At 63.3% G+C, this 55,035-nt stretch carries 58 protein-coding genes, 3 pseudogenes and 1 riboswitch (1 of these 62 only partly in view); of the genes and pseudogenes, 35 read left to right on the top strand and 26 right to left on the bottom strand.

Features of this window, described 5'->3' with window-relative positions; genetic code table 11:
• Window positions 1-157: the 5' end (the start) of a YihY/virulence factor BrkB family protein gene (locus NKI85_RS25775; RefSeq protein WP_292656768.1), read on the bottom strand. 698 nt of this gene lie to the left of the window's left edge; the window shows 157 of its 855 coding nt (coding positions 1-157); its start codon is at window positions 155-157; its stop codon lies beyond the left edge, outside the window.
• Between the two features lie 57 nt (window positions 158-214).
• On the opposite strand from NKI85_RS25775, the gene NKI85_RS25770 reads away from it, so the two are divergent.
• The 7 genes from NKI85_RS25770 (at window position 215) to NKI85_RS25740 (ending at window position 5,641) form a co-directional block, all read left to right on the top strand.
• Entirely contained in the window at window positions 215-1,081 is an 867-nt protein-coding gene (locus tag NKI85_RS25770; protein ID WP_352528910.1) for an SDR family oxidoreductase, read from the top strand.
• A gap of 23 nt (window positions 1,082-1,104) precedes the next feature.
• Window positions 1,105-1,296 carry a twin transmembrane helix small protein gene (locus tag NKI85_RS25765; RefSeq protein WP_023677950.1) on the top strand — a complete coding sequence of 64 codons (192 nt, stop codon included), beginning with the start codon at window positions 1,105-1,107 and terminating at the stop codon, window positions 1,294-1,296.
• Window positions 1,297-1,325: 29 nt separating this feature from the next.
• A complete protein-coding gene (locus NKI85_RS25760) occupies window positions 1,326-1,907 on the top strand; it encodes a cob(I)yrinic acid a,c-diamide adenosyltransferase (RefSeq protein WP_352778719.1) in 582 nt (193 codons plus the stop codon).
• Window positions 1,908-1,932: 25 nt separating this feature from the next.
• A complete protein-coding gene (locus NKI85_RS25755) occupies window positions 1,933-2,736 on the top strand; it encodes a rhomboid family intramembrane serine protease (protein ID WP_352528906.1) in 804 nt (267 codons plus the stop codon).
• A gap of 208 nt (window positions 2,737-2,944) precedes the next feature.
• Window positions 2,945-3,694 (top strand): electron transfer flavoprotein subunit beta/FixA family protein, encoded by a 750-nt coding sequence (locus tag NKI85_RS25750; protein WP_352528904.1) that lies wholly within the window; start codon window positions 2,945-2,947, stop codon window positions 3,692-3,694.
• A 24-nt stretch (window positions 3,695-3,718) separates the two neighbouring features.
• On the top strand, window positions 3,719-4,648 hold the full coding sequence (locus NKI85_RS25745; protein ID WP_352528902.1) for an electron transfer flavoprotein subunit alpha/FixB family protein: 930 nt from the start codon (window positions 3,719-3,721) through the stop codon (window positions 4,646-4,648).
• Between the two features lie 114 nt (window positions 4,649-4,762).
• A complete protein-coding gene (locus tag NKI85_RS25740; protein ID WP_352528900.1) occupies window positions 4,763-5,641 on the top strand; it encodes a 3-hydroxybutyryl-CoA dehydrogenase in 879 nt (292 codons plus the stop codon).
• A gap of 9 nt (window positions 5,642-5,650) precedes the next feature.
• On the opposite strand, the gene NKI85_RS25735 is transcribed toward NKI85_RS25740, so the two are convergent.
• The 5 genes from NKI85_RS25735 to NKI85_RS25715 all read right to left on the bottom strand — a co-directional run bounded on the left by NKI85_RS25735 (window position 5,651) and on the right by NKI85_RS25715 (window position 8,914).
• A complete protein-coding gene (locus NKI85_RS25735) occupies window positions 5,651-6,289 on the bottom strand; it encodes an NrsF family protein (protein WP_352528898.1) in 639 nt (212 codons plus the stop codon).
• Window position 6,290: 1 nt separating this feature from the next.
• Window positions 6,291-6,833 carry a sigma-70 family RNA polymerase sigma factor gene (locus NKI85_RS25730; protein ID WP_352528896.1) on the bottom strand — a complete coding sequence of 181 codons (543 nt, stop codon included), beginning with the start codon at window positions 6,831-6,833 and terminating at the stop codon, window positions 6,291-6,293.
• A gap of 264 nt (window positions 6,834-7,097) precedes the next feature.
• Window positions 7,098-7,436 carry a YnfA family protein gene (locus NKI85_RS25725; protein ID WP_352528894.1) on the bottom strand — a complete coding sequence of 113 codons (339 nt, stop codon included), beginning with the start codon at window positions 7,434-7,436 and terminating at the stop codon, window positions 7,098-7,100.
• Window positions 7,437-7,449: 13 nt separating this feature from the next.
• A complete protein-coding gene (locus tag NKI85_RS25720) occupies window positions 7,450-8,157 on the bottom strand; it encodes a cytochrome c biogenesis CcdA family protein (RefSeq protein ID WP_352778715.1) in 708 nt (235 codons plus the stop codon).
• 1 nt (window position 8,158) lies between these two features.
• On the bottom strand, window positions 8,159-8,914 hold the full coding sequence (locus tag NKI85_RS25715; RefSeq protein ID WP_352528890.1) for a thioredoxin family protein: 756 nt from the start codon (window positions 8,912-8,914) through the stop codon (window positions 8,159-8,161).
• A gap of 137 nt (window positions 8,915-9,051) precedes the next feature.
• Here NKI85_RS25715 and NKI85_RS25710 point away from each other — a divergent pair, with 137 nt between their 5' ends.
• The 5 genes from NKI85_RS25710 (at window position 9,052) to NKI85_RS25690 (ending at window position 13,806) form a co-directional block, all read left to right on the top strand.
• A complete protein-coding gene (locus tag NKI85_RS25710) occupies window positions 9,052-9,183 on the top strand; it encodes a hypothetical protein (RefSeq protein WP_352528888.1) in 132 nt (43 codons plus the stop codon).
• 54 nt (window positions 9,184-9,237) lie between these two features.
• Complete coding sequence (locus tag NKI85_RS25705; protein ID WP_352528886.1) at window positions 9,238-9,681, top strand: MerR family transcriptional regulator; 444 nt, start codon at window positions 9,238-9,240, stop codon at window positions 9,679-9,681.
• A gap of 285 nt (window positions 9,682-9,966) precedes the next feature.
• The gene (locus NKI85_RS25700) at window positions 9,967-10,974 is read left to right on the top strand and encodes an iron ABC transporter substrate-binding protein (protein WP_352528884.1); all 1,008 of its coding nucleotides are present in this window, start codon (window positions 9,967-9,969) and stop codon (window positions 10,972-10,974) included.
• A gap of 169 nt (window positions 10,975-11,143) precedes the next feature.
• Window positions 11,144-12,727 (top strand): ABC transporter permease, encoded by a 1,584-nt coding sequence (locus NKI85_RS25695; RefSeq protein WP_352528882.1) that lies wholly within the window; start codon window positions 11,144-11,146, stop codon window positions 12,725-12,727.
• A complete protein-coding gene (locus NKI85_RS25690) occupies window positions 12,724-13,806 on the top strand; it encodes an ABC transporter ATP-binding protein (RefSeq protein ID WP_352528880.1) in 1,083 nt (360 codons plus the stop codon). The genes NKI85_RS25695 and NKI85_RS25690 overlap by 4 nt, the downstream gene beginning before the upstream one ends.
• A gap of 21 nt (window positions 13,807-13,827) precedes the next feature.
• Here NKI85_RS25690 and NKI85_RS25685 read toward each other — a convergent pair whose 3' ends face one another.
• From NKI85_RS25685 to ugpB, 4 genes are all read right to left on the bottom strand, one after another.
• Window positions 13,828-14,895, bottom strand: a complete 1,068-nt coding sequence (locus NKI85_RS25685; RefSeq protein WP_352528878.1) for a sn-glycerol-3-phosphate import ATP-binding protein UgpC — start codon at window positions 14,893-14,895, stop codon at window positions 13,828-13,830.
• Between the two features lie 7 nt (window positions 14,896-14,902).
• A complete protein-coding gene (ugpE, locus tag NKI85_RS25680; protein ID WP_352528876.1) occupies window positions 14,903-15,751 on the bottom strand; it encodes a sn-glycerol-3-phosphate ABC transporter permease UgpE in 849 nt (282 codons plus the stop codon).
• A gap of 8 nt (window positions 15,752-15,759) precedes the next feature.
• Window positions 15,760-16,644 carry a sn-glycerol-3-phosphate ABC transporter permease UgpA gene (gene ugpA / locus NKI85_RS25675; RefSeq protein ID WP_352528926.1) on the bottom strand — a complete coding sequence of 295 codons (885 nt, stop codon included), beginning with the start codon at window positions 16,642-16,644 and terminating at the stop codon, window positions 15,760-15,762.
• Window positions 16,645-16,725: 81 nt separating this feature from the next.
• Window positions 16,726-18,036: a sn-glycerol-3-phosphate ABC transporter substrate-binding protein UgpB gene (ugpB, locus tag NKI85_RS25670; RefSeq protein WP_352528874.1), complete on the bottom strand. Its 1,311-nt coding sequence runs from the start codon at window positions 18,034-18,036 to the stop codon at window positions 16,726-16,728.
• Between the two features lie 307 nt (window positions 18,037-18,343).
• Between ugpB and NKI85_RS25665 the strand changes: the two genes are divergently transcribed.
• Window positions 18,344-20,776, top strand: a complete 2,433-nt coding sequence (locus NKI85_RS25665; RefSeq protein ID WP_352528872.1) for a bifunctional diguanylate cyclase/phosphodiesterase — start codon at window positions 18,344-18,346, stop codon at window positions 20,774-20,776.
• Window positions 20,777-20,778: 2 nt separating this feature from the next.
• On the opposite strand, the gene tlpA is transcribed toward NKI85_RS25665, so the two are convergent.
• Complete coding sequence (gene tlpA, locus NKI85_RS25660; protein WP_352528870.1) at window positions 20,779-21,462, bottom strand: thiol:disulfide interchange protein TlpA; 684 nt, start codon at window positions 21,460-21,462, stop codon at window positions 20,779-20,781.
• 35 nt (window positions 21,463-21,497) lie between these two features.
• On the opposite strand from tlpA, the gene argH reads away from it, so the two are divergent.
• From argH to lysA, 3 genes are all read left to right on the top strand, one after another.
• Entirely contained in the window at window positions 21,498-22,898 is a 1,401-nt protein-coding gene (argH, locus tag NKI85_RS25655; protein ID WP_352528868.1) for an argininosuccinate lyase, read from the top strand.
• A 71-nt stretch (window positions 22,899-22,969) separates the two neighbouring features.
• Window positions 22,970-23,176 carry a hypothetical protein gene (locus tag NKI85_RS25650; protein WP_352528866.1) on the top strand — a complete coding sequence of 69 codons (207 nt, stop codon included), beginning with the start codon at window positions 22,970-22,972 and terminating at the stop codon, window positions 23,174-23,176.
• Window positions 23,177-23,193: 17 nt separating this feature from the next.
• Window positions 23,194-24,462 (top strand): diaminopimelate decarboxylase, encoded by a 1,269-nt coding sequence (gene lysA, locus NKI85_RS25645; protein ID WP_352528864.1) that lies wholly within the window; start codon window positions 23,194-23,196, stop codon window positions 24,460-24,462.
• Between the two features lie 92 nt (window positions 24,463-24,554).
• Here the strand turns inward: lysA and NKI85_RS25640 are convergent, their stop codons facing one another.
• Entirely contained in the window at window positions 24,555-24,857 is a 303-nt protein-coding gene (locus tag NKI85_RS25640; protein ID WP_023677929.1) for an ArsR/SmtB family transcription factor, read from the bottom strand.
• A gap of 62 nt (window positions 24,858-24,919) precedes the next feature.
• Between NKI85_RS25640 and NKI85_RS25635 the strand changes: the two genes are divergently transcribed.
• On the top strand, window positions 24,920-25,861 hold the full coding sequence (locus tag NKI85_RS25635; protein ID WP_352528862.1) for a threonine/serine dehydratase: 942 nt from the start codon (window positions 24,920-24,922) through the stop codon (window positions 25,859-25,861).
• Between the two features lie 211 nt (window positions 25,862-26,072).
• The gene (locus NKI85_RS25630; protein WP_352528860.1) at window positions 26,073-28,703 is read left to right on the top strand and encodes a TIGR02302 family protein; all 2,631 of its coding nucleotides are present in this window, start codon (window positions 26,073-26,075) and stop codon (window positions 28,701-28,703) included.
• A 73-nt stretch (window positions 28,704-28,776) separates the two neighbouring features.
• On the opposite strand, the gene NKI85_RS25625 is transcribed toward NKI85_RS25630, so the two are convergent.
• Window positions 28,777-29,634: a LysR substrate-binding domain-containing protein gene (locus tag NKI85_RS25625; protein ID WP_352528858.1), complete on the bottom strand. Its 858-nt coding sequence runs from the start codon at window positions 29,632-29,634 to the stop codon at window positions 28,777-28,779.
• Between the two features lie 224 nt (window positions 29,635-29,858).
• Here NKI85_RS25625 and NKI85_RS25620 point away from each other — a divergent pair, with 224 nt between their 5' ends.
• On the top strand, window positions 29,859-30,809 hold the full coding sequence (locus tag NKI85_RS25620; protein WP_352528857.1) for a DMT family transporter: 951 nt from the start codon (window positions 29,859-29,861) through the stop codon (window positions 30,807-30,809).
• 6 nt (window positions 30,810-30,815) lie between these two features.
• Here NKI85_RS25620 and NKI85_RS25615 read toward each other — a convergent pair whose 3' ends face one another.
• The 3 genes from NKI85_RS25615 to NKI85_RS25605 all read right to left on the bottom strand — a co-directional run bounded on the left by NKI85_RS25615 (window position 30,816) and on the right by NKI85_RS25605 (window position 32,404).
• Entirely contained in the window at window positions 30,816-31,187 is a 372-nt protein-coding gene (locus tag NKI85_RS25615) for a response regulator (RefSeq protein WP_352528855.1), read from the bottom strand.
• Between the two features lie 197 nt (window positions 31,188-31,384).
• Entirely contained in the window at window positions 31,385-31,927 is a 543-nt protein-coding gene (gene hpt / locus NKI85_RS25610; protein ID WP_352528853.1) for a hypoxanthine phosphoribosyltransferase, read from the bottom strand.
• A 186-nt stretch (window positions 31,928-32,113) separates the two neighbouring features.
• Window positions 32,114-32,404, bottom strand: coding sequence for a hypothetical protein (locus NKI85_RS25605; protein ID WP_352528851.1), 291 nt, complete (start codon window positions 32,402-32,404; stop codon window positions 32,114-32,116).
• Window positions 32,405-32,640: 236 nt separating this feature from the next.
• Between NKI85_RS25605 and ftsE the strand changes: the two genes are divergently transcribed.
• From ftsE to NKI85_RS25590, 3 genes are all read left to right on the top strand, one after another.
• Window positions 32,641-33,300 carry a cell division ATP-binding protein FtsE gene (gene ftsE / locus NKI85_RS25600; RefSeq protein WP_023677923.1) on the top strand — a complete coding sequence of 220 codons (660 nt, stop codon included), beginning with the start codon at window positions 32,641-32,643 and terminating at the stop codon, window positions 33,298-33,300.
• The gene (locus tag NKI85_RS25595) at window positions 33,293-34,276 is read left to right on the top strand and encodes a cell division protein FtsX (RefSeq protein ID WP_352528849.1); all 984 of its coding nucleotides are present in this window, start codon (window positions 33,293-33,295) and stop codon (window positions 34,274-34,276) included. The genes ftsE and NKI85_RS25595 overlap by 8 nt, the downstream gene beginning before the upstream one ends.
• Window positions 34,277-34,364: 88 nt before the next feature.
• Window positions 34,365-35,126 (top strand): YdcF family protein, encoded by a 762-nt coding sequence (locus NKI85_RS25590; RefSeq protein ID WP_352528847.1) that lies wholly within the window; start codon window positions 34,365-34,367, stop codon window positions 35,124-35,126.
• Window positions 35,127-35,142: 16 nt separating this feature from the next.
• On the opposite strand, the gene NKI85_RS25585 is transcribed toward NKI85_RS25590, so the two are convergent.
• On the bottom strand, window positions 35,143-35,763 hold the full coding sequence (locus NKI85_RS25585; RefSeq protein ID WP_352528845.1) for a pyridoxamine 5'-phosphate oxidase family protein: 621 nt from the start codon (window positions 35,761-35,763) through the stop codon (window positions 35,143-35,145).
• Window positions 35,764-35,897: 134 nt separating this feature from the next.
• On the opposite strand from NKI85_RS25585, the gene NKI85_RS25580 reads away from it, so the two are divergent.
• The gene (locus NKI85_RS25580) at window positions 35,898-36,806 is read left to right on the top strand and encodes a LysR family transcriptional regulator (RefSeq protein ID WP_352528843.1); all 909 of its coding nucleotides are present in this window, start codon (window positions 35,898-35,900) and stop codon (window positions 36,804-36,806) included.
• 108 nt (window positions 36,807-36,914) lie between these two features.
• On the top strand, window positions 36,915-37,715 hold the full coding sequence (locus NKI85_RS25575; RefSeq protein ID WP_352528841.1) for a lysophospholipid acyltransferase family protein: 801 nt from the start codon (window positions 36,915-36,917) through the stop codon (window positions 37,713-37,715).
• A 27-nt stretch (window positions 37,716-37,742) separates the two neighbouring features.
• Here the strand turns inward: NKI85_RS25575 and NKI85_RS25570 are convergent, their stop codons facing one another.
• Window positions 37,743-38,363, bottom strand: coding sequence for a LysE family transporter (locus NKI85_RS25570; protein ID WP_352778701.1), 621 nt, complete (start codon window positions 38,361-38,363; stop codon window positions 37,743-37,745).
• Between the two features lie 146 nt (window positions 38,364-38,509).
• Window positions 38,510-39,457: an aldo/keto reductase gene (locus NKI85_RS25565; protein WP_352528837.1), complete on the bottom strand. Its 948-nt coding sequence runs from the start codon at window positions 39,455-39,457 to the stop codon at window positions 38,510-38,512.
• 447 nt (window positions 39,458-39,904) lie between these two features.
• Between NKI85_RS25565 and NKI85_RS25560 the strand changes: the two genes are divergently transcribed.
• Entirely contained in the window at window positions 39,905-40,885 is a 981-nt protein-coding gene (locus tag NKI85_RS25560; RefSeq protein ID WP_352778698.1) for a quinone oxidoreductase family protein, read from the top strand.
• Window positions 40,886-40,930: 45 nt separating this feature from the next.
• Here NKI85_RS25560 and NKI85_RS25555 read toward each other — a convergent pair whose 3' ends face one another.
• Complete coding sequence (locus tag NKI85_RS25555; RefSeq protein ID WP_352778696.1) at window positions 40,931-41,464, bottom strand: gamma-glutamylcyclotransferase; 534 nt, start codon at window positions 41,462-41,464, stop codon at window positions 40,931-40,933.
• A gap of 113 nt (window positions 41,465-41,577) precedes the next feature.
• Here NKI85_RS25555 and NKI85_RS25550 point away from each other — a divergent pair, with 113 nt between their 5' ends.
• Window positions 41,578-42,579, top strand: coding sequence for a DUF2125 domain-containing protein (locus NKI85_RS25550; protein WP_352528833.1), 1,002 nt, complete (start codon window positions 41,578-41,580; stop codon window positions 42,577-42,579).
• A gap of 32 nt (window positions 42,580-42,611) precedes the next feature.
• Here NKI85_RS25550 and NKI85_RS25545 read toward each other — a convergent pair whose 3' ends face one another.
• Together NKI85_RS25545 and hisC are read right to left on the bottom strand one after the other, a co-directional pair.
• A complete protein-coding gene (locus NKI85_RS25545) occupies window positions 42,612-43,547 on the bottom strand; it encodes a prephenate/arogenate dehydrogenase family protein (protein ID WP_352528831.1) in 936 nt (311 codons plus the stop codon).
• A 4-nt stretch (window positions 43,548-43,551) separates the two neighbouring features.
• Window positions 43,552-44,661, bottom strand: coding sequence for a histidinol-phosphate transaminase (hisC, locus tag NKI85_RS25540; protein WP_352528829.1), 1,110 nt, complete (start codon window positions 44,659-44,661; stop codon window positions 43,552-43,554).
• Window positions 44,662-44,799: 138 nt separating this feature from the next.
• Window positions 44,800-44,877, top strand: a riboswitch (SAM riboswitch).
• Window positions 44,878-44,970: 93 nt separating this feature from the next.
• Between hisC and metX the strand changes: the two genes are divergently transcribed.
• The 6 genes and pseudogenes from metX (at window position 44,971) to NKI85_RS25510 (ending at window position 48,873) form a co-directional block, all read left to right on the top strand.
• Window positions 44,971-46,140, top strand: a complete 1,170-nt coding sequence (metX, locus tag NKI85_RS25535) for a homoserine O-acetyltransferase MetX (RefSeq protein WP_352778694.1) — start codon at window positions 44,971-44,973, stop codon at window positions 46,138-46,140.
• Between the two features lie 58 nt (window positions 46,141-46,198).
• Complete coding sequence (gene metW / locus NKI85_RS25530) at window positions 46,199-46,813, top strand: methionine biosynthesis protein MetW (protein WP_352528924.1); 615 nt, start codon at window positions 46,199-46,201, stop codon at window positions 46,811-46,813.
• 242 nt (window positions 46,814-47,055) lie between these two features.
• A complete protein-coding gene (locus NKI85_RS25525; protein ID WP_352528825.1) occupies window positions 47,056-47,802 on the top strand; it encodes an SDR family NAD(P)-dependent oxidoreductase in 747 nt (248 codons plus the stop codon).
• Between the two features lie 41 nt (window positions 47,803-47,843).
• Window positions 47,844-48,107, top strand: coding sequence for a sigma factor (locus NKI85_RS25520; protein ID WP_352778692.1), 264 nt, complete (start codon window positions 47,844-47,846; stop codon window positions 48,105-48,107).
• Window positions 48,023-48,391, top strand: a pseudogene (locus tag NKI85_RS25515) (sigma factor-like helix-turn-helix DNA-binding protein); the annotation flags it as partial. The gene NKI85_RS25520 and the pseudogene NKI85_RS25515, both read left to right, overlap by 85 nt.
• A gap of 206 nt (window positions 48,392-48,597) precedes the next feature.
• Window positions 48,598-48,873: a sigma-70 family RNA polymerase sigma factor family protein gene (locus NKI85_RS25510; RefSeq protein WP_352778731.1), complete on the top strand. Its 276-nt coding sequence runs from the start codon at window positions 48,598-48,600 to the stop codon at window positions 48,871-48,873.
• A gap of 22 nt (window positions 48,874-48,895) precedes the next feature.
• Here NKI85_RS25510 and NKI85_RS25505 read toward each other — a convergent pair whose 3' ends face one another.
• The 3 genes from NKI85_RS25505 to NKI85_RS25495 form a co-directional block, all read right to left on the bottom strand.
• Entirely contained in the window at window positions 48,896-49,702 is an 807-nt protein-coding gene (locus tag NKI85_RS25505) for a DUF1194 domain-containing protein (RefSeq protein ID WP_352528821.1), read from the bottom strand.
• A gap of 76 nt (window positions 49,703-49,778) precedes the next feature.
• Complete coding sequence (locus NKI85_RS25500) at window positions 49,779-51,605, bottom strand: ABC transporter ATP-binding protein/permease (protein ID WP_352528819.1); 1,827 nt, start codon at window positions 51,603-51,605, stop codon at window positions 49,779-49,781.
• A 127-nt stretch (window positions 51,606-51,732) separates the two neighbouring features.
• Window positions 51,733-52,503: a class I SAM-dependent methyltransferase gene (locus tag NKI85_RS25495; RefSeq protein WP_352528817.1), complete on the bottom strand. Its 771-nt coding sequence runs from the start codon at window positions 52,501-52,503 to the stop codon at window positions 51,733-51,735.
• A gap of 98 nt (window positions 52,504-52,601) precedes the next feature.
• Between NKI85_RS25495 and gloB the strand changes: the two genes are divergently transcribed.
• The 3 genes and pseudogenes from gloB to NKI85_RS25480 form a co-directional block, all read left to right on the top strand.
• Entirely contained in the window at window positions 52,602-53,369 is a 768-nt protein-coding gene (gene gloB, locus NKI85_RS25490; RefSeq protein ID WP_352528815.1) for a hydroxyacylglutathione hydrolase, read from the top strand.
• 6 nt (window positions 53,370-53,375) lie between these two features.
• Window positions 53,376-53,804, top strand: a complete 429-nt coding sequence (locus NKI85_RS25485; protein ID WP_352528813.1) for a cupin domain-containing protein — start codon at window positions 53,376-53,378, stop codon at window positions 53,802-53,804.
• 57 nt (window positions 53,805-53,861) lie between these two features.
• Window positions 53,862-54,587, top strand: a pseudogene (locus tag NKI85_RS25480) (DDE-type integrase/transposase/recombinase); the annotation flags it as partial.
• 95 nt (window positions 54,588-54,682) lie between these two features.
• On the opposite strand, the pseudogene NKI85_RS25475 reads toward NKI85_RS25480, so the two are convergent.
• Window positions 54,683-55,035, bottom strand: a pseudogene (locus tag NKI85_RS25475) (IS110 family RNA-guided transposase); the annotation flags it as partial.

Raw genomic sequence — 55,035 nt, 5'->3', positions numbered from 1 at the left:
AAAAACTCGCCAGCGTCGTGGCGAAGATCAGGAAAGGAAAAAGCGCCATCAGCGCGGTGATCGCCAGATGGCTGGCCATTGCCCAGCCGTCGTCGGTGTTGAAATGGCCGAGCGCGTCGTAGAGCACGCGTTTGAGGGCTACGATCTTCCGCAACAAGAACCGCGTTCCCTTCGATTGTCCCGACGTCGCGAATATGGGAAGGGTTTGCGGCAAATGACAACCCTAGGTCAAACCACCATTCCTCCCGGAGAAGAGTTGCGCACCATCATTGTCACCGGTGCCTCTTCCGGAATAGGCGCCTATTGCGCCCATGCTCTTAAGAAGGAAGGCTGGCGGGTGTTCGCAACGGCCCGAAAGCCTGAAGATATCGCCGCGCTCGACGCCGACGGCATCGAGGCCTTTTATCTGGACTACACCGAGCCCGGATCGATCGAGGCGCTGGTGGCGTCGGTGCTGGAGCGGACCGGCGGCCGGCTCGATGCCCTCTTCAACAACGGCGCCTACGGGCAGCCCGGCGCCGTCGAGGACCTGCCGGTCGAGGCGTTGCGGCAGCAGTTCGAGGCCAATGTCTTTGGCTGGCATGATCTCACTCGCCGTGTCGTACCGGTGATGCGCCGCCAGGGCCATGGCCGCCTCGTTCATTGCTCGTCGATCCTCGGTCTCGCGCCGCTGCCTTTCCGCGGCGCCTACTCGGCATCGAAGCACGCTCTCGAAGGGCTGATGCTGTCCCTCTATCAGGAACTCCGGGGTAGCGGCATCCATGTTTCACTGATCGAGCCGGGGCCGGTGAAATCGAAGATCGCCAGCAACAGCCTCGCATGGTTCTTGGCGAACATCGATCACGCGAAGTCAGTCCATCGCCTAGCCTATGACGCACAATTGGAACGGCTGCGGGCCGGCGGCAGCGCATCGCGGCTGAAGCCCGGGCCGGAGGTGGTTCACGCTGCCTTGCGCCATGCGCTTCTGTCGCGGCGCCCGCGACCGCATTATGTGGTAACGGTGCCGGCCAGGATCGGCGTAATCCTCAAACGCATCCTGCCGGCAGCGATGCTCTACCGCCTGCTCGCCAAACGCGCCTGAACGCAATTCAACTGGAACACACCATGGCAACCGTCTTCAACATCCTCGCCGTTCTCGTCATGGTCGCCGTGGTGATCGTGCTGATCCGCGGCCTCATCAACATGATGCGCGGCGGCTCCAGCATGACCTCTAACAAGCTGATGCAGACGCGCGTGCTGTTGCAGTTCGTGGCTTTGGTGCTGATCATGCTGGCGGTGTATTTCACCCGTAAGTGACGCAGCAGCCAGCAGCCGGGAGGTAACCCGTGGTCAAGCTCAACAAGATCTACACCCGCACCGGCGACGATGGCACCACCGGCCTTGGCTCCGGCGAGCGGCGGCTTAAATCCGACCTTCGCATCGACGCCTACGGCACCGTCGACGAGGCCAATGCCTGCATCGGCATGGCCCGTATCCATACAGCGGCAGTACATCCGTCGATCGATGCGATGCTCAGCCGCATCCAGAACGACCTTTTCGATCTCGGTGCCGATCTGGCAGTCCCCGACAATGGCAAGCCGCTCGACTACGAGCCGCTGCGCATCGTCGCCTCGCAGACCGACCGCATCGAACAGGACATCGACCTCCTCAACAAGAATCTGCAGCCGCTCAAATCCTTCGTGCTCAATGGCGGCACGCCGGCCGCCGCCGCCCTTCACCTCGCCCGCACGGTGGCTCGCCGCGCCGAGCGCATCATGGTGGCGCTGTCGCAAGACCCAAACGAGCCCGTCAACCGCGAGGCAATAAGGTACATCAACCGGGTCTCGGACTTTCTGTTCGTCGCCGCACGCGCGGTCAATGACAACGGAAACGCCGACGTGCTATGGGTTCCCGGCAAGAACCGCTGAATCCGCCGGAAGCGGGAGAGGCCCGATGTTTATCCCGCTTTACGACACCAACCGGCTGCGGCACATCAAGCTGCAATATGTGACGATCGGCCTGATCGCCCTCAATGTGTTGATCTACTTTGTCACCACACTTGGCGGTGAGGATTTCTCCAACGCCGCGGTGCTGGGCCTCGGCTTCATCCCGTCGGTTGTGCATGACAGCGCCGAACTCGCTCCGCAATTTGTCGTCATTCCGGAGAGCCTGAGCTACCTGACCTATTCTTTCCTGCACGCGGATATCTTCCACCTCGGCGGCAACATGCTGTTCCTGTGGGTGTTCGGCGACAATGTCGAGGATGCACTCGGCCACATCCGCTACCTCATCTTCTACCTGCTTTGCGCCATCGCCGGTGCTTTCTTCCAGGGTCTGGTGGCCTGGGATTCGCAAGTGCCGCTGATCGGCGCGTCGGGTGCCATCGCCGGTGTGGTCGTCGCCTATCTGATCCTTTATCCGCGGGTAAAGGTATGGGTGCTGGCCTTCGCCCGCATCCCGTTGCGCATTCCAGCCTTCATCCCGCTCATCCTGTGGATATTGTTCCAGATCTTCATGTTCGCCCAGGGTGGCGAGGATCAGGTTTCCTGGGCCTGCCATATTGGCGGCATCATCGCCGGAGCCGTGCTGGTGCTTGTCTTGCGCAGCCGTGGCGTACCGCTACTCGCCGGCGCCGACGAGGAGCCGGCCGTGGTCGCCGGTCCGGCGCCCGTTGCCGTGGAGCCGCCGGCAAGCGATCTGCCGCCCGCGCAGCCGGCGCCGCGCTGGGGCCGGGGAAGCGTTTCCGGTCTAGACTGAACCGATTTGAGTGCTTCGCCGAGGATCCGAGTGCGCCCTGGATATTGACGCGCGGGGTCGCCGCAACTACGGAAGCGCCACCCTACTGGCGTGGCGAAGACCAGAATTCCGTCCGGAATGTCGGCTTTCGACAACTCTGAAGAGGTGCATGCTGCTATAGCGCGCCCGACGAGCGTGAAGAGACTATCGTGAAAGAGGTGACAGGCAAATGAAGATCCTTGTGCCCGTGAAGCGGGTTGTGGATGCGAACGTCAAGGTCCGGGTGAAGGCGGATGGTTCGGCGGTGGAACTCGCCAACGTCAAGATGGCGATGAACCCGTTCGACGAGATCGCGGTGGAAGAGGCGATCCGGCTGAAGGAAGCTGGCAAGGCGGAAGAGATCATCGTCGTGTCGGTCGGGCCGCAGCAGGCACAGGAAACCTTGCGCACGGCGCTCGCCATGGGCGCCGACCGCGCCATCCTGGTCAAGACCGACGAGCAGACTGAGCCGCTCGGTGTCGCCAAGGTGCTGAAGGGCGTGGTCGAGGCAGAACAGCCCGGTCTCGTCATTCTCGGCAAGCAGGCGATCGACGACGATTCCAACCAGACCGGCCAGATGCTGGCGGCGCTTCTGGGCTGGGCGCAGGGCACCTTCGCCTCCAAGATCGTGCTCGACGGTGACAAGGCCAAGGTGACGCGCGAGGTCGATGGCGGCCTGCAGACGCTGGAACTGAAGATGCCGGCAATCGTCACGGCGGATCTGCGGCTGAACCAGCCACGCTACGCCTCGCTGCCCAACATCATGAAGGCCAAGAAGAAGCCGCTCGACGAGAAGACCCCGGCCGACTACGGCGCCGACGTCAAGCCGCGGCTGAAGGTGATCAAGACCGAGGAGCCGGGCGGCCGTAAGGCGGGCGTCAAGGTCAAGAGCGTGGCCGAACTCATCGACAAGCTCAAGAATGAAGCCGGCGTGCTGTAAGCAATCGGAAACGGAGACAAGAACATGGCTATTCTTCTGATTGCCGAACACGACAACGCAACGCTTTCCGACCAGACCGCGAAGGCGCTTTCGGCGGCACTGCAGATCGGTTCGGACGTGCATGTGCTGGTTGCCGGCAAGGGCGCCAAGCCGGCAGCGGACGCCGCCACCAGGCTCAAGGGCGTGAGCAAGGTGCTGCTCGCCGAAGCGGACGAACTCACCGAGCGTCTCGCCGAACCGCTGGCGGCGCTCGTCGTTTCGCTTGCTGAGCCATACGACACGATCATCGCGCCGGCGACCTCCTCGGGCAAGAACGTCTCGCCGCGTGTCGCGGCCCTGCTCGATGTGGCACAGATATCGGAAATCATCGAAGTCGTGTCGCCCGACACCTTCAAGCGGCCGATCTATGCCGGCAACGCCATCCAGACGGTGCAGTCGAGTGACGCCAAGAAGGTCATCACGGTGCGCACCGCTTCCTTCCAGGCGGCTCCCGAGGGCGGCTCGGCCACGGTCGAAACCGTGAAGGCCGCAGCCAACCCCGGCCTGTCCACCTTCGTCGAGAACAAGCTCTCGGAGACCGATCGTCCGGAGCTGACCTCGGCCAAGATCATCATTTCGGGCGGTCGCGCGCTGGGCTCCTCCGAGAAGTTCCAGGAGGTCATCCTGCCGGTCGCCGACAAGCTCGGTGCGGCCGTCGGCGCATCTCGCGCCGCCGTCGATGCCGGCTATGCGCCGAACGACTGGCAGGTCGGCCAGACCGGCAAGGTGGTAGCTCCCGACCTTTACATTGCCGTCGGCATCTCCGGCGCCATCCAGCACCTTGCCGGCATGAAGGATTCGAAGGTCATCGTTGCCATCAACAAGGACGAGGAGGCGCCGATCTTCCAGGTCGCCGACTACGGTCTCGTCGGCGACCTCTTCGTCATTCTGCCGGAACTGCAAAAGGCGCTTTGACGCCTTCTGCCAAAGCGTATTAAATTCTGAGGGGTGGGGTAGACGAAGTCGCCCCGCCCTTTTAGTGTGCACTGCACAAAAAACAGGCCGCAAAGGCCTCGACGGGATCGGGTAATGAGCAAGATCGAGACGATCGGCATCATCGGCGCGGGCCAGATGGGCGGCGGCATCGCCCATGTATCCGCTCTGGCGGGCTACAAGGTGCTGGTTTACGACATTTCGCCCGACCGCATCGAAAAGGGCATCGCCACGATCAGCGGCAACATGGCCCGTCAGGTCGGGTCCGGCAAGCTCGAGGAAAAGCTGCGCAACGAGGCGATGGCGCGCATTTCGTCTGCACCGGCCATGGCTGACCTTGCGGGCGCCGATCTGGTGATCGAAGCAGCGACCGAGGACGAGACGGTCAAACGCAAGATCTATGCCCAGCTCTGCCCGCAGCTCAACCCCGAGGCCATCCTGGCGACGAACACGTCGTCGATCTCGATCACGCGGCTGGCTTCGCAGACCGACCGGCCGGAGCGCTTCATCGGCATACATTTCATGAACCCGGTTCCGGTGATGAAGCTGGTCGAACTGGTGCGCGGCATCGCCACCGAGGACCAGACCTTCGAGGCGGCAAAAACCTATGTGAAGCAGCTCGACAAGACGATCACCGTCTCGGAGGATTTCCCGGCCTTCATCGTCAACCGCATCCTGCTGCCGATGATTAACGAGGCGATCTATACGCTCTATGAAGGTGTCGGCTCGGTCGACGCCATCGACACCGCCATGAAGCTCGGCGCCAACCATCCGATGGGGCCGCTGCAGCTTGCAGATTTCATCGGGCTGGATACCTGCCTGTCGATCATGCAGGTGCTGCATGACGGCCTGTCGGATTCGAAATACCGCCCCTGCCCGCTGCTGGTCAAATATGTCGAGGCCGGCTGGCTCGGCCGCAAGACCGGGCGCGGCTTCTACGACTATCGCGGCGAACACCCCGTTCCGACACGCTGATCGCCGTCGCTACCAGCGCACGAAAAGCCGCCCGCCGAGCGCCCCGAGCACGGCAAGGATGGCGATCGCGACAGTGTACCAGGTGGCAACGAAAAGCGGCGAATCATCGAAACAATGCGCGGCATAGAAGGTCGCCGCCAGCCCGCCGGCAAGCAGGCCCGCTACCGCACCGGCAAGCACCGGCCGTGTTGGCGCGCCATGGCGCAGCACCGCGAGAAAGACGGCAAGCGGGCCGATGCCGATCAGCGGAATGAACGTCATGCAGATGATCATGTTGGTGCCGACCAGGCGCGTGCCCCAGTCGGACGCAGGCACGACGAGGAGTTCGAGAATCACGGCCACAATCACCAGCAGCGGGGCGATGATCATCCAGATCGCCGCCCGGCCGGTCGATGCTCCGGGTGCCGACAGCGCGCGGACCAAGACAAAGGCGCTGACGGCAAGAGCAATAGTGAAGACGAATTTCGACAGGAACCGCATCGTGTGCATGGCAAATGCGATGTCGGGGCGCGGGCCGATCGTCAGCCAGAAAACCGCGGCCGCGATCACGATGGCCGCGCCGGTGGCAAGCCACCAGGCGGCGCCCAGCGGCAGCGCCTTGCTGCGGGCATCGGCATCGAGCGCCTTGATGAGATCTTCGGTCCTCATGTTATTCCCGCCCCGCCCCGAACCGTTTGGCAATGGCGGCAAGCCCGCGGTGCAGCGACACCCGCACCGCCGTCTCGCTGATGCCGAATTTCGCCGCCGTCTCGCCGATCGAACGGCCTTCGACCGATACTGCCGAGACCACCGAACGCTGCGCCGGCGACAGGCCGTCGAGTGCTCGGTTGATGTCGCGCTCGCTGACCGTCTCCGCTTCCGGCTCGGCAAAGGTCTCGGCGATTTCGTCGATCTCGATCTCGATCCGCCGGCCGCGCCGCCGAAACGCATCGATCAGCTTGAAGCGCGCTATGGCATAGACCCAAGGCAACACCGGCGCATCATGGCGCCATGTATGCCGTTTCACATGAATGGCCAGCAAGGTTTCCTGCACGACATCCTCGGGATCGACCCCGCCCTGCACGATCTTGCGCCTGGCAAAGCCACGAACGAGAGCGGCGATCCGGTGCAGACAGTCGGCATAGGCCCTTTCGTCTCCAGCGATCGCGGCCCGCAGCAGCCGGGAAAGCTCGGCTTCGTCCTTGCCGGTCACAAGACTTCACTCCCCGATATTCGCGTCTCGGCGCTGATTTGTTACGTGGCCGGCGAAATAATGTCCAAGACAAAGTACGTGGAAACCACGAAAGTTTGCTGGTGAGAAGCGGTGGCCGCAGGCCATGAAATGCCGGTGGCTGTGCTTTTCAAGCTTCGAGCCGTAGCGCGCAACTTTCACTTGGCGACTCTGCGCAACCTCAAATGCCACCCAACTGCGAGCGGTTGAAAATCCGTCTCAAAGAGTTGCCACGCCCGATCGGAGTTAATGACCACGCGGCGCAAACAATATGCCTGCCGCCGCGAGTACGGCGATCGCCCCGCCCGCCAAGTCCCACGTATCCGGCCGATGCCCTTCGGCCAGCCACAGCCAGAGCAGGGATGCGAGGATATAGATGCCTCCATAGGCGGCGTAGGCGCGGCCCGCATAGTCGCTAGGCACCAGCGTTAGCAGATAGGCGAACAGCATCAGGGACGCGACGCCCGGCACCAGCCAGAGGATCGGTTTGCCTTGCCGCAACCAGGCCCAGAAGGCGAAGCATCCGGCAATCTCAGCCAGGGCGGCGGCCGCGAACGTCAGGAAGGTGCTGAGAAGAACTGGCATGCGGTCGAGTCTGTCACAGGCGCGTCGTGATGACCACCAGCCAGTCAGGCAATGCCCGCTCAAGCCCGGTTTGAAAGGTACGGTCGAACCCGGTCAGAGTCATAGCGCCGGCGATGACGAGCAGCGCGCCAAGAACCATCTTGATGCCGCTCGAAGCGCCCAGCATCAGGCCCCGCCAGCGTAGCAGCGCTTCACGGGACATCAATGCCAGCGCCAGGAGCGGCAACGAGGTGCCGATGCCGAAAGCCAGCATGGTCAACACCACCATGCCGAGATTTTCGCCGCGCGCGGCCATAATGGACGCTGCGCCGAGGGTCGGCCCGACGCAAGGCGTCCATACCGCGCCAAGGAGCAGTCCGACACCGAACTGGCCCGATATGCCGGAGGTGGAGACGCCACCGAAGCGGCTTTGCGTCCAGTTGCTTACCGGACCGGCCGCCACGGCAAATTGCGTCTGAAAACGCGGCACGAGCAGCACGGCTCCGACCAGGATCAAAAGCACGGCGGCGGCCGAGCGAAACACCGTCATGACGAGGCCGATCGAAAAGCCGATGGTGGCAACAAACACCCCGATCGCGGTGAAGGAGACGGCGACGCCGGCGGCCAAAGCCAGCGGTGCCAGCCGGTGTTCGGCCAGGGCGCCGGTCAGAATCACCGGCAGCAGCGGCAGCACGCAGGGTGAAAGGATCGACAGAATGCCGGCAAGCAGGGCAAGCAGCATGTTACAGCGCCTTCCTGAGCAGCGCTTCAATAACAGCCGGGTCGGTCTGGCCGGTCTGCCGGTCGATTTCCTTGCCGCCCTTGTAGACAATCATCGTGCTCTGCATCTGCACGTGGTAGCGTGCGAGGACCTCCTTTTGCGTGTCGAAATCGACATCGAATTTCTTCATGGTCCTGAAGTCGGGAGACGCGAGGAGTGCTGCCACGATAGGCTTTTGCGCCTGGCAGACCTCGCACCAAGGCGCCGTAACGTGGATGATCACCGGCTTGCTGGACTTAAGCGCTTCGTCGAAGCCGGCAATGGTTTCGTCGCCGTTGTGGGCGAACGCTGGGCCGGCGGCAGCGGCGATGCCGGCGGTGGCTGAGAGCATCAGGAAGTGACGACGTTGCATGTTATGCAATCTCCTTGAGGTTGGATGGCGCGAGTTCAGGGCGAAATGGTCAAACAAAAGATCAGCGGCCTCGGCCGCCGCCTCCGGTGCGGTGATGGTGAGAACCACGTCGCGCGCGCTGCTCTTCAAATCAAAGGTCAGGAACGCGCAGCAGGTTCGCTCCTTGCGCATCAGCTCGCGCACCTCGTCCAGAGCTTCCGGCTCATAGGTCAGCGACAGCGACAGCGGCGCGCGATCTGCACGCCGCAAGGACCGTCGCGCCAGGGCGCGGATGCCGGCGACACGCTCCTTGAAATCGGAAGCACCAAGGGTGCAGGCGATCGACAGGGCATCATCTTGGGCGGTCGAGGGCACCAGACGGACCACAGCCGCATTCCTCTTGGGCCATCAATGACTGAAACGTGGCGTTGGGCGCAGCTTTGCGACGCGAGAGGAGATATAGCCCGCCGATCGGAACGGCCAACGCGAGCAGGCCGAGGCCCCAGGTACAGGCGGCACCGCCGATGGCAGCCAGGCTGGTGCCTAGCAGCGCCGCCGGTATGAAGCTGACCGTGCAGCAGGCCGCACAAGCGGCTGTTGCGACGCCGGCCCATTTTAGGGTGGTTTTCATCGAAACGGCCTTTCCCGATTTCTAATCTTGGCAGGACGGTACTTCTTCAAGTAACTTGAGGTTCAAGGAGTATCTGGCGATGAACCTTCACATCCGCGTGTTCACAATCGGCGCCCTTGCCAAGGCCGCAGGCGTCACGACCCCGACCATTCGCTATTATGAAGAGATCGGTTTGCTGCCTCCTGCCCAGCGCACGGCCGGTGGGCAGCGCAGCTATGATCACGACGATCTCGGCCGGCTGACCTTCATCAAGCAATGCCGGGACTTCGGATTCAGCATCGACCAAGTGCGCGTGTTGCTGAACCTTTCGATCAGCACTAGCCGCGATTGCGTCGAGACACGTGATATTGCCCAGCAGCATCTCGACGAGGTGCGCCACAAGCTCGCAGAGCTACGCTTGCTCGAGCGCCGGCTTGAGAGCTTTGTGACGCGCTGCAATGTTTCCTGTGCTGGCGGCCCCGGCCAGGACTGCGTGATTTTCAAGGACATGGCGACACCAGCAAAAAGCGGCTGCTGCGGATAGTCAGCCGCTGCGAACGATGCGCCTCATATTGGTCGACCGTCAGCCATGACTCACGACCAAATTCCCCCGGGCGCTGGTCTTTTTCCGGCGGGTCTGTGCCATCCGATGCCGCGCGTCATACGTTCGAAAGGCTGCCCCCCCTCCATCACGCAGAATTGTCCGTCTGGCACGGGGTTTGTGCGCCTCGGCGACGGATTGAAGCAGCCAGCAATGTTGACTGTGCTAGTCATGTATTGATAGGTGCAGCGTGCCAAACCAAAGCCCATCGAAATCGAGGACGATACCATGAAATATGCTCTTTCCGCCCTTGCCGGTGCGATAGCACTTGCAATCGGCCTGATCGCCGGCCCGGCAATGGCCGAGGACGAGGGCATCGTCGTCTACAACGCCCAGCACGAAAACCTGACCAAGGCCTGGGCGGAAGGGTTCACCAAGGAAACCGGCATCAAGGTCACCGTCCGCAACGGCGGCGACAGCGATTTCTCCAATCAGATCGTTGCCGAAGGCACCTCTTCGCCCGCCGATGTGTTCCTGACGGAGAACTCGCCGGCCATGGTGCTGGTCGAGACGGCCGGCCTATTCGCGCCGGTCGACGCCGAGACGCTGGCCCAGGTTCCGCAGGAGTACCAGCCGGCCAGCGGCAAATGGGTCGGCGTTGCCGCGCGCAGCACCGTCTTTGCCTACAACAAGACCAAACTGAGCGCCGACCAGCTTCCCAAATCGCTCCTCGATCTCGCCGATTCGAGCTGGAAGGGCCGCTGGGCCGCCTCGCCGTCCGGCGCCGATTTCCAGGCGATCGTCAGCGCCTTGCTTCAGCTCAAGGGTGAGACCGCTACGGCCGACTGGCTGAAGGCGATGAAAGAGAACTTTACCGCCTATAAGGGCAACAGCACCGTGATGAAGGCGGTCAATGCCGGCGAGATCGATGGCGGCGTGATCTACCACTATTACTATTTCGGCGATCAGGCCAAGACCGGCGAGAACAGCAAGAATGTCGAGCTTCACTATTTCAAGCACCAGGATCCGGGTGCTTTCGTCTCGATTTCCGGCGGCGGCGTGCTGGCGTCGAGCAAGCATAAGAAGGAAGCACAAGCTTTCCTGAAATGGGTCACCGGCAAGGGTGGCCAGGACGTGCTGAAAACCGGCGATTCCTTCGAATACGCAGTCGGCAAGGGCGCCGAGTCCAATCCGAAGCTGGTGCCGCTGGCTGATCTGCAGGCCCCGAAAGTCGACCCGACGGCACTGAACTCGAAGAAGGTGACCGACCTGATGACGGCGGCCGGCTTGCTTTAGTCGGCGTTCGTCCTAAAAGGGCAACCGACTGCGCTCCTGTGGGAATTCGCTTTCCGCGGGAGCGCTCTGCTTTCAAGATGGCATTTGCCCATGACCACAAGCTGCTCGCCACAGTATCGGCCGCCGATCGTCTCCGCCTTCGGGCGGAGATGGCGCAACGTCTGATCTGATGCAATCTGCGATCGATCTCGCACCTTCAGGCTTGCCGGCCGACACCGCGGCCGTGCGGGCCCGTCGTTGGGCGGTCTCGTGGATTTCGCTGGCCGCCGTCTTCGTCTCGCTTTTCGCGCTGCTGCCGCTTGCCTTCATCGTCTGGGTGGCGGTGCAGACCGGCGGGGAAACCGTGACGGCGCTGGTCTTCAGGCCGCGCGTCGGCGAGCTTCTGGTCAACACCAGTCTGCTGGTGGTGCTGGCCGTGCCGATCTCGATCGTGCTGTCGGTGGCGCTGGCCTGGCTCACCGAGCGCAGCGATCTGCCGGGGGCCCGCCTATGGGCCTGGCTGTCGGTGGCGCCGCTCGCCATTCCCGCCTTCGTCCATAGTTACGCTTGGATCACCATGGTGCCCAGACTGCACGGGCTGTGGGCCGGCGTGCTTGTGTCCGTTATCGCCTATTTCCCGTTCCTCTATCTGCCGGTGGCGGCAGCTCTGCGCCGGCTCGATCCGGCTCTCGAGGATGCCGCCGCGGCCCTCGGGCTTGGCCCATGGCGCGTGTTCCGGCGTGTCGTGCTGCCGCAGCTCCGGCTCGCCATCTGCGGCGGCTCCCTGCTTGTCGGCCTGCATCTGCTGGCCGAATACGGCCTCTACGTGTTCATCCGCTTCGACACCTTCACCACCGCCATCGTCGACCAGTTCCAGTCGACCTTCAACGGCCCCGCCGCCAACATGCTGGCCGGCGTGCTGGTGACCTGCTGCTTCGTGCTGCTCGGGCTGGAGGTGCTGGTGCGCGGCGAGGAACGCTATGCCCGCGTCGGCTCGGGCGCTGCGCGCCATCAGCAGCGCACGACCCTGGGGCGAGCCACCATTCCTTGCCTGCTGCTGCCGGCTCTCACCACGCTGCTGGCGCTCGGCGTGCCGTTCGTCACGATCGGCCGCTGGCTTATGGCCGGCGGCGCCGAGGTCTGGCGGCTCGACGAGATCGGCCTGGCGCTTGGCCAGACGCTGTTTCTGGCGCTTGCCGGCGCGCTGCTCGCCACCGTTGCGGCAATGCCCATGGCGTGGATCTCCATCCGCGCGCCGGGGCGGCTGCAGCGCATTCTGGAGGGCTGCAACTATATCGTCGGCGCGCTGCCCGGCGTCGTCATCGCGCTGGCGCTGGTCACCATCACCGTGCGCATCGCCATGCCGCTCTACCAGACGCTGTTCACCATCCTGGTCGCTTACGCCCTGATGTTCCTGCCGCGCGCGCTGATCAGCCTCAGGGCGTCGATCGCACAGGCGCCGGTCGAGCTCGAACGCGCCGCCTCCAGCCTCGGCCGGTCGCCGCTCAAGGCGCTGTGGTCGACGACCATCCGGCTGTCGGCGCCGGGTGCCGCGGCCGGCATGGCATTGGTCGCGCTGGGCATCATGAACGAGTTGACCGCAACCCAGATGCTGGCACCCAACGGCACCCGCACGCTGGCGATGGCGTTCTGGTCCTATAGCGGCGAGATCGACTATGCGTCGGCGGCGCCTTATGCGCTGATCATGGTGGCGATGTCGCTGCCTTTGACCTGGCTGCTCTACGTCCAGTCGAAGCGGATGGCCGGGCGATGAGCTTTCTCGAACTGAGCGGCATCCACAAGCACTACGGCCCAGTGGCCGCACTTGCCGGCGTCGACCTCAGCGTGGCCAGCGGCAGCCGCACGGCCATCGTCGGGCCGTCCGGTTGCGGCAAAACCACCTTGCTGCGGCTGATCGCCGGCTTCGAGGCGCCGGACCAGGGTCGCATCGTGCTCGATGGCGAGGTGCTGGCCGATGGCGACACGGCCGTGCCGGCGCATCGCCGCGGCATCGGGCTGGTGGCGCAGGACGGCGCTCTATTCCCGCATCTGAGCATCGCCGCGAATATTGGGTTCGGCATGGGCCGTCACGAGGAAAAGCGCAACGAGCGCATCGCCGAGCTCGCTTATGTCGTCGGGCTGGACAAAGGGATCCTGAAGCGCCGCCCGCACGAACTCTCCGGCGGCCAGCAGCAGCGTGTCGCGTTGGCCCGCGCCATGGCCATGAAGCCGCGGCTGATGCTGCTCGATGAGCCGTTCTCGGCGCTCGACACCGGCCTGCGCGCCTCAATGCGCAAGGCCGTGGCCGAGCTTCTCGAAACAGCCGGCATCACCACGATCCTGGTCACCCATGATCAGGCCGAGGCGCTGTCCTTCGCCAGCCAGGTCGCGGTGATGCGCGACGGCAAATTCTCGCAGGTCGGCACGCCGCGCGACCTCTATTTCAGGCCGAAGGACAGGATGATCGCCGAGTTCCTCGGCGACGCCATCGTCCTGCCGGCCAGGATCGCCGATGGCTTCGCCACCTCGCCGCTCGGCCGCATCGCCGTCGACAGCACGGAGCGGCGCGACGTCGCCCGCATCATGCTGCGGCCCGAGCAGGTGCTGCTGAAAAGAACCTCGCGTGAAGGCATGTCGGGCACTGCGGACATGCTGTTCGGCGAGGTGACGGAATCCGAATTTGCCGGCTCGATGTGCACGATCGCCGTGCGTCTCTTGAACAGTCCCGATCCGCCCGACGCCGCCGCCATCGGCAACACGCCATTGATCCTGCGCAAGCCGGGCATGGACGCCCCGGCAGTCGGCGAGATCGTCCGGCTGACCGTATCGGGCAAGGCGCATGTGTTTGCCTGAACGGTTTGTACAAGGCCGACCTCAATCGACCCGTTTGCCCGCCTGATCGAACCAGTGCAGCTTTTCGGACCTGGCCACGACGCGCAATTGGTCGCCGGGCCTGGCGCTGGCGCGACCTGAGACGCGTACGACGATGCGGCTGCCGGCTGCCGCGCAGTGGAGAAAGCTTTCGGCACCGACCGGTTCGACGGCTTCGACCGTCGCCGGCAGCGCAAGCGCGCCGGACGGCGCCTCTGCCGCGAAAGTGATATCGGCATCCTCCGGACGAAACCCGAGTGTCACCGCCTTGCTTTGTCCAGGCGCCAAGCCAACCATCGTACCGTCCGCCAGTGCCGAGCCGGACGAGCCCCCCGTCAGCGCCAGGAGATTCATCGGCGGCGCACCAATGAAGGAAGCGACGAAGGTCGACGCCGGCTTCTCGTACACATCGAGCGGCGCGCCGATCTGCTCGACCAGTCCGGCGTTCATGACAACGAGGATGTCGGCCAGCGTCATCGCCTCAAGCTGGTCGTGGGTAACATAAACCGAGGTGACACCGAGCGAGCGCTGCAAATTCTTGATCTCGACGCGCATCTGCCCGCGCAATTTCGCATCGAGGTTGGACAAGGGCTCGTCGAACAGGAAGACTTTCGGGTTGCGCACGATGGCACGGCCCATGGCGACACGCTGGCGCTGGCCGCCGGAAAGCTCGCGCGGGCGCCGGTCGAGAAGCGCCGAAAGCTCCAGCACCTTGGCGGTCGAACGCACCCTGCTGTCGATCTCGTCCTTCGGCGTGCCGCGGTTGCGCAGGCCATAGGCCATGTTGTCATAGACCTTCATATGCGGGTAAAGCGCGTAGTTCTGGAACACCATGGCGATGTCGCGCTCGGTCGGGCCAATGGCGTTGACCACCTTGCCGTCGATGGCGACTGTACCGGCAGAAATGGTCTCCAGCCCGGCGATCATCCTCAGCAGCGTAGACTTGCCGCAGCCCGAGGGGCCGACCAGAACACAAAGCTCCTTGTCGGGAATGGCAATGGAAACGCCCTTCACGGCTTCGATGCCGCCGGGATAGATCTTCTTCACGTCCTTCAGATCGACGGTCGCCATCGGCTTCTCACTTTTCGGATTCGACCAGGCCGCGCACGAACCAGCGTTGCATCAGCACGACCACCAGGATCGGCGGCACGATGGCTAGCATTGCCGTGACCATGACCAGGTGCCATTGCGTGTCAGCATCGGCGAAGGAAACCATCTTTCTCAGCGCGATGACGATGGTGTTCATATCGTTACTGTTGGTGACGAGCAGCGGCCAAAGATACTGCGTCCAGCCGTAGATGAAGAGGATTACGAACAGAGCCGCGATGTTGGTGCGAGACAGTGGCAGGAGGATATCGAAGAAGAAGCGCCACGGCCCGGCACCGTCGACACGCGCCGCCTCGACCAATTCGCCCGGTATGGTCATGAAAAACTGGCGAAACAGCAGCGTCGCGGTGGCCGAAGCGATCAAAGGGATGATCAGGCCGGCATAGGTGTCGATCATGCCGAGATCGACCATCACCTTGTAGGTCGGCAGGATGCGCACCTCGACCGGAAGCATCAAGGTGATGAAGATCAACCAGAAGAAGGTCATGCGCAGCGGAAAGCGGAAGAACACGATCGCGTAGGCCGACAGGATCGAGATGAAGATCTTTCCCACCGCAACGCCGAGCGCCATGATCGTGGTGTTGAGGAGCAGTCTGCCGACGCTGACACCGCCGATGCGACCAATACCGCCGAACAGCGCCTCGCTGTAGTTGTTCCAGAGCTGGTCGCCGGGCAAGAGCGGCAGCGGCGGCCTGAGGATCGTTTGCAGCGTGTGTGTCGAGGCAACGAAGGTGTAGTAGATCGGAAAAGCCACGATCAATATGCCAAGGATGAGCACGGCATGGGCGATGAAGGTGCGGAGCGGGGACTGGCCGATCATCGCTGCCCTCAACCGTAATGGACTTTGCGTTCCACGTAGCGGAACTGGATAGCAGTAAGCGCAATGACGATGGCCATCAGGATGACCGACTGCGCCGCCGAATCGCCGAGGATCAGATTGACGAAGCCGTCATTGTAGACCTTGTAGACCAGCGTCTCGGTCGTCTTGCCCGGCCCGCCGCCGGTGACGGCATGAACGATGCCGAACGTGTCGAACAGGGCATAGACCGTGTTGACGACCAGCAGGAAAAAGGTTGTCGGCGCAAGCAGCGGGAAGACGATAGTCCAGAAGCGCTTGGTCTCGCCGGCGCCATCCATGGCCGCCGCCTCGATCAGCGTTTTCGGCACCGCCTGCAGGCCGGCAACGAAGAACAGGAAATTGTAACTGATCTGCTTCCAGGCAGCCGCCGACACCAGCAGGATCATGGCGTGGGTGCCGTTGAGCAGCGGATCCCACGCGATGCCGAGGCTTCTCAGCAAATAAGCCAACGACCCGATCGAAGGATTGAACAGAAAAAGCCACAGCATGCCGGCAATCGCCGGCGCCACGGCATATGGCCATATCAACAGTGTGCGGTAGAGGCCTTTGCCGCGCACGGCCTTCTCGGCCATGACCGCGAGCAGCAGGGCCACAACCATGGCAACGATCGCGGTCGCAAGAGAGAACACCACCGTGACCTTGATCGAGTTGAGGTAGGCCGGATCGGCCAGCACCTTCCGGAAATTGGCAAACCAGACAAACCGGCTCCTCAGCCCGAACGGGTCTTGCCTGAGCATCGACTGGTAAAGCGCCTGACCGGCCGGCCAATAGAAGAAAACCAGTGTTATGGCGAGTTGTGGCGCCACCAGCAGGTAGGGCAGGATCTTGTTGGGAAAGACGACGCGTGGAGACAGGCTGATTTCCCTCGCTATTCAGGTATCGCCCACGCGAGCTCGCGTGGGCGATATTCCAACCGACTAACCGAGATAATCCCGTCAGTTCTCCAGCGCTTCCTTGATCGCGGCGTTGCCGCGCGTGACCGCATTGTCGAGCGCCTGCTGAGCGGTTTGCTGGCCGGCCAGCATCTTCTCGAGCTCCTCGTTCTGGATATCACGCACCTGCGGCAGATTCGGCAGGCGCACGCCCTTCGAGTTGTCGGTCGGCGCCTTGCCCGTCATCTGCAGGATGGGTGTCTCGCGGCCGGGGTGTTTGTCATAGAAGCCTGATTTCTTAGTCGCCTCGTATGCCGCAAGCGTCACTGGCAGGTATCCCGACTTCTGGTGCAGATATTCCTGCACATCTGTCTTGGACAGATAGGCAAAGAAGGCCGCGACGCCCTTGTATTCCTCGTCCGACTTGTTGCCGAACACCCACAGGCTGGCACCGCCCGGCGTGGTGTTCTGTGGTGCGCCCTTGGCGTCGGTATCGTAGGGAAGCTGGCCGATGCCATAGTTCATGCCGGACTTGACGATGTCGCCGAGGCCGCCTGACGATTCGGTGAAGATGCCGCATTCGCCGGCGAGGAATATCTGCTTGGCTTCGGAGGTGCGTCCGCCATACTTGAATGTGCCGTCCTTGGCCAAGTCAGCGAGCGCCTGGAAGTGGTTGACGAAAATCGGCGCATTGATCTTGAGTTCGACATCACCTCCGGCCAGGCCATTCTGCTGGGTAGCCCAAGGCACGTCATTCCACGCTGCGAAATTCTCCAGATGGATCCAGGTCAGCCAGGTCGAGGTGTAGCCGCAAGGGGCGGCGCCGCTCGTTTTGATCTTCTTGGCAGCTTCCCACACCTCGTTCCAGGTCTTGGGCGGGCTGTTCACGTCGAGGCCGGCCTTCTGGAAGATGTCCTTGTTGTAGTAGAGGATCGGCGAGGAGGAGTTGTAGGGGAAGGACAGCATGGTGCCGTCCGGCTTCGAATAATAGCCGACGATGCCGGGCAGATACTGGCTCTTGTCGAAGGTCATCCCAGCACTGGTCAGCACATCGGCCGCCGGTTTGATCGCACCCTCGGCCGCCATCATCACGCCGGTACCGACGTCGAACACCTGGAGGATATCGGGCGCCTGTCCGGCGCGGAAGGCCGCTATGCCCGCATTCAGCGTCTCCGGATAGGTGCCCTTGAACACCGGAACGAGCTCATAGTCGCTCTGGCTGGCGTTGAAATCCTTGGAGATCTTGTCGACGACCTCGGCGTTGGCACCGGTCATGGCGTGCCACCAGCTGATCTGCGTGACGGCGAAGGCGGAGGTGGTGGAAAGCAGGGTCAAGGTGGCGGCAATACCGGCCGCGAAGCCGAAGAACTTCATGTTTCATCTCCCGTTTGTCATTGGCGAAAGGGGCGCTTCCGCAAAGCCAATATGTGGCGCTGATGACAATCGGACAACGGTTTTGTTGCGGATCAATGAACATCGTTTCCGACTAAAGTGCGCTCGCTACCGAAAGCGCGGCGTCAGGGGACTGCACCACCGCCCCTCTCGGCAGAGCGGCATGCACTTGTCTGGTTTCCCCCGAAAAGACCCGCCTCATGACCCGCGGGTTAACCATTCGTTAAAATCTCCAAGGGCTAATCAGTCACACCTCCCCTGTTTTTTTGGCAGACCGAGTGAACCCAGGATGCTGACGGTCTATAACTGTATTGTAAGTCAGCACGACCTGAGACTGGTCGCACTTGCCGCCCTCGTCTGCGGCATTTCCTGCTTCTCAGCAGTTAATCTCCTTAAGCATGTCGGCCGATCGACCGACCGAAATCGGCTTGTCTGGCTGATGATCGCCGCAACTTCGACCGGGTTCGGCATATGGGCGACGCATTTCATCGCCATGACTGCGTTTACGCCGGGAATACCAAACGCATACAATCCGGGATTATCCGCCTTTTCGCTTGCCGCCGCCGTCATCCTGACCGCGCTTGGGATGTGGGTTGCCACCTTGCGCCGCGGCATCGACCATTTCCTCGTCGGCGGCGCCATTCTCGGTGGCGCCATCGCGACGATGCACTACATCGGCATGGCGGCATTCGAGGTGGAAGGCCGGATCGTGTGGAACCTGCCCCTTGTCGCGATATCGCTTCTGGCCGGCGGGACGCTCGCGGCAGTGGCGCTTCTTGTCGTCTTGCGTCGCCCATCCGCGCTCGCGACGCTCGGCGGCGCCGTGCTTTTGACGCTGGCGATCTGCAGCTTGCATTTCATCGCGATGGCCGCAGTGTCGATCTTTCCGGATTCCTCGATTGAAATATCCGAACATTCAATCGACCCCGTTTCCCAGGCGTTTGCCGCAGCAGTCGCCAGCCTGGTAATCCTTGTGCTGTCGGGCGCCGCCCTGTGGATCGACCTGCGTTTTCGCGGCCAGAAGCTCGAGGCCGATCGCATGCACGATCTCGCCAATGCCGCTGTCGAAGGTCTGATCGTTTGCGATGGCACCCGCATCGTCAGCGCCAATGACAGCATGGCGAAACTGACGGGCACGGCGACAGCCACCCTGAACACGATGCAGCTCGGCGACCTTTTCGACGAACGGAGCACAGCCGATATATCCGGCTTCGGCGAGCAGGCGCAGGAAGCGAAATTGAGGGGCAGCGACGGCACGAGAATTCCTGTCGAGCTGATCGCCAGGAAGATCACGTACTGCGGCAGGCCTCATACAGTGCTTGCCGTTCGCGACGTCCGCGAGCGCAAAAAGGCGGAAGAAGAGATCCTCCGCCTCGCACATTTCGACCCACTTACCGGGCTTGCCAATCGCCGAAGCTTTTCTTCCCGGCTCGAAGCGGAAATCGCATCGATGGATCGTAGCGGCAAGGATGGATATCTGGCGCTCCTGCTGCTTGACCTCGACCGGTTCAAGCAAGTCAACGACCTCTATGGCCACAGCGCCGGCGACGCCATGCTGCAGAAGCTGGCGCACTGCATTTCCGGCATCCCGCGCCACGGACAGATGCTCGCGCGCCTCGGCGGCGACGAATTTGCCATCATAGCTCCGAACCTCCCCGACCCACTGGCCGCGGGTCGCATAGCCGAGGATGTGCTGGCTGCGATCCGGGAGGAAAACAGAGTTTCAGTCGGCTACGGTCTTGTCTCGGCCAGCATCGGCATCGCCTTCTTTCCGCTGGATGCCGAAGACCAGGCCGGCCTGATCAGCCATGCCGATACGGCACTCCATCGCGCCAAGACCGAGGGCAGGGACACTTACCGGTTTTTCGAGGTAGCCATGGGCACCGCGGCCCGCGACAAGCGCGTGATGGAGCATGAATTGCGCCAGGCGATCGCCCGCAAGGAGTTCCACCTCGTCTACCAGCCGCAGAAGGAGATTCGCAGCGGCAAGATGATCGGCTTCGAAGCCCTGGTCCGTTGGCAGCATCCGGAGCGGGGTGATATTTCCCCGGCCGTTTTCATCCCCATGGCCGAGGACAGCGGCGCCATCGCCCAGATCGGCGACTGGGTGCTGACGACGGCTTGTAACGATGCTGTTCGCTGGACAAACCCGCTGATGGTCGCCGTCAACGTCTCCGCCGTGCAGCTTCACAATCCGAACTTCAGCCGCAAGGTGCACGACGCCCTGGCGAGATCCGGCCTGGCACCCATCAGGCTCGAACTGGAGATCACCGAAACGGCCCTGGTGAAGGACATGCCGCGCGCGCTGGCAACCTTGAGGCAGGTCAAGGCGCTTGGCGTGCATGTGGCGATGGACGATTTTGGCACCGGCTACTCTTCGCTATCCAACCTTAGCGCGTTTCCCTTCGACAAGATCAAGATCGACGGGTCGTTCATCAAATCGGTCGACAAGAACGGCCAGTTCGCGGCGATCGTCCGCGCCGTGCTGGGGCTTGGACGCGGTCTCGGCCTGCCGGTCCTGGCGGAGGGCATCGAGACGCCGGGCGAATTGCAGTTCCTGGACGCCGAGGGTTGCGAGATCGGGCAAGGCTATCATCTCGGCAAGCCGGCTCCGATCGAGACATTCGGCGACCTGACCGGCGTGACAGCTCCGGCAATCCGCACCGCCAGCCGACGCGATGCAAGCATTGCCGTGCTGAAGCCGCGCCTGCGCACGGTCTGAGCCTATCCCGGCTGAAGCGCCGTCTCGACGAGCCGCCGGGCGTCCGGCCCGGACCATTCGGCCGGACCGTTCATGTGCGCGATCAGGCAGCCTTCCGCGTCGATCAGCATGGTGACCGGCAGGCCCAGCGCCAGGCCGCGCGTCTTGACGTCGTTGAACAGCGCCATCGTCGCATCGCGATAATAGCCGAGCGCCTTGACGCCGGTGTCCTCGAGGAACTTCTTCGGCTTGGTATCGTCGCCGGCATCGACGTTGACAGCAACAACCTGAAACGCATCGCTGCCCATCTCCTTCTGCAGCGCATCGAGCGCCGGCATTTCGGCGCGGCAAGGTGCGCACCATGTCGCCCACAGATTGAGCAGCACCGTTTTGCCGGCATGGTCGGCGATCGTCGTCGGCTTGCCGTCGGGGCCGTTGAAGGCCAGGCTTTTCAGCGATAGCGGCGGATCCGCCGGCAAAAGCGCGGCAACCTGGCCGGTAGCAGCGGCGGCAATTTTCTTGGCACGGTCGGTCTTGGCAGCGCAGGCAAGGTCGTCCTTGCCGCCGCCGACAGCCACTTGCGCGGGCGCGTTGTTGCCAGAACCGCTTTCCCTGACATATACCGCGACCGCGCCGGCCAGCACGCCCGCAACCAAAGCGGCGAGGATGAGACGCAAAGCCGGGAAAAATCTATTGCCGTCTGCCATTTTTCAAAAACTGCTCCGGAGCACGGGTTATAGCGATGAGCGACAAGAAGGCCAGCAATCAGATGTGGGGCGGACGTTTTGCCTCGGGTCCGGCCGCAATCATGGAAGCGATCAACGCGTCGATCTCGTTCGACCGCAAACTCTACGCGCAGGATATTCGCGGCTCGATCGCCCATAGCGAGATGCTGGCGCAAACCGGCATTATTTCGGCGGCCGATCAAGAAAAAATCGCTCACGGGCTGAACACGATTCTGGCAGAGATCGAGGCCGGCACATTCGAGTTCTCGACCAGGCTGGAAGACATCCACATGAATGTCGAGGCCCGTCTGGCCGAGCTGATCGGCCCCGCCGCCGGCCGCCTGCACACCGCCCGTTCGCGCAACGACCAGGTGGCGGTCGACCTCAGGCTGTGGGTCAAGGACGAATGCTTTCGTGTCGCCGAGGCGCTGAAGGGCCTGATCACGTCATTCCTGGAGCGGGCCGAGGAGCATGCCGCAACGGTGATGCCGGGCTTCACCCACATGCAGGCGGCGCAGCCGGTGACCTTCGGCCACCACTGCATGGCCTATGTCGAGATGTTTGCGCGCGACCTGTCTCGCGTCCGCAACGCGATCGAGCGGATGGACGAAAGCCCGCTCGGTGCGGCCGCGCTTGCCGGCACCAGCTTTCCCATCGACCGGCACCAGACGGCGAAGTCGCTTGGCTTCCGCGAGCCGATGCGCAATTCGCTCGACAGCGTTTCGGACCGCGATTTCGCGCTCGAGTTCTTGGCGATGGCGGCGATCTGCGCGACGCATCTGTCGCGGCTGGCCGAAGAGATCATCATCTGGTCGACGCCGCAATTTGGCTTCGTCAGGCTGTCGGACAGCTTCTCCACAGGCTCTTCGATCATGCCGCAGAAGAAGAACCCCGACGCTGCCGAACTGGTGCGCGGCAAGACCGGCCGCGTCACCGGCCATCTGGTCGGATTGCTCACGGTGATGAAGGGCATGCCGCTGACCTACGGCAAGGACATGCAGGAAGACAAGGAATCCGTATTCGACGCGGCCGAGACGCTCGACCTGATGCTGGCGGCGATGACCGGCATGGTGCGCGACATGACGGTGAACACTGTCGCGATGAAAAAGGCCGCCGGCGCCGGCTATTCGACCGCGACCGACCTCGCCGACTGGCTGGTGCGCACGCTCGGCCTGCCGTTCCGCGAGGCGCACCATATCACTGGCCGGGCGGTGGCGCTGGCCGAGGACAAGAAGATCGGGCTCGATAGGCTTTCGCTGGAGGATCTGCAGTCCATTCACCCAGGCGTCACGGCGGACGTGTTTTCAGTTCTGGCCGTGCAGAACTCGGTAAAGAGCCGCACCAGCTTCGGCGGCACCGCGCCGTCCGAGGTGCGCAAACAGATCCGCTACTGGAAAAAGCGGCTCGCCAAGGCGTAAGACGCGGGGTGCAATGGCCGCAAAACTCGGCTAGAAGCGGCTGCGGGCAACAGTTTCGGACGGATGGCACGATGACCGGAAGCAGGATTTTGGTGACGCTGACGCTGCTGGCAGTAATCGCCACCGTTGCGGCCTGCGGCAGGAAGGCTGCGCTCGATACGCCCTACGCAGCAGCCGTGCAGGCGCGCAAGGACGCCGAGAAGGCCAAGCAACCTCTGCCGCCGGAGCCGGAAAAACCTGTCGAGGACAAGAAATTCATCCTCGACCCGCTGCTCTGATTTTTCGGACCAATCTCGTGAACCATTTCGACTACCGCGACGGCGCACTGCATGCTGAGGACGTGGCGATATCAGATATCGCCGCCAGCGTCGGCACGCCGTTCTATTGTTATTCGACGGCGACGCTGACCAGGCATTTTCGCGTCTTCGCCGAAGCTTTTGCCGGGCTCGACGCCCTCGTCTGCTATGCCATGAAGGCGAATTCCAATCAGGCCGTGCTAAAGGTGCTGGCCAGGCTCGGCGCCGGCGCCGACGTGGTCTCGGAAGGCGAACTGCGCCGCGCTTTGGCCGCCGGCATTCCGGCAAGCAAGATCCTGTTTTCGGGCGTCGGCAAGACTGCGCGCGAAATGGATTTTGCGCTCTCGGCCGGCATTCTCTGTTTCAACGTCGAATCCGAACCGGAGCTGGAGCTGCTGTCGGCCCGCGCCACCGCACTGGGCAAGATCGCGCCGATCTCCCTGCGCATCAACCCAGATGTCGACGCCAGGACGCACAAGAAGATTTCGACTGGGAAGGCCGAGAACAAGTTCGGCATTCCCTGGCAGCAGGCGCGAAAGGTCTATGCCAGCGCGGCTGAGTTGCCCGGCATCAAGATCACCGGCATCGATACCCATATCGGCAGCCAGATCACCGAATTGCAGCCCTTCGACGACGCCTTCGCCCTGCTGGTGGAGCTGGTCGGCGCCTTGCGCGCCGACGGTCATGCCATCGAGCATATCGATGTCGGTGGTGGCCTCGGCATTCCCTACCGGGTCGACAACAACCCGCCGCCTTTGCCCGATGCCTATGCCCAGATCGTCAGGAAGCATGTCGCCAAGCTCGGGCTGAAGGTAATGTTCGAGCCGGGCCGGATGATCGTCGGCAATGCCGGCATCCTGGTCTCGGAGGTGATCTTCGTGAAGGAGGGCGACGCCAAGAACTTCCTCGTCGTCGATGCCGCGATGAACGACCTGATCCGGCCAACGCTTTACGATGCTTTCCACGACATCAAGCCGGTGCTGCAGCAGCCGGCCGCAGCACCGCGCATGAAGGTCGACGTGGTCGGCCCGGTCTGCGAAACCGGCGACTATCTCGGCCTCGACCGCGACTTGCCCCGGCTGAAGGCCGGCGACCTGATCGCTGTCGCCACCGCCGGCGCTTATGGCGCCGTCCAGGCCGGCACCTACAACACCCGCCTACTGGTGCCGGAAGTGCTGGTCGACGGCGACCGCTTCCACGTCGTGCGCCCGCGCCAGACCTACGACGAGCTGATCGGGCTGGATTCGGTGCCTGACTGGTTGAAATAGATCATGACCCCGAAAACTGGGAACCGGTTTTCGGAAACGATCGTGGTCAAACAAAAATGGATCGCCTGCAACGCTACAGCCGGTGCTGAACGCTACAGCCGGTGCTGAATAAGTGCCCTGGTCTCGGCGATCCTGTCCTCGTTCCGGCGATAGAATATCCACTGCTTGATGCGCTTGCTGCGCAAAAGCCCTGCTTGGGTCAGCACGCGCATATGCTCGCTGAGCGTTGCCTGGGTGATCCCCAGCTTTTCCGCGATCAGCAGCGCGCAGACGCCGTCCTCGACCAGATCGCCGTCCGTCTGCGGCGGAAAATGCGCGCGCGGGTCCTTCAGCCAATCGAGGATCTGCAGCCTGCGCTCGTTGGCGATCGCTTTGAAGACGTCGACCTCTTGCATTTAGGCACTTTGCCAAGTTACTAATTAATGTCAACTCTGAATGTCAACTCTGGGGGCGAAGCATGCTGCACGGCCACACGATCACCCGCGAGCGCATTGCGGCGATAGAACCCCGCATCCGGCCCTTCGTGCGCCACACGCCGGTGCTGCGTGTCGACATGGCCGATTTCGGCCGTCCGCCTCTCAGCATCGACCTGAAGCTCGAGTGCCTGCAGCATTCCGGCTCGTTCAAGGCGCGTGGTGCGTTCACCAATCTCCTCGAACGGCCGGTTCCCGCAGCTGGCGTCGTCGCCGCATCCGGCGGCAATCACGGCGCCGCCGTCGCCTATGCCGCCATGCGACTCGGCCACAAGGCGACCATCTTTGTTCCCGAAGTGAGCCCGTCGGCCAAGCTGGACCGCATCCGCGGTTACGGCGCCGAGCTGATCGTCGGCGGCGCCCGTTATGCCGAGGCGCTGGCCGCCAGCGAGAGCTTCGCCGAAAAATCCGGCGCGCTGCAGATCCACGCCTTCAACCAGGAGGAGACGCTGGTCGGGCAAGGCACGCTCGGGCTTGAGATCGAGGCCGACCTTCCGGAGCTCGACACGCTGCTGGTCGCCGTCGGCGGCGGCGGCCTGATCGGCGGCATCGCCGCCTGGTTTTCCGGCCGCATCAGGATCATCGCCGTCGAGCCGGAGGGCGCGCCGACGCTTCATCGCGCCTTCGAGGCCGGCCGGCCCGTCGATGCGCCGACCGAGGGCATCGCCGCCGACTCACTCGCGCCAAAGCGTGTCGGCGAAATGATGTTTCCTATCGCCGAGGCTTTCGTCGAGCGCTCGATATTGATCAGCGACGACGACATCATCGCCGCCCAGGCGGCGCTGTGGGACCGGGTGCGAATCATCTCCGAGCCGGGCGGTGCGGCCGCCTTCGCGGCGCTCCTGTCCGGCCGCTACAGGCCGGCTGCGGGCGAGCGCGTTGCCGTTCTGGTCTGCGGCGCAAACGCCAATCCGGCGAAATTCTGACAATATCCGGGGCATTATTGTTCACGTTTTGGGGAACCGCCTCGCCTTCGCCGTGTTTGTTGGTATCCTTAGGTGACGTGCAACCGCCTGGATGCACGAAGTACGCGCTAAGATTTTAGGTCTTCGCATCGTGCTTCCCGAAAATCGACTTTTCGGGTCCATGCGATAGACTCGTGAGGTCCGGGCTGTCCCGCCCGGCCAGGAAGGGCCGATGACGCAACGACCCATCTTCACCAGCCATCGCAGCCTGGCCGGGCGCCTTGCCTTGAGCCGGCTGGCGACGCAGGTCTCAATAATTGTCGAGCGCGGCTGGCCGTTGCTGCTGCCGCTGATCATCGTCGCCAGCCTGTTCCTCAGCATCTCGTGGCTCGGCCTGTTCCCGCTTTTGCCCGATTTGGCGCGGATCGGTCTCATCACGGCATTCGGCGTCGCAGCGCTTGCCGCACTCTATCCATTGCGTTTCTTCCGCACGCCATCCAGGGCCGAGGTCGACCGCCGCATCGAGGCGGCCAATCGATTGCTGCACAGCCCGGTGCAGGTCCAGACCGATCGCCCGAGCGGCAAGGAAAGCATTTTTTCGCAAGCCCTGTGGCGCGAGCATCAGAGGCGCATGGCGGACCGGCTGGGCGACCTTGGCGGCGACGTGCCGCGCACGCGCGTCCCCGAGCATGACCCGTGGGCGTTGCGCGCCGTTGCAGCGCTTTTGTTGGTCACCGCCTTTGCCTTCTCCTTCGGGCCGTCGGGCGGCAGGCTGAGTGACGGCTTCGTTGCCCGTGCCGCGCGCGACGCCGTGCCGCCGCGCATCGACGCCTGGGTGACGCCGCCGGCCTATACCGGCCGGCCGCCGGTATTCCTCACAGCTCCGGTTCTTGCCAACCCAGTCCTTGCCAACAACGTCGATCAAGCGGCCCCAACCTTCACCGTTCCGGAGGGCAGCGATATATCGCTGCGCGTCACCGGCGGTTCGGGCGAGGAAACGCTGAGCTACGCCGACGCCGGCGGCAACACCCGCGCCATCGATCCGACCGGGCCGCAACTCACCAAGCCGGAGGCAAATACGGCAACGGCTTCCAACGTGCGCCAGTTCGCCGGCAAGCTGACGGCCGACGGCACGCTGACGCTGCAATCCGGCGATGGTGACCTCGGCCGCTGGGCCTTCGCGATAATCCCGGACAAGCCGCCGCAGATCCGCTTTGTCGGCGAGCCGAAACGCGCCGTTAACGGCGCCTTCGAACTCAACTACCAGATCGACGACGACTATGGTGCGGCCTCCGCCAAGGCGGTTTTCGCATTGGCCGATCCGCAGGCGCCCGAGGCGCACCCGCTCTATGGCCCGCCGGAAATGCCGCTGTCGTTGCCGCGCCGCGGCGGCAAGGCCAATGCCGCCAGGACGACGAAGGATCTGACCGACCACGTCTGGGCCGGTGGCAACGTCAAGCTGTCGCTCGTCGCCACCGACGGCGCCGGACACACGGCAACCAGCGAAACCAAGACGCTGGTGATGCCGGAGCGGCCATTCTCCAACCCGCTGGCGCGGGCGCTGATCGAGCAGCGCCGCATGCTGGCACTCGACGCCAATAGCAAGGATCGCGTGCTCGATCTGATGGATGCGATCACGCTCAGGCCCGAAGACACGTTCGACAACATGACGCACTACCTCGCCATCATGAGCGCCCGCACCCGGCTGAAGATGGCCGACAGCGACGACCAGTTGCGCGACGAGGTCGCTTACCTCTGGGAGATCGCGCTCGGCATTGAGGAAGGCAATCTTTCGGCGGCCGAGAAGCGGCTGCGCCAGGCGCAGCAGGCGCTGCAGGAGGCGATCAAGAACGGCGCCAGCGACCAAGAGATCGAGAAGGCGATGAAGGAACTGCGCGAGGCGATGAACCAGTTCCTGCAGGAATTCGCAGCGCGGGCGCAGCAGAATCCAAATGCGCCACAGATGCAGCAGAACGGCCAGGAACTGCGCCAGAGCGACATCGACCGCATGATGGACCAGATCGAGAACCTGGCGAAATCCGGCGATCGCGACCAAGCGCAGCAATTGCTGTCGGAGCTGCAGGACATGATGAACAATCTGCAGGCAGGCCGCCAGCAGCAAGGCGGCCAGCAGGATAGCGAGATGCGCCAGCAGATGGATAAGCTGGGCGAGATCATGCGGCGCCAGCAGGAGATGATGAACGACACTTTCCGTATGGATCAGATGCAGCGCGGCCAGCAACAGCGCGGGCAGAATCGCGACGAGCAGCTCGGCGAGAACGGTGAGCAAGGCCCGATGGGCGAAGAGGGCAAGCCCGGCCCGGGCGACGACCGCGATCCGCTCGGCCGGCCGAAGCCGATGACGCCGCAGGAATTTGCCGATGCGCTGAAGCAATTGCAGGAAGGCCAGGGCAAGCTGCAGAGCGAGCTCGAACAATTGAGGAAGGGCCTCGAAGGCATGGGCCTCGACCCCAATGAGGGATTTGGCGAGGCCGGCAAATCCATGGGCAATGCCGAACAGGCGCTCGGCGAGGGCGAGGGCGACCAAGCCGTCGGTCACCAGGGCCGCGCATTGGAAGCCTTGCGCAAGGGCGCCAAGGACATGATGAAGCAATTGCAGGCGATGCAAGGCGACCAAGGCGGCAACGGGCAGGGCGGACGCCAGCAGAATGCCGATCGTGACCCGCTCGGGCGGCCCCGCACCAGCGAGGGTCCCGATGACGGAAGTTCGGTGAGAGTGCCTGACGAGATTGACGTGCAGCGCGCCCGCCAGATCCTCGAAGCGATCCGCAAGCGGCTCGGTAACGCGCTCAGCCCCGATATCGAGCGCAGCTATCTGGAGCGGTTGCTGGAGCTGAAGTAAGGCTGCCCTCTATATTCGGAAGATCGCCGTGCGCGGTCCGTGGTGACCGCCATCGCCGGACTGAGCGACATGTTTAACGGTTGGTGAACGCCTCGCGAATCGCCTCTTCCATCCCGTCGATAGCCTCGCCGGAAGCGTTCGGATTGCGCCGCAGCACTACGTTCGAGGAATCGATGTCGCCGAACCCGTCGGCGGCCGTAAGTTCGCGGCAGCCGGCCGGGATGTTGCTGCGCGAGATCGGCGCAATCGCCAACCCGGAGGTGACGGCGAGCCGCAGGCCGCCATTGGTATCGCTGGTGTAGGCGACACGGTAGGCGAGACCGCGCTGTTCCAGCGACTTTATCGCGAAATCCTTGCACCAGCCGGCACGGTTGTAGAGCGCGATCGGTACCGGCCGCTCCTCCTGCATCTGGTGCAGCTCCGACGTCACCCATACGGTCGGGTCATGCATCAGCACCTCGCCGCCTGTGAGATCCTGCCATTCGAACACCACCGCCAGATCGAGTTCGCCGGCGGCGAGCGCCGCGATCTGCGCACCAGAATGCGCGTAACGGACGGTGATGTCGACCTGAGGATGGCGCTTGGCAAAGGCGCCGAGCGCGCGCGACAGGATCGCGTGGCCATATTCCTCCGGGATGCCGATGCGCACCGGGCCGCCGAGCGGCGCCGCGACCATCGATGCCGCCGTCTCGTCGAGCAGCGACACAATCCGGCGGGCGTTGGCGATGAGCTCGCCGCCGCGCCGCGTCAGCGCCACACCGCGCGAGCCGCGCTCGAACAGGCTGTCGCCGACCATGCCTTCGAGCTTCTTCATCTGCATCGAGACCGCCGACTGGGTGCGGCCGGCCCGCTCCGCCGCCTTGGTGAAATTGCCGGTGTCGGCGACCGCCACGAAGGTGCGCAACAGGTCGCTGTCGAGATTGGGTCGCATGCCGTCCGCCATAAGAATATCTGATAGCTGGCATCATTCCAATTCGTTTGCAACATGTCAAACGGCGGACGATAGTCATCTCACCCATTGGATATGCGGCCGCGAAATCGGCCGCGGACCAATCAAAAGTCCTCACTCGTACCCGCTGCCCGAAACGGTGGCGGGTTCTTTTTACCCGGATGCAGGCCTGCTTCCGACCGCGCATGCAGGAGACCGGAGCGCCTATGCAGAATCGGCTTGTGCTCGGCATCCTCAGCCTCTGTCTCGGCGTGCTGGTCTTTTCGCTGCAGGACCCGCTGGTCAAGGCGGTGTCGAGCCACTATCCGGTCACGGAGGTGATGGCGATCCGCTCGATCGTCGCACTGCCGATCCTGGTTTTCCTCGTGCACGCCGATGTCGGATTGCAGGCGATCCTGTCGAAGCGATTCGGCATGCTGACGATGCGCGCCTTCATCCAGTTCACCTCCTACACGGCCTACTATCTGGCAATCGCCGCCCTGCCGCTGGCTGACGCGGTGGCGCTCTATTTCATGGCGCCGCTGTTCATCATGGCGCTGGCCGGCCCTTATCTCGGCGAACGCGTGTCCTGGCAGGCGCTTGCCACCGTCCTGGTCGGCATGCTCGGCGTGCTGGTGATGGTGCGCCCGGGTGCCGGCTTGTTCGACTGGGCGGCGCTGCTGTCGCTAGGCTCGGCTCTGCTCTACGGTTTCTCGCAATTGATGGCACGCAAGATCGGCGACACCGAATCGTCGACCGTCATGGCGTTTTACCAGAACGGCGCCTATCTGGTCGGCGCTGGCTTGGTGGCGGGCTTGTTTTGGCTGGCAGGTATTGACCATGCCGTGCATCCGAGCCTCGAATTCCTCGTCCGGCCATGGGTTTGGCCGACAACGCTGGATCTCTTGAAGATGGGGGCATGCGGCTTCGTTGCCTCGGCCGGAATGATCCTGTTGTCGCAGGCCTACCGGCTGGCGCCCGCCAACAGCGTCGCCACCTTCGAATACACCGGCATCATCTGGTCGCCGCTATGGGGTTTTCTGTTCTTTGCCGAAGTGCCGCGACCGGCGACGGCGGCCGGCGCAGCCCTCATCATCGGCGCCGGCCTGTTTGCGCTCAATGCCAGCCGGCGCCGGAGCGGCGCGCCAGCCATTGCGGCGACCTGCGACCCTGCCTGAAGGCGGTCAGGCGAAGCAGGCGAGCACCTGTTCGACGCGGGCGCGGATTTCAGCCAGCGTGAACGGTTTTTGCACGACGTCGAGAATAATGCCGTCCAATTCCTCGGCGCGCTCGCGCTGGTCGGCATAGCCGGTCATCAGCATGATCTTCATCGCCGGGAAAAGGACCACTGCCGCCTTGGCCATCTCGATGCCGTCCATCTCGGGCATGCGGATGTCGGACAGCACAAGGTCGTAGCCACCTTGCGCCGCCCGGATCAGAGAAAGACCGTGCGCGCCGTCGGCGGCAATGGTGACATTATGCCCGGCGCGTTCGAGCGCACGGGCGGCGAGGGTGCGGACGGATTCATCGTCCTCGACGATCAGGAGCTTTGCCATGGGCAGGATATTTGACGGGGAAAAGTTGATGTTTCCTGAAAGCCAGGAAAGGCCATGAGGCCTTTTCAAAATTCGCTCCGGCGAGGCATATGGCGTGGTTTTCGAGAACCGGAGCGGAGCGGACATTCAAGTCCGTGAGCACCGGAAGCGCAGAAAACCGCGTCAGATGACCGCCGGAGTAGAATTTTCAAAAGGCCTCAGGCGTCGCCCTTGACGACGCCGACAAACGGCAATTCGCGAAACGCGTGGGCGACGTCCATGCCATAACCGACGACGAAATAATCGGGGCAGTCGAAGCCGACATAATCGGCGTTGAGCGTGGTCTGGCGGCGCATCCGCTTGTCGAGCAGCACGGCGATGGCACAGCTCCTGGCTCCGCGCGACAGCATGAGGTCGCGGGTGAAGCTCAGCGTCTTGCCGGATTCGAGGATGTCGTCGATCAAAAGCACGTCGCGGCCGGCGACCTCGTTGTCGATGTCGCGCAGCACCCTCACCTCACCGCTGGTCGTCCCGGCACCGTAGCTGGAGATGAAGATGAACTCGACCTCCGGCGACAGGCCGACATCGTGCATGGCACGGATAAGATCGGCGGCGAAAATGAACGATCCCTTCAGCACCGAGATTACCAGAAGGTCGTGGTAATGGTGCCCGGCGATCTCCTTGGCAAGTTCCAGGTTCCGCCGCGCGATGGCGGACGCCGAAAACAGGACTTCGATGTCCTTGCCGCGCACAACTGGCATTGGCCGCCTTTCCAAAAGTGATCGCCTCGCAGGCGAAGCTGACCGAAACGGTCTTCAACCCCGTTTCTAGGCATGTCGAGCCGGCTGGCAAAGCCAAATCTTTCGCAGGGCGCCCGCGAACGGTCGGATGTCCGCAGCGCATCGCGAACCGTTTATCTGGTAACCTGTTGATTTTCTGGCGCCGTTCTAACGAACCAGCGCGTGGCCGCCCGAAATCCAGAAGGCGGCAAAGGCGGCGCCGACGCCGGCAATCCAGAAGATCGGCCCACCGTGCAACCACAACGGCCGTTCGACGGCGGTTTCGGGCTTGCGCAACATGTCCATGCCTTCGATCGAAGGCGTAGAAATCATGCGCGTAGCCGGCGGCGCAAAGTCTGGACGCGTAAAATGGCGGGGCAGCACCTCATAATCGGCATCGATGACGTCGGCGGTCACGTCGCGCATGATGCGTTCCGGCTCGGCGGCCGGGTCGGTCATGATTTCGCCGGAAACCGGGCGCGCGGTTCGATCCTCAGCCATCATGGCCCAACACTACAGCACCTGTTCGCTGTTCGTTTCTTTTGGGTAAACGGAAATGGTTAACGCTTCCCCACCGGAACCCCTGTGACTCGCTCGAAAAGCCCCCTAATTAACCGCCGGTTAACCATGCCGGCCGATGGTCTTTCCACAGAAAGGGCTGGCATCTTGCCGCCGAGAATTCCAGGTCGTCGAAAGTGATCCGCTTCGAAAATGTCGGCCTCCGCTATGGCATGGGTCCGGAGATCCTCCGCGACATCTCCTTGCACATTCCGGAGCGCTCCTTTCAGTTCCTGAGCGGACCTTCGGGCGCCGGCAAGACGACGTTGCTGCGGCTCCTGTTCATGTCGCTGAAGCCGACGCGCGGCCTGATCACCATTTTCGGCAAGGACCGCTCGCGCATCTCGCGCACCGAATTGCCGCATCTGAGACGCCGCATCGGCGTGGTGTTCCAGGATTTTCGCCTGCTCGACCATATGACCACCTACGAGAACGTGGCCTTGCCGCTGCGCGTGCGCGGCCGCGAGGAGGCGACCTACCGCACCGACGTCACCGAGCTGCTGAAATGGGTCGGCCTCGGTGAGCGCATGCATGTGCTGCCGCCAGTGCTGTCCGGCGGCGAGAAGCAGCGCGCCGCGATCGCCCGGGCCTTGATCGAGCAGCCCGAGATCCTGCTCGCTGACGAGCCTACCGGCAATGTCGACCCGCCGCTGGCGCGACGCCTGCTGCGGCTGTTCATCGAGCTCAACCGACTGGGCACTGCCGTGGTGATCGCCACGCACGACCTCGGCCTGATGGAACAGGTCGACGCACGGCGCATGATCCTGGCCGGCGGAAGGCTGGACATCTATGACTGAGCTTTCCGTCCAACAGTTCGAGGATCAGGACGCCGCGGCGGCAAAGCCCCGCGTTCAGCGCAAGATGGCGCCGATCGTGCCGGCGCAGAACGTCGCCGGCCGGGCGCTGGTGCTGGTCATCGCCATCATGACGTTTCTGTCTTGCCTGACCTTCGGCGCGGTAACGCTGGTGCGCGACACCGCCTCGGTCTGGCAGAATCAGATCTCGCGCGAGGCGACGATCCAGATCAAGCCGGTCGACGGCCTCGACATGGAGGCCGCGCTTGCCCAGGCCTCGCAGATCGCCGGCGAATTCCCCGGCGTGAAAAGCGCCGAGATCGTCGACCGCGAGGCAACGGCCCGGCTGCTCGAGCCCTGGTTGGGCTCGGGCTTGAACATCGATGAGCTGCCGGTGCCGCGCTTGATCATCGTCACCATCGACGAGAACAACCCGCCCGATTTTGTCGCACTGCGCGCGGCGATCACGCCGAAGCTGCCGAGTGCCTCGCTCGACGATCATCGCACCTGGGTTGACCGGCTGGTTGCCATGGCCCGGACCACGGTAACGATCGGCATCGCTGTGCTGGCGCTGATGCTGTCGGCGACGGTGCTGACAGTGGTGTTCGCGACGCGCGGCGCCATGGCCGGAAACGGCCACATCATCGAGGTGCTGCATTTCGTCGGCGCCGAGGCGCGCTTCATCGCACGCGAATTCCGCCGGCATTTTCTGGTTACCGGCATGAAGGGCGCCGCGGCAGGCGGCGCCGCGGCGATCCTCGTCTTCATCATCTTCTCCTGGTGGTCGTCACGCAACATGGCAACGCCGCAGGCCGACCAGGCTACCGCCCTGTTCGGCAATTTCGCCATCGGCTCCGCAGGCTATCTCGGGGTCGCTGTCATGGTGCTGGTGATCGGCGCGCTGACGGCGGCAACGTCACATTTCACCGTGGTTACCTATCTCAGCGACATCGACATTCGCCAGCCGGACGCCGGCTAAAGGAAAGATCGATCACGGATGAAAACGCATCGTCACGAAAATTGCATTTTTTTCCTACCAAAGGCCGTATTTCGGGATTAACCATGCGATGATGGACCGGGACTCGACCGATACCGCTGGGTGCATGCCGGTGCTGGTTGCGCGTCCGCATGAATTCACCAAGCCAGACGAGTTCGTCAAGCCAGATGGGTTCGCCAAACACGGGCGGCTGCTGGCAGCCCGCTCCTTGCGCATCTCGGCTCTCCTTCTGCTCGCTCTCGTGGCGCTGTTTGTCGCCGGCTTCGGCTGGTTCGCCAATACCGTCAGCCATCTGACGACGCCCGCCAATCCGGCAAGGGCCGACGCTATCATCGTGCTGACCGGCGGCCAGTCGCGCCTCGACGCCGCGATGGGCCTGCTTGCGTCAGGCAAGGGCGAGCGGCTGCTGATCAGCGGCGTCCATCCTTCCGCCAGCCGCCGCCAGCTTCAAGCCGCGACCGGCGGCGACAAGAGGCTGTTTTCTTGCTGCGTCGACATCGACCGCGCTGCGCTCGACACGATCGGCAACGCCGAGGAAAGCGCCAAATGGGTCGAGGACCACGCCTACGGCACCGTCATCCTCGTCACCAACAATTATCACATGCCGCGCAGCCTGCTGGAAATGGGCCGGCTGCTGCACGGCGCAAGGCTCGAGCCCTATCCGGTGGTCAACACCAACCTCGAGAATGGCGGCTGGCTGACCAAGCCGGAAGCGTTGCGCGTGCTGTTCACCGAATACAGCAAATACCTGCTGGCGCTGGCGCGCGGCATCATGCCGGCGAAGCAAACGCCCAACGGCGTCACGCTGGCCGACGCCGCGGGCGGAAACTGAACGGCACTGGCACTTTTCATTCCCTGGCTGTTGGATCCGAGCGCAAGCGCGCGATCTCCTGCTCGAGCCGTTCTATGCGCCTGTCGCGTTCGGCCAGAGCCGCCGCCACGTCGGCCGCTTCGAAACGCTGCGGGATATGCTGCGAGCAATTGGAATCCCAGGCCGAAACCGCAAACAGGATGACCTGCTCGGGTCGCGCTTTATAGTCGTGCGGCATCAGTCTTGCCGTCAGCTCGGCATCGCCCTCGACGACGCGCGCTTTGCCCCAGATCTTGATGCGCTGCCGCTGCGCATAGTCGATCAGGAACAGGAAAGCCTGCGGGTTGTCGCTGAGGTTGCCCTGAGTGATGAACTGCCTGTTGCCGGAAAAATCGGCAAAGCCGATCGTCCGCTCATCAAGTACCGTGAGGAACCCGGCAGGCCCGCCGCGATGCTGGATGTAAGGCTGGCCATCCGCATTGGCGGTCGACAGGAAGACACTGGTCTGGGCCTCGACGAAAGCGGCGAGATCGGGCGTGATTGCTGCCTGCCAGCCGCCACGCTCCTCGACACGGGCATAGGTCTGGCGCGTGCCCTTGCGGGCCTGGATCGCCTTGACCGTCGGTGTGAAGGCGACATCGCTGGTGTGAGCGTTCATCAAAACCCTCCTGAAGCGCCGAACTGCGCTGCATTACTCACTCCGGAAATAGAGCCTTCCATCTTCGAGATGCAGATGCCATATCTGCAATCTATCCTTCCACTTTTCGGAAGGAGCAATTTTTCGGGAGAGCTATGGATCGCCTCCAGTCCATGTCGCTTTTCGTTGCCGCGGCGGAGACAGGCAGTCTTTCGGCCGCTGGGCGCCGCTTCGGCATTCCGCTGACAACTGTCAGTCGCAAGATTTCGGACCTGGAAAAACACCTGAAGACACGGCTGTTGAATCGCTCGGCGCGGCAGCTGTCACTGACCGACGCGGGCCACGCCTATCTCGCCGCCTGTCGTCGCATTCTCGACGAGGTCGGCGAGGCCGAGCGGACAGCCGCGGGGGAATACAGCGCCCCGACCGGCGAACTGATCGTTACCGCACCGATCGTCTTTGGCCGCCTGCATGTGCTGCCGGTCGTCACCGGCTTCCTCGCCGCCTACCCCGACGTGAGCGTCCGGCTGACGCTCGCCGATCGGATAACCCAGTTGGTCGAGGAGCACATCGATCTCGCCATCCGCATCGGCCAGCTTGCCGATTCGAGCCTGATCGCCCTCCGCCTGGGATCGATCCGCCGCGTCGTTTGCGCGAGCCCGGCCTATCTCGCCGAGCACGGCACGCCGAAAACCCCGCAAGAGCTTGCGGCGCACAGTGCAATCACCTTCGAAGGGCTCACCGCCGCCAGCTGGAGCTTCGCCACCGGCAAGGCCGAATTCGCCGTGCCGATCCGCTCCCGGCTACGGGTCAACACCGCTGAGGCGGCAATCGATGCGGCGATTGCTGGCGTCGGCGTGACCAGGCTGCTTTCCTACCAGATCGCCACCGCAATTCGATCGGGTACGCTACGCCCTGTGCTGCAGGAGTTCGAGCCCGAGCCATGGCCGGTAAGCCTCGTCCATGCCGGCCAGGGGCTGCTGCCGGTGAAGCTGCGCGCGTTCCTCGACTTCGCGGCCCCGCGCCTGAAGCAGCGCCTGGTACAGGCGGCGTGGCAGGCGTGACGGAGACGGCCTATCGCAAGACCGGAACCGATCTCCGGCCTCGCGCCGTTTCCTTTTTGCCGGCGCTTGGTGTAACCAACGCACACCTCCTCACCGGGCACTTGCTGCATGCTCCATATCCGCTCGCTGGCGTTCAATCTCGCCTTCTACCTCAATTTGATCGTCCAGATGATCCTCTGGACCCCGTATTATTTCCTGTCGCCGCGCCATCGCGCCTGGTTTGTGCCGAAATTCTGGTCGCGCACCAGCATGTGGCTCTACGACAAGATCGCCGGCACCAGGAGCGAGATCACAGGCCAGGAAAACCTGCCCAAAGGCTCCTTCATCCTGGCGCCGAAGCACCAATCCTTCTGGGACGCGATCGCCTTCCTGCCGTTCCTCGACGATCCCGTTTACATATTGAAGCGGGAGCTGACCTGGATCCCGTTCTTCGGCTGGTACATCTTGAAAATGCGGATGATTCCGGTCGACCGCGGCAGCCGGTCGAAGGCTTTGAAGATGGTGATCGCCGCGACCAAACAGGAATTGGCGCGCAATCCCCGCCAACTCATCATCTATCCCGAGGGCACGCGCCGGGCGCCGGGCGACGAACCGGTCTATAAATACGGCATCGTCGAACTCTATGCGCAACTTGGCATTCCGGTGGTGCCGGTCGCTCACGTCGCCGGCCTCTATTGGCCGCGCCGTAAATTCCTGCGCTATCCCGGCACGATCAAGGCGCACTTCCTGCCGCCGATCCCGCCCGGCCTCGGCAAGGATGAATTCATGCAACGGCTGATCGGCGAGACGGAAGCCGCCTGCGACCAGCTCCTCGTCGAGGCGGCGCAGACGCCGAACCCGCCGCCGATGCCGCCGACGGCAGTGAAAAGGCTTGGTGAGCTGGACGCGAAACCTGAAATGAAAGGCTGAAACAACAGCCTCAGATGCCGCAAGGGCTCACGGCAGGGCAGCCAGAGCGGCTGTCGCAACCAGCGTCACGGCAAACACCAGATTGACGATCCGCGAAGCCAAGGGTTTGCGCAACATACGTGCAAAGGCCGCGCCGGCGAGAAGCCACAAGAGATGAATGGCAACGATCATCAAGGCGAGGACCGCCAGCTTGGCTGAAACAGCAAGATCGCCGGCGCCAGAAGACGCGCCGGCGAACACGGCGGCAATCGCCAAATCTGGTTGGGGGTGGCCCACCCCAATACGTAACCCACAACGTCCGGGGGTACGGGCCGCACCACCGCCCCCCCCCGCCTGTGGCGGCGCCGTCGCTATCTTGAACGCCAGGTAAAGGATGTAGGCCGCTGAGGCGACCGCCAGCAGCGCCGCAAGCTTCGGCAACGCGGCGAGAACGGCCATGATGCCCGTCGCCACCACCAGCAGCACGAGGATCGTGCCGAAAACGATGCCCGAGGCATAGCGGAGCGAATCACGCAGGCCGAACGCGGCACCGACCGCGGTGACGCTTATCGTCGCCGGTCCCGGGCTGCCCATGACGATGGCCGATGCCAGCACAAGCGCCAGCAATTGCTGCCATAGCTGCTGATCGATAAGAACCTGTGCGGCCATGCGGCGTCCCTGCATCCTGCGACGATGCAGGGACGGTAAGGCAAGGCGGCGGTGCCCGTCTTGAACGATCGTGCAAGCTCGTTCGCGCTCAGCTGACGGATCTACTGCTTGAATATCCTGGATAGATAAGCAGCTCCAAACCGCGGCTAGGCGCTGGCTTTGTCGAGTTCGGCGATATCGTCCGGGCTGAGCTGCAACGACGCGGCACGAACCAGGCTGTCGAGCTGGTCGAGCGTTGTCGCGCTGGCGATCGGAGCGGTGACGCCGGGGCGCGCCATCACCCAGGCAAGCGCCACTTCCGCCTGCTTGGCCGAATGTCTGCCCGACACGGCGTCGAGTGCTGAAAGAATGCGCATGCCGCGCGCGTTGAGATATCCTTTGACACCACCGCCGCGCGGGCTTTTGCCGAGGTCGGCTTCGCTCCGGTACTTGCCGCTTAAAAAGCCCTTGGCGAGGCTGAAATAGGTGATGACGCCGATGTCCTCGGCCGCGCACAGATCGCGCAGCGGACCATCGAAGGACGAGCGGTCGTAGAGATTGTATTCCGGCTGCAGCACCTCGTAGCGCGGCAGGCCGCGCAGGCTTGCTACGTCGAGTGCGGCGCGTAACTGGGCGGCGTCGAGGTTGGAAGCGCCGGCATAGCGGATTTTGCCCGTGTCGAGCAGTTTCTGGTAGGCGCCGAGCGTTTCTTCATAGGGAGTGGCCGGATCAGGCCAGTGCGACAGATAGAGATCGATGGTATCGACCTGCAGCCGCTTCAGCGAGGCGTCGATGGCCTTTTCGATATAGGCGGCGGACAGATCCCTCTTGCCCTGGCCCATGTCCGAACCGACCTTGGTGATGACGACAACCTTGGCGCGGTTCCCGCGGCTCTTCATCCATTTGCCGATGATGGTTTCGGATTCGCCGCCCTGGTGGCCGGGAATCCAGCGCGAATAGGAATCGGCCGTGTCGATGGCGTTGAGGCCGGCGTCGACAAAGCGGTCGAGCAGGTCGAACGAGGTTTTCTCATCGGCGGTCCAGCCGAACACATTGCCGCCCAGAACCAATGGCGCGATGGATAGGTCGGTGCGACCGAGACGACGTTTCTGCAAGGCTGATCTCCATGGTGATTCATGCTGGGGCGGGTGGGAGCCGCCGACCGGGCTAACCTATGGCGTGCCGCGGCAACGTCAAACGCATAGCCTTTTTTCCAGCCCGCCGGCGCTTCACAAAGCCGCGACCCGCCGCGCCCCGTGTCCAGCCAATGGCTATTGGCTCTGGCATCGAAATTCGCCAGGCGGCAGTCCTACGGCGCGATTTCGGCAATGCCGAGTCTGGTGCCTTCAAGAAGCGTCTTCGCCGCCTCAGGACGCTGGTCCCCGATATCCAAACCAGCATTCTCTGAGGAAACATCTGGCAAATTTAGCACATAGATTGTCAAATCTGCCAATTCTGACTTTTGCCGGCCGGCCGTAAGTTCCGCGGCGCCGACGCAAATCTCGGCGCGGTCTGGCCGGGCCCAGACTGTTTGCCCCGGATCGTTTGTTATGGAGACCGGCATGAAAGCAATTGTATTTGACGCAATCGGCTCGCCGCGCGACGTGCTCTATGTGGACGACCTGCCGATGCCGCGGATCGGCGACGGCGAGGTGCTGGTCAGGATGGTCTCGGCCTCGATCAATCCGGGCGACTTCCTGTTTATCCAGAATCTCTATCCCGAACCGAAGAAGCCGCATTTTCCCCGGCAGATCGCGGGAAACCATGGCGCCGGCATCGTCGAAGCCGTCGGCGCGAACGTCTTGCTGGATCCGGGCACGCTTGTCGCGTTCAGCTATTATGGCAGTTGGGCCGAGTACGCGGCCATTCCCGCCGAATGGCTGATCCCGTTGCCTGCCGGCTATCCGGTCGAACGCGCCGGGCAGATGGTGAACCCCATTACCGCGTGGGATCTGATGGTGGATTCCCGTGTGCAGCCTGGCCAGTGGCTGGCTGTCACGGCCGGCTATTCGTCGATTTCGACAATGGTGATGCAGTTCGCCCAACGACGCGGCATCAACGTCATCGCGCTGGTGCGGCGCTCGCACCAAAGCTTTGACCTGAAGACGCTTGGCGCCGCCGCCATTCTTGACCTTTCGGACTTGAAGGCAAGCATCCGGGAAGCGGTGATGGATATCACCGGTGGCGCCGGATTGAACGGGATTATCGACAATGTCGGCGGACCTGCCAGCGGCGAATTGATCCGCACCCTGGCGCTCGGCGGGCAGATGGTGATCAATGGCGGCATGAGTGCCGAGCGCTTCGAACTGCACAATTTCGATGTGTTGCTGAGCGGCGTCGAAATCAGGGCGAATATCTATCGCTACTTCTTTTCGCCGCCGGTCGAAGCCGACCGGCCTGTGCTACGCGAGATCATCGACATCTTCGGCCAGCCCGGCTTCCACGTTCCTGTCGGCGGTCTCCACCCGCTGACCGAGTTCAAGCTTGCCGTGGCAAACAGCCTGGATCGCGCCGATCTTGGAAAACAGATTTTCAGGATGTAGCCCGGACCACGACACCGAAAACATCATGGTCAACGATAACAGAAGCTACGTCGCGATCCGTCTTGTCACCTCTTCCAGCCAGTGGTCGCTTATACCCAGTGCTTCGAGGTGCTCCAGCGTGCTGAGCACGTAGTCCTCATTCCTCCCCGACTGGCCGACGGCGCCGCGAACGACGGCCGCCGCCGCCGCCGCGTCGAGTGCACCGGCATATTGCTCATGGCTGCGGTCCACGACATAGGCGATGGCTTCGACCGTCTCGCCCCCATCCGTCTCACTCTTGTCGAGGCGAACGCTGAGCATACGTTCGAGATAGACGTTGGTGACCAGCTCACGTTCGCGCAGATAGGTGATGACCTCGTTGCGCAGCTCGCCTGGAACCCGGAACGCCAGCCCGATGCAGGAGCCGCCGCGGTCGAGGCCGAGCACCAGGCCCGGCCGTTCGCGCGTGCCGCGATGCACGAAAGAATAAACGCAGAGCGAACGGCGGTAGCCATGCAGGCGGGCGCGCCGCGTCTCGACATGCGCGAATCCCGGTCGCCAGATCAGTGAGCCGTAGCCAAAAACCCAAAAATCGCCCATATCGCCAAGCCTGATTGTGACGACCACCCCACCGGTGGTGTTTCAGTCCGTCTACCTGTTGTTGCCGCAAGCGACAGCCCACCCATGCCACCCGCGTTAACGAAAGCCGCAGCATGACGTCAAGTGACGAGCGCCCGCCGCCCAACCAACGTCGCCGCCTGTTGTGGCTTGCCGCTTTCATCCTCGTGCTGTTCGGCATCTACAGCGCCGGCTGGTTCTACCTGGCGGACCTGGTCGAGAGCGCAGCCGGCAAGGCGGTGACCGATCTCGACGAAAAGGGCATCAAGGCCGACTGCGCCAATCTCGCGGTCAGCGGCTATCCCTTCAGCTTCACCGTTTCCTGCGACAGTCTGGCTTACGAGGACGACAGCCGCAACGTCGCTGCCTCAACCGGCAAAATCAACGCCGCCACGCAGATCATACGGCTTCTGTCGCCTGCCGCCGAGCTCAGGGGGCCGCTCAGGACCTCGGTTCCCGGCATGACGCCGCTGTGGATCGACTGGGATGATTTGCAAGCCGGCATGAAGCTGTCTTGGCCGCTGCCGAGGCACCTCTCGCTGCAGGCGGAAGGCCTGTCCGGCCAGACCGATCCGGCGGACGATACCGATCCCGTCTCGCTGTTCAGTGCCGGAACCGCCGCAGGGCAATTGCGTCCAAACGGCCAGGATATCGACTATGCCGGCAATTTCACCGATCTCGAAATCGATGCGGCGGCCATCGACGGGCGCGTCTTGCCGCCGTTCGACGGCAGTGGCGACGTGACGCTGAAGAACGGCGTGGCGCTGATCAAGACAAATCCGAAGAGCCTGCGCGGCCAGGCTGCCGAAATCCACAAGCTCGATCTGTCGTCCGGAACTGCGCGCATCACCGTTTCCGGACCGCTGTCGGTCGACGACGACGGTCTCATAAATGCCGACCTGACGATCAAGCTCAACGATCCAAAGGCCGTGGCGGCAATCCTCGCCACCGCCATCCCCGAGCAGAAGAAAGAGATCCAAGCCGGCTTTGCCGGACTGGCGCTGCTCGGCAACCAGCCGTCGATGCCGCTGAAGATCGTCAAGGGCAAGGCCTCGCTCGGCTTCATCCCGCTAGGCAAGATCAAGCCGCTCGATTAGGCGGTCTGGCCTGCGATCGGCTTGCCGCGGGCTTACCCCTTTACCGGGTGTTCGACTGCCTGGCGGCCGAAATCCGGCGCGTCGATGTCCTGGCCCGCCTCGATGATCGAACGGCGGACGGCGCGGGTGCGGGTGAACAGGTCGAACAGTTTTTCGCCGTCGCCCCAGCGGATCGCCCGTTGTAGCGACGCTAGATCCTCGGAAAACCGCGCCAGCATTTCGAGGATAGCGTCCTTGTTGTGCAGGCAGACGTCGCGCCACATCGTCGGGTCGGAAGCCGCAAGACGGGTGAAGTCGCGAAAGCCGGAGGCCGAGTACTTGATGACCTCGGACTTGGTCACCGACTCCAGATCGTCGGCGGTACCGACGATGTTATAGGCGATGATGTGCGGCAGGTGCGAAACGATGGCCAGCGTCATGTCGTGATGCTGGGGGTCCATGGTGTCGATGTTGGAGCCGCAGCGGCGCCAGAATTCGGATAGCTTTTCCAGCGCCTCGGCATCGGTGCCGGGCAGCGGCGTGAAGATGCACCAGCGGTTCTCGAACAGTTCGGCAAAACCGGCATCCGGTCCCGATTTTTCGGTGCCGGCCAGCGGATGGCCGGGAATGAAGTGAACGCCCGCCGGCACATGCGGCTGCATCTGCGCGATCACCGACGCCTTGGTCGAGCCGACATCGGTGAGGATGGCGCCCTTTTTCAGCGCCGGTGCGATCTCCGCGGCGACCGTGCCCGAAGAGCCGACCGGCACCGAAACGATGACCAGATCGGCGTCGCGAACCGCTTCTTCCGCATCCGTCGTGTAGGTGTCGCCAAGGCCAAGTTGGCTGGCCCGCGCCAGCGTCGCTTCGCTGCGCGTCGAAATGGCGACTTGGCCGGCGAGTCCTTCGCGGCGGATGACCCGCGCCAGCGACGAACCGATCAGGCCGATGCCGACCAGCGCGATCTTTTCGAACATCGGTGATGTCATGGTTCTAGCTTTTCAGAAATGTCGCGAGTGCGGCGACAACGCCGCGATTGGCCTCTTCGGTGCCGATGCTCATGCGCAGCGCGTTCGGAAATCCGTAGCCGGAAACCCGCCGCAATATGTAGCCGCGCTGGCTGAGATAGTCGTCGGCGGCCGCCGCCGAATGCTTTTCGTCCTCGGGAAAGTGGATGAGGATGAAATTGCCGACGCTCGGCGTCACCCGCAGCCCGAGCCCGGTCAATTGCTCGCTCAGCCAGGCCAGCCAGGTCTCGTTATGGGCGACGCTGCGCTCGATATGGACGCGGTCGCGGATCGCGGCGATGCCGGCCTCGATCGCCGTCGCATTGACGTTGAAGGGGCCGCGCACGCGGTTGATCGCATCGACGATGTGCATTGGCGCATACATCCAGCCGATCCGCGCCCCGCCAAGGCCCAATTTCGAGAAGGTCCGCGTCATGACGACATTATCGGTGCCGCCCACCAGTTCGACACCGGCTTCATAGTCGTTGCGCCGGACATATTCGGCATAGGCGGCATCCAGCACCAGAAGCACGTTTCGCGGCAGGCCGGCATGCAGGCGGCGCACTTCCTGGAACGGCACGTAAGTGCCGGTTGGATTGTTGGGATTGGCAAGGAAGATGATCCTGGTACGCGGCGTCACCGCGGCCAGTATTGCATCGATATCGGCGCGTTCATCGGTCTCCTTGACCGTCACCGGGACAGCACCGGCCGACTGTATGTAGATCTTGTAGACCATGAAGCCGTGTTCGGTGATGATCGCCTCGTCGCCGGGAGCGAGGTAGGTCTGCGCAAGCAGGCCCAGGATCTCGTCGGAACCGTTGGAGCAGATGATGTTCGCCGGATTGAGCCCATGCACCTCAGCGATCGCTTCCCTCAGGCGCCTGGCGCTGCCGTCGGGATAGACCGCGAGCTTGTCGGCAACCGCGCGCGCGGCCTCTATTGCTTTCGGCGAAGGACCGAGCGGGTTCTCGTTCGACGACAGTTTGTGGACCTTGGCGACACCGGCGGGCGCCGTGCTCTTGCCGGGCACATAGGCTTCGATGTCCATGATGCCGGCGCGGGGCGTTGGACGTGTCTGGTCCGGTGTCTGGCTCATATTATGAAATCCGTCGAGGGTGCCTCCATCCGAAGGCCGCAGCGGAAATACAAGCCATGGCCCGGAATGTCGAGGGGCGGCAATTCAGGATGAAGAACTTGCCGTTGACGAAGCCACGCGCGAGTCATAGAAGAGCAGCGACAGTTCCGTGGTGATTTGGCCGGTCGGCTTGCAGCCACGTTAAACAACTTGCTAAAGGGCCGTTTGCATCTTGTAACCGGCTTTGCGAAGGCATGGCCGGTTTTTTGTTGCCCTGACTGGTTGTTGCCCCAGACCGGCGGACAACTGAAGGCGGGGCAAGGAGATGTGATGGTCGCTCTGCGCGCTCGAAAAACCAACAACGAGGCCGACCAGCCGTCGAGCCCGGTGTTGCGTTTCGGCGCCGACAAGCCGCTCAAGCTCGACGCCGGCACGCTGCTGTCGCCGTTCCAGATCGCCTACCAGACCTATGGCACGCTCAACGATGCGCGCTCCAATGCCATCCTCGTCTGCCATGCGCTGACCGGCGACCAGCATGTCGCCAACACCAATCCGGTGACCGGCAAGCCGGGCTGGTGGGAGGTGCTGATCGGCCCCGGCAAGATCATCGACACCGACCGCTTCTTCGTCATCTCGTCCAACGTCATCGGCGGCTGCCTCGGTTCCACCGGCCCCGCCTCGACCGATCCCGCCACCGGCAAGCCTTACGGGCTCGACCTGCCGATCATCACCATCCGTGACATGGTGCGCGCGCAGCTGATGCTGGTCGAGCATTTCGGCATCGAAAAGCTGTTCAGCGTGCTAGGCGGCTCGATGGGCGGCATGCAGGTGCTGCAATGGGCCTCCAGCTATCCCGAGCGCGTCTTCTCGGCGCTGCCGATCGCCACCGGCGCCCGCCATTCCTCGCAGAACATCGCTTTCCACGAGGTCGGCAGGCAGGCGGTGATGGCCGATCCGGACTGGCATGGCGGCAAATATTTCGAGCATGGCAAGCGGCCGGAAAAGGGGCTGGCGGTGGCGCGCATGGCCGCCCACATCACCTATCTGTCGGAAGCAGCGCTGCACCGCAAGTTCGGCCGTAACCTGCAGGACCGCGAAGTTTTGACCTTCGGTTTCGATGCCGACTTCCAGATCGAGAGCTATCTGCGCCATCAGGGCATGACCTTCGTCGATCGCTTCGATGCCAATTCCTATCTCTACATGACCCGGGCGATGGACTATTTCGATCTCGCCGCCGACCATGGCGGCCGGCTGGCCGATGCCTTCGCCGGCACCAAGACGCGCTTCTGCCTGGTCTCCTTCACCAGCGACTGGCTGTTCCCGACCGAGGAGAGCCGCTCGGTCGTCCACGCGCTGAACGCGGCCGGCGCTTCGGTATCGTTCGTCGAGATCGAGACCGACCGCGGCCACGATGCCTTCCTGCTCGACGAGCCGGAACTGTTCGCCGCCATCAAAGGCTTCATCGCCTCGGCCGCGCGGGCGAGAGGGCTCGGCGCATGACCCCGAAAAGTTGCAGACTTTTCGGATCAGGATCATGCGCCAAGCAGAAGGCGAAGCCATGAGCGTCAACCGCGCCCAGCGCGTCGACCTCGAAGTCGTCGCCGCGCTCATCCCGCCGCAGTCGCGGGTGCTGGACGTCGGTTCCGGCGACGGCCTGCTGCTCGAATTGCTGCAGGAGACCAAGAAGGTCGATGGCCGCGGGCTGGAGCTGTCGCAGCGCGGCGTCAACGAATGCGTGGCGCGCGGCCTGTCGGTCGTCCAGGGGGATGCCGACAAGGACCTCGAATTCTACCCCGACAAGGGTTTCGACTTCGTCGTTTTGTCGCAGACCTTGCAGGCGACCCGCAATCCGAAGCTGGTGCTCGACGAGTTGCTCCGGATCGGCAACCGCGCCATCGTCTCTTTCCCCAATTTCGGCCATTGGCGGGTGCGCTTTTCGCTGCTCTTCAACGGCCGCATGCCGGTGACCAAGGACCTGCCCTATTCCTGGTACGACACGCCCAACATCCATTTCTGCACCATTCGCGACTTCGTCAATCTGTGCGACGAGCTTGGCGCGACCGTAGAAAAGGCAACTGCGCTCGACGCCAACGGCCAGAGGATCGGCTTCTCCATGCCGTGGTGGTTCTGGAACTTTTTCGGTCAGCAAGCGGTGTTTCTGCTGAAACGATAGGTTTAACCGGCAGAAACCACGAACCACTGATCTGCGCGGCAAAACCCACCGTTATCCTGACATTCCGCCTTACATGATCGCTCGGCAGATCATCGCCGACGCGTTTCTTCCGGGCTTCGCGCGGGCCTTGCCGACCATGCCGAGAAAATTTCTGACCAGCACCGATGATTTCGGCACGCCTGCGCTGTCCTTGTCGATGAGCGCGCCTGGATGGTCCGGCGGCTGGGATAGAGAGGTGATCCATGGGATCGTTGCAAAATCAGAATGTCGTCGTCGTCGGAGGCAGCCGTGGTGTCGGCCGTTCGATCGCGGAGGCCGCCCTCAAAGAGAGAGCGACGGTGCTGGCCGTCGCCCGCGGAAAACAGTCCCTGGCGCAATTTGCCTGGGAAATTTCGGGCGTTAAGACGCTCGCGGTCGATGCAACCGTGGACTCCGCCCCCGATCGGGTCTTCGCCGCGCTGGAGCCGGACGTCCTGGTGATCTGTGCAGGCGCGCTGGCCCCTTCCGCGCCGGTGCACGAACAGAACTGGAAGGCGTTCTCCGCAAATTGGGAAACGGACGTCAAGGCGTCGTTCCTGTTTTGCCGGTCCGCTCTGCGGCGTCCGCTCAAGCCGGGAACCCGGATCGTTCTGATCTCCAGCGGCGCGGCCTTGACCGGCGGGCCACCGAATGCCGGCGGCTATGCCGGAGCAAAACGCATGCAGATGTTCCTGGCCGGCCATAGCCAGAAGGAGTCCGATCGGCTCGGCCTCGGCCTGCGCTTCATGGCGCTCGCGCCGATGCGCATCATGCCGGAGACCGGCGTAGGCAAGGCCGGCGTCGACAGTATCGCGGCCTATATGGGCATCCAGCCCGCGGACTTCATCGCCGCCATGACCGACATGCAAACGCCGGCCGATGTCGGACGGGCGGTCGTCGCACTCGCCACCGGCCAGTCGCAAGGCAGTACCTTCATGGTGAGCGGGAGCGGGCTTGCCCCGGCCGCCTGAGGCGCGCGTAATGCAAACCTGACCCGGAACCCGGAAGCCGCATGACAGACGCTCAGCCACCTCTGGAGCCAGCACGCCAGCAAGGCCAGCCGATTCTCGATCGGCTGGCCTTCGAGAAGGTCACGGCGGCGCATCGCCGCGAGCTCAAGCTGCATTGCTACCGCATGATGGGTTCGCTGCACGAGGCGGACGACCTCGTCCAGGACACGTTTCTTCGCGCCTGGCGCGCCAGGTCGGAGTTCGACGGGCGGGGTTCGGTTCGCGGCTGGCTTTACACGCGACCAACGCTTGCCTCAACGCGCTGAAGGCGCGGACCAGGGCGCATCGCATTCTGCAGCAGCCCGGACAACCGCCCTCCCACGGCTCGGCTACAGGCGGGCCGTCGGCCGAAATTACCTGGCTGGAGCCCTACCCCGATGCCGAGCTTCCAGGCCTCGTCGACAGCGGGCCAGGTCCGGAAGCGCGTTACGAGAGCCGCGAAGCCGTCCGGCTCGCCTTCGTCGCCGCGATCCAGGATCTGCCGCCCAGGCAGCGCGCCGCGCTGCTGCTTTCCGACGTGCTGGGGTGGTCGGCTGTCGAGACGGCGCGTTTGCTGGGCGGATCGACGGCTTCGATCAACAGTGCATTGCAGCGCGCCCGCGCAACGCTTGCGGCGCGTTACCCTCAGGGACGGCCCGAGGCCCGATCGCGGCCCAATCCAGAAGAAGGACGACTGCTCGAGCGTTACATGCAGGCCTGGCAAGCCGCCAATCTCGACAGCTTGATCGAGCTGCTGCGTGAGGACGCCACCATCACATGCCGCCCTGGCGCGAATGGTATCAAGGCCGGGAGGCGATCCGCGGTTTCTTCGAGACCGTCTGGGGGAATTTTGGCGGCTTCCGCACGGTGGCCACCGCAGCCAATGGCCAGCCGGCGGTCGGGGTCTATTCCCGCAGTCGCGATGACCCGGCGTGGCGGGCCCATTCCCTGCATGTGTTCGAGCCCGCTGAAGGCGGAATCGCCTCTTTGACGATCTATGTCGGGCCGCTCGGCCCCAGTCTGTTTCCGGCCTTCGGCCTGCCGCCGGCCTAGACTTGGCCCCTGCGGCAAGGTCTTAGCGGTCAAGTTCAGGGAAATACGGGTCCGAGAAAAACCGGCGGTCGCGCTCGCCCTGCAGACAGTCGATCGGCGCGTCGATGCGGATCGTCCTCAGGTCCTCCTTGGGATACTCGATGCCGCTGACCTCGAGCACCAGCTTGCGGCGGATGGCGGTGGCGAATTCGGAAGCCGCATAGATCGGCAGCACGAAGGAGCCCGGCCCGCCGGTGACGCATTCGGCATAATACCGGTCGAGATGGCTGAAGGTGGGTGACGGGCTGATCAGGATCGGTAGCCCGTTAATGACGATGCCCTTCGCCAGCGCCGCGTCGCGCGCCGTTGTGACCGGCAAGCCGCTATTGTTTGGGCCGTCGCCCGAGACATCGATGACGCGGCGTTTGCCGACGAAGGTCATGCCGTCGAAAAGCGCGGCGCCGAAGGCAAGTGCGCCGGAAATCGAGGTGCCGCGAAAGCTCCTGAACGGGCGGGCCGCGATCTTGTCGGCGAAAGCGTTGGCGCTCTCCTTGCTGTCGATGACCTGCCAGGCAATGACCGCATCGTCGCGGATGGTGCCTGCCCATTCGAAATAGGTGATGGCGATGCGGCCGGAGGTGCCGGCACGCGCGGCGTTGATGAAGTCGGGATGGCGCAGCGCCGCGACATAGCCGGCGCGCTGCAGGGCAAACTCCCTTTCATCCATCGACTGCGAAATGTCGACGGCCAGCACCAGCTCGACGTCGACGGCAACGGCATCGGCGGGCGCGGCCACAGGTGCTGCCGGGGCGCAGGCAAGGCAGGCGAGCAGGGTGAGAGCGTCAAGCATGGTCGGTCGGAACGTTCCCATCTGAAACGATCGCGACAGTTTTTCGCCGCGATCGCGGCGAAATAAAGCTTGGCTTCTATTTCTTTCGGCCGGCCGAGGCGGTAGCCGGGGGCGGTTCGATGGCGCCTGCCCTGACACGGGCCGGCTTGAGGGCCGGTTGGCCGGCATCCTTGAGGATGGTCAACGCCCGCGGGAAGAAGCGGATATTTTGCTGGCCGCGGCCGATATTGAGGATCGCGGCGTCGGGAAGGCGCTTCTCCAGCATCGACAGCACTTGCCTCAGCGCCGCGCCGTCGAACGCATCCAGCGCCTCGTCGATGATCACCCATTTCGGTCGCCGCAAGGCGAGCCTGGCAAAAGCCAGCAGACGCTGCTCGTCGTCGCTGAGCTCACGCTCCCAGCGTGCCGAGCGATCGAGCGAGGACGACAGGCGTTGGAGCCCGACCTCGGCCAACGCTGCCGAAATCTCGGCATCGCTCACGGTTGCCGCGCCATCTGAATGGTTGAGCACCTCGCGCAGCGTGCCAAGCGGGAAATAGGGGGTACGCGGAACAAAGATCGGCGCTTCTCCGGCCGGCATGCCGATCCGTCCGCTGCCCCATGGCCACAAACCGGCAATGGCGCGGAAGAACAGCGTCTTGCCGGCGCCCGGATCTCCGGTAATCATAACGCGGTCGCCGGCGCGGATTTCGACATGCGGCTCGGCAAGCTTGGTGCATCCGTCCGGCGAGGCAATCTCAAGTTTCTCGAAGGTCAGGCTGCCGTCCGGGTTTTCGCCGAAGGCGATGCGCCTTTCCGTATCGTGCAGCGCGTCGGTGTCGCCAAGCGCGATGCGGAAGTCGGCGACCCGCATCAGCGTGGCGCGCCAATCGGCGATACCGCCGATATTGTTGATGAACCAGCGCAGCGAGGAATGGACCTGGTTGAAGGCGCCGACTGCCATCATCAACCCGCCAAAGCTGATATCGCCGGCAAAATAGACCGGTGAAGCGACGAGGATCGGCGCGACGACAGTGATCCAGCCATAGGTATCGGTAACCCAGGAAAGATTGATCTGGGCGCTGTAGATACGCCGCATGGCGCCCAGCACCATGCCAAGGTCGAACTCGAGCCGGCGCCTGGCATCGGCCTCGCCATGCGCAAGCGCGATGGCATCGACATTCTCGTTGACGCGAACCACCGAGGAGCGCAGCTCCGCTTCACGCGTATAGCGATCGTTGTTGAAGCGGATCAGCGGCCGCCCGACCAGCCAGCTCAACCAGGAGGCGGTGCCCGCATAGAGGATCGCCGCCCAGACCATGTAGCCGGGTATGGCCAGCGAATGGCCGCCTATATGGAAGACGAAGCCGGAAGACAACGACCACAAGACGCCAACAAAGGAGGCAAGCAGGATGCAGGACTGCAGCAGGCCGATGCCGAGACCGGTAGAAAGATCGGAGAGATGCCCGGCATCCTGTTGCAGGCGCTGGTCGGGATTGACGCCGATGGCGCCGGCATGGGTCAGTCGGAAGGCGCGCGCCGGCCGCATCCATTCGCCGATCAGGTCGAGCGTCAGGGCCTCGCGCAGCTTCAGGCGGAGCATCTGGTCGAGCCAGGTCTGGCCGACATTGAGCACCACAAGCCCGCCAGCGATGCCGGCAAAGACCAGAAGCTGATGCAGGAAGCCCTGCATGTCGCGCCGCGCCAGCGCGTCGTAGAAAGGCTGATTCCAGCGATTGAGCAGAACCTGCCCGATCGAGCTCGCCACGATGACAGCGACGATGCCGATCGCTGCCCAAAGCAATTGTTTTCGCACTGGCGAGGTGGTCAGCGCCAATTTGATCGTTGCCAGTTGCTCACGCAGGCTGCTGGCTTCGATCGACGTGGCAAGCGTCTGGGCCTCGACATCCGGATGATCAGCCATGAGTGGATCCTTGCATTCGGAGCAATGCCAAACCGGTCACAGGGATCGGCCGCACGGCCTTCAATCGGACAGCAAATCTGATATCGTCAGATAGGCGTGAAAAAGCACGTCTCGGATCACGAACGCGTCATCCTGGCGGTGCCGGGTGTTCGGCCTGTGACAGCCGGCCGAGCGTCGGCGCGCCGTGCGGCGAGAGAACCGGCACGAAGACGCGGCGGGAAGCGCGCTGGGCGACCGGCACGCCCTGATAGAGCCGCTTCTGCGCCTCGACGACGATGACGCCGGAGAAGATCGGCCAGAAGCGCCGGCCGGCACGTTCCAGCACATTGTGGAACCGCATCATGAAGCGTCGCGGCGACGGCGGGAAGAACAGCGCATCGGACCATGCGGCCGGGGTGAAATTCGCTTCGCGCAGCAATTCGGTCAGCTGGCCGCGCGAGAACGGCCGGCCATTGCCGAAAGGCGTATGCTCGAAGCGCGCCCAGACGCCGCGCCGGTTGGGCACGACGATGACGACACGGCCGGCGGGCGACAGCACCCGCCAGATTTCGTTCAGCGTCTCGCGCGGGTTCTCGACATGTTCGAGCGAATGGACGAGCAGCATGCGATCAATGCAGGAATCGACCAGCGGCAGCTCCTCGTCGAAGACCAGCGCCGTCGCCGTCGGCCCCGTCGCCGGCCAGACCACCGCCCCCTGCGTTGCCGGCATGAAGGCGAAGACACGCTCGGCATCGCTGCCGAAGCGCTCCAGCCAGGGCAAGGTGTAGCCAAGGCCGACCAGCCGCTCGTTGGGCACGACGGCCCATATCGAGGACAGCGCCATGGTGATCGAGCGCTCGGCCAGGCGCCCGAGAGTGGTCGAATAGAAGGAACGGAGGTCGACAATATCTGAATGCATGGGCGGAACGGTAGCTTCGAAGCAGTTCAAGTTCAACAAAGGCGGATGACATCGTCTGGCCGCCGCCCTATGTCTGCGCCTAGAAACGGAGAGATGTGATGCCCGTCGAGATCGAACAATTCATGTGCCGCAGCGACAATTTCGGCGTCCTGGTGCATGACCCGAAAAGCGGCCAGACGGCGCTCATCGACGCACCCGAGGAGGCGCCGATCCTGGCCGCGATCAAGCGCACCGGCTGGACGCCGACGATGATCCTGACCACCCACCACCATCTCGACCACGTCGAGGCCAATCTGGCGCTGAAGGAGCGCTTCAAGCTGCGCATCGTCGGGCCGGAAGCCGAAAAGGCAAAGATTCCCGGCATCGACGAAACCGTCGAGCAAGGCTCGGTCGTCCACCTCGGCGATGAGCGGATCGAGGTCATCGCCACACCCGGCCACACGGCGGGTCATGTCACGTATCATCTGCCGGCGTCGAAAGTGGCATTCGCCGCCGACACGCTGTTTGCGCTCGGCTGTGGGCGGCTGCTCGAATGCAAGCCGCCGGTGATGTACGAATCCCTGAAAAAGCTCGCGGCGCTGCCGGCCGACACGGTCGTCTATTGCGGCCATGAATATACGCTGGCCAACGCCCGTTTCGCGCTCACCGTCGACCCGACCAATTCGGCGCTGAAAGAGCGCGCCGCCAAGATCGAGGCGCTGCGTGCCGACGGCAAGCCGACGCTGCCGACGACAATCGGCGAGGAACTGTCGACCAATCCGTTCCTGCGCTGGCACGATCCGGCGATCCGCAGGCATCTCGGCCTGGAGAAGGCCTCCGATGCCGAAGTGTTCGCCGAGATCCGCAAGCGCAAGGACAATTTCTAAGCGGCCATGACCAGTTCCGCCGAAATCATCGCCCTGCTCGGCCTGAAGCCGCATCCGGAAGGCGGCTGGTATGCCGAGACCTTTCGCGATGGCGCGGAAGGTGCCCGCGGCCATTCGACGGCGATCTATTTCCTTCTGGAGAAGAACCAATTGTCGGCCTGGCACCGGGTCAGGGACGCGGCGGAGGTCTGGCACTTCTATGACGGCGCGCCGCTGGCGCTCTCGATACATCGAGAAGACGGTCCCGTTATCGAGCAGATCCTCGGTACGGCGCTTGCCGCGGGCGAGCGGCCGCAGATTGTCGTGCCGGCGGGCTGGTGGCAGTCGGCACGCAGCCTCGGCGAATGGACCCTGGTCGGCTGCACCGTGGCTCCGGGCTTCGATTTCGCTGCCTTCGAACTCGCCGAACCCGGCTGGCAGCCGGGAACGCCCTAGGTGTTTGATCTCAGGCTTTAATGGCGCACCATTGTCGTCCGAATCAAAGGACGCGCTATGGGACAGATTCTACACGGCCGCGCCACGACGACAGAGGCGGTCCGTCGAGCAATACAGCATAGTCAAGAGAGCCTGAGGGCACTGGCCAAGCGCTATGGCATCGATCAGAAGACGGTTGCGAAGTGGCGGAAGCGGCCGTCGACCGCCGATCTTCCGACCGGCCCGAAGGAGCCGAGGTCGACAGTGCTGTCCCTCGAAGAGGAAGCGGCCATCGTCGCCTTTCGCAAGCACACGCTGCTGGCGCTGGATGATTGTCTGTATGCGCTTCAGCCGACGATCCCGCATCTGACGCGCTCGTCATTGCATCGTTGCCTTCAGCGTCATGGCATTTCGAGGCTGCCGCAGCTGGATGCTGACAAGCCGGCCAAGAACAAGTTCAAAGCCTATCCGATCGGCTATTTCCACATCGACATCGCCGAGGTGCAGACCGCCGAGGGCAAGCTGCGTCTCTTCGTTGCCATCGATCGAACGTCCAAGTTCGCTTATGTGCAATTGCACGAGACGGCGGGCAAAATGGCGATGGCCCAGTTCCTTCGGGATCTGATCGCGGCCGTGCCCTATGCCATCCATACCATTCTGACCGACAACGGCATCCAGTTCACCAACCGGAGCTGCGATCGGCACGCCTTCGAGCACATCTTCGACGGCGTCTGCGACGAACATGGCATCGAGCACAGGCTCACAAAGATCAACCATCCCTGGACCACTGATGTGATCGACAAGAGCCTTTTTGATAAATCTGCGCTATTCTCCTGTCGCGCACGGACGACCGCGTGGCGAAGAGCAGGGTCCGAGGTGAGAGCCCTGCCGCGCAGCTTCTATCGTCGCACCTCGTTTGCGGCATCCGTGCGCGCCTTTCTCGGGCCTCGCGGGTTCCAACCGGCGACGAAGCGTGCATAGGCGCTCTCGGCCTGCTCCACCCACCGGCGCTCTTCTTCCCGGTGGCTCTTGATGTTGTAGGCGTGCGCGGCCCCCTTTTGGCCGCGCACGGCCTTGCTCCCGGCCTTGAGTTCCACATCGCGCAGCTTCTTGGCATGCAGGGAGGGTCGAGCCCACGCGTAACTCTCGCCCTTCATCAACAGATGCCAGATCACGACAGAGAGTTTGCGTGCGGTTGCCACGGCCGCGACATGCTGCCCGCGCCGGGCTCGCACACGCAGGAAGAAGGCTC

The sequence above is a fragment of the Mesorhizobium sp. M0571 genome, assembly GCF_040320985.1.
Lineage (GTDB): Bacteria > Pseudomonadota > Alphaproteobacteria > Rhizobiales > Rhizobiaceae > Mesorhizobium.
Note: the sequence above shows the minus strand (reverse complement) of the source record. Positions and strands in the feature narration are given on the sequence as shown.

Bases quoted from the DNA above. Each gene is read 5' to 3' on its own strand.
- NKI85_RS25770 (WP_352528910.1), top strand. From the start codon at position 215: ATGACAACCCTAGGTCAAACCACCATTCCTCCCGGAGAAGAGTTGCGC.
- NKI85_RS25765 (WP_023677950.1), top strand. From the start codon at position 1,105: ATGGCAACCGTCTTCAACATCCTCGCCGTTCTCGTCATGGTCGCCGTG.
- NKI85_RS25755 (WP_352528906.1), top strand. From the start codon at position 1,933: ATGTTTATCCCGCTTTACGACACCAACCGGCTGCGGCACATCAAGCTG.
- NKI85_RS25750 (WP_352528904.1), top strand. From the start codon at position 2,945: ATGAAGATCCTTGTGCCCGTGAAGCGGGTTGTGGATGCGAACGTCAAG.
- NKI85_RS25745 (WP_352528902.1), top strand. From the start codon at position 3,719: ATGGCTATTCTTCTGATTGCCGAACACGACAACGCAACGCTTTCCGAC.
- NKI85_RS25740 (WP_352528900.1), top strand. From the start codon at position 4,763: ATGAGCAAGATCGAGACGATCGGCATCATCGGCGCGGGCCAGATGGGC.
- NKI85_RS25735 (WP_352528898.1), bottom strand. From the start codon at position 6,289: ATGAGGACCGAAGATCTCATCAAGGCGCTCGATGCCGATGCCCGCAGC.
- NKI85_RS25725 (WP_352528894.1), bottom strand. From the start codon at position 7,436: ATGCCAGTTCTTCTCAGCACCTTCCTGACGTTCGCGGCCGCCGCCCTG.
- NKI85_RS25720 (WP_352778715.1), bottom strand. From the start codon at position 8,157: ATGCTGCTTGCCCTGCTTGCCGGCATTCTGTCGATCCTTTCACCCTGC.
- NKI85_RS25710 (WP_352528888.1), top strand. From the start codon at position 9,052: ATGGCAGCCAGGCTGGTGCCTAGCAGCGCCGCCGGTATGAAGCTGACC.
- NKI85_RS25705 (WP_352528886.1), top strand. From the start codon at position 9,238: ATGAACCTTCACATCCGCGTGTTCACAATCGGCGCCCTTGCCAAGGCC.
- NKI85_RS25700 (WP_352528884.1), top strand. From the start codon at position 9,967: ATGAAATATGCTCTTTCCGCCCTTGCCGGTGCGATAGCACTTGCAATC.
- NKI85_RS25695 (WP_352528882.1), top strand. From the start codon at position 11,144: ATGCAATCTGCGATCGATCTCGCACCTTCAGGCTTGCCGGCCGACACC.
- NKI85_RS25690 (WP_352528880.1), top strand. From the start codon at position 12,724: ATGAGCTTTCTCGAACTGAGCGGCATCCACAAGCACTACGGCCCAGTG.
- NKI85_RS25685 (WP_352528878.1), bottom strand. From the start codon at position 14,895: ATGGCGACCGTCGATCTGAAGGACGTGAAGAAGATCTATCCCGGCGGC.
- ugpE (WP_352528876.1), bottom strand. From the start codon at position 15,751: ATGATCGGCCAGTCCCCGCTCCGCACCTTCATCGCCCATGCCGTGCTC.
- ugpB (WP_352528874.1), bottom strand. From the start codon at position 18,036: ATGAAGTTCTTCGGCTTCGCGGCCGGTATTGCCGCCACCTTGACCCTG.
- NKI85_RS25665 (WP_352528872.1), top strand. From the start codon at position 18,344: ATGCTGACGGTCTATAACTGTATTGTAAGTCAGCACGACCTGAGACTG.
- tlpA (WP_352528870.1), bottom strand. From the start codon at position 21,462: ATGGCAGACGGCAATAGATTTTTCCCGGCTTTGCGTCTCATCCTCGCC.
- argH (WP_352528868.1), top strand. From the start codon at position 21,498: ATGAGCGACAAGAAGGCCAGCAATCAGATGTGGGGCGGACGTTTTGCC.
- NKI85_RS25650 (WP_352528866.1), top strand. From the start codon at position 22,970: ATGACCGGAAGCAGGATTTTGGTGACGCTGACGCTGCTGGCAGTAATC.
- NKI85_RS25640 (WP_023677929.1), bottom strand. From the start codon at position 24,857: ATGCAAGAGGTCGACGTCTTCAAAGCGATCGCCAACGAGCGCAGGCTG.
- NKI85_RS25635 (WP_352528862.1), top strand. From the start codon at position 24,920: ATGCTGCACGGCCACACGATCACCCGCGAGCGCATTGCGGCGATAGAA.
- NKI85_RS25630 (WP_352528860.1), top strand. From the start codon at position 26,073: ATGACGCAACGACCCATCTTCACCAGCCATCGCAGCCTGGCCGGGCGC.
- NKI85_RS25625 (WP_352528858.1), bottom strand. From the start codon at position 29,634: ATGCGACCCAATCTCGACAGCGACCTGTTGCGCACCTTCGTGGCGGTC.
- NKI85_RS25620 (WP_352528857.1), top strand. From the start codon at position 29,859: ATGCAGAATCGGCTTGTGCTCGGCATCCTCAGCCTCTGTCTCGGCGTG.
- NKI85_RS25615 (WP_352528855.1), bottom strand. From the start codon at position 31,187: ATGGCAAAGCTCCTGATCGTCGAGGACGATGAATCCGTCCGCACCCTC.
- hpt (WP_352528853.1), bottom strand. From the start codon at position 31,927: ATGCCAGTTGTGCGCGGCAAGGACATCGAAGTCCTGTTTTCGGCGTCC.
- NKI85_RS25605 (WP_352528851.1), bottom strand. From the start codon at position 32,404: ATGACCGACCCGGCCGCCGAGCCGGAACGCATCATGCGCGACGTGACC.
- NKI85_RS25595 (WP_352528849.1), top strand. From the start codon at position 33,293: ATGACTGAGCTTTCCGTCCAACAGTTCGAGGATCAGGACGCCGCGGCG.
- NKI85_RS25590 (WP_352528847.1), top strand. From the start codon at position 34,365: ATGATGGACCGGGACTCGACCGATACCGCTGGGTGCATGCCGGTGCTG.
- NKI85_RS25585 (WP_352528845.1), bottom strand. From the start codon at position 35,763: ATGAACGCTCACACCAGCGATGTCGCCTTCACACCGACGGTCAAGGCG.
- NKI85_RS25580 (WP_352528843.1), top strand. From the start codon at position 35,898: ATGGATCGCCTCCAGTCCATGTCGCTTTTCGTTGCCGCGGCGGAGACA.
- NKI85_RS25575 (WP_352528841.1), top strand. From the start codon at position 36,915: ATGCTCCATATCCGCTCGCTGGCGTTCAATCTCGCCTTCTACCTCAAT.
- NKI85_RS25570 (WP_352778701.1), bottom strand. From the start codon at position 38,363: ATGGCCGCACAGGTTCTTATCGATCAGCAGCTATGGCAGCAATTGCTG.
- NKI85_RS25560 (WP_352778698.1), top strand. From the start codon at position 39,905: ATGAAAGCAATTGTATTTGACGCAATCGGCTCGCCGCGCGACGTGCTC.
- NKI85_RS25555 (WP_352778696.1), bottom strand. From the start codon at position 41,464: ATGGGCGATTTTTGGGTTTTTGGCTACGGCTCACTGATCTGGCGACCG.
- NKI85_RS25550 (WP_352528833.1), top strand. From the start codon at position 41,578: ATGACGTCAAGTGACGAGCGCCCGCCGCCCAACCAACGTCGCCGCCTG.
- NKI85_RS25545 (WP_352528831.1), bottom strand. From the start codon at position 43,547: ATGACATCACCGATGTTCGAAAAGATCGCGCTGGTCGGCATCGGCCTG.
- hisC (WP_352528829.1), bottom strand. From the start codon at position 44,661: ATGAGCCAGACACCGGACCAGACACGTCCAACGCCCCGCGCCGGCATC.
- metX (WP_352778694.1), top strand. From the start codon at position 44,971: ATGGTCGCTCTGCGCGCTCGAAAAACCAACAACGAGGCCGACCAGCCG.
- metW (WP_352528924.1), top strand. From the start codon at position 46,199: ATGAGCGTCAACCGCGCCCAGCGCGTCGACCTCGAAGTCGTCGCCGCG.
- NKI85_RS25525 (WP_352528825.1), top strand. From the start codon at position 47,056: ATGGGATCGTTGCAAAATCAGAATGTCGTCGTCGTCGGAGGCAGCCGT.
- NKI85_RS25520 (WP_352778692.1), top strand. From the start codon at position 47,844: ATGACAGACGCTCAGCCACCTCTGGAGCCAGCACGCCAGCAAGGCCAG.
- NKI85_RS25510 (WP_352778731.1), top strand. From the start codon at position 48,598: ATGCCGCCCTGGCGCGAATGGTATCAAGGCCGGGAGGCGATCCGCGGT.
- NKI85_RS25505 (WP_352528821.1), bottom strand. From the start codon at position 49,702: ATGCTTGACGCTCTCACCCTGCTCGCCTGCCTTGCCTGCGCCCCGGCA.
- NKI85_RS25500 (WP_352528819.1), bottom strand. From the start codon at position 51,605: ATGGCTGATCATCCGGATGTCGAGGCCCAGACGCTTGCCACGTCGATC.
- NKI85_RS25495 (WP_352528817.1), bottom strand. From the start codon at position 52,503: ATGCATTCAGATATTGTCGACCTCCGTTCCTTCTATTCGACCACTCTC.
- gloB (WP_352528815.1), top strand. From the start codon at position 52,602: ATGCCCGTCGAGATCGAACAATTCATGTGCCGCAGCGACAATTTCGGC.
- NKI85_RS25485 (WP_352528813.1), top strand. From the start codon at position 53,376: ATGACCAGTTCCGCCGAAATCATCGCCCTGCTCGGCCTGAAGCCGCAT.